The organism is Cribrihabitans marinus (genome assembly GCF_900109035.1).
Taxonomy (GTDB): Bacteria; Pseudomonadota; Alphaproteobacteria; order Rhodobacterales; family Rhodobacteraceae; genus Cribrihabitans; species Cribrihabitans marinus.
In genome coordinates this window covers 392827-435401 of sequence record NZ_FNYD01000004.1, presented here as the reverse complement: position 1 = coordinate 435401, position 42575 = coordinate 392827, and the positions used below count along the sequence as shown (strand labels likewise).

Sequence of the window (42575 nt, the reverse complement as noted above, 5' to 3'; positions counted from 1 at the left end):
CAAGGCCCCTACCGGCGCGACATACAGACACTCAATCCATCGAAATGAACCAAACCGCCCGCATATCTCTTCAGATATCCAAAATGTCAAAGAGCACGCAGAGACAATATTCACGAGATGCGCCCTAACTTGCTCGGCGCGCCCCGCCTCAACTGCTCTGCTGTTGTCCGCTTTCCCAAGCTCGCCGCCTGGTTCCGCGTCCCGACACCGCATCAGCGCCGCCGGTGAGGGGCTATTTACGGCTCAGGTCCGACCTCCGCAACCCCCTTTTGAAAAAATCTTCGCATTTCTTTCGCAAAGGGGATGAAGGTCAATAAAATCAAAGAGTTGCGATCCAACTCGGCCTCTTGAGTCCGGTCGTGTCACCGCGCTCTGAACGGGGTCGTCAAAGCCGCCGGCGCCGGTCCTGGCCCGCGACTCGCGCGTTACCACCATATCTTGTGGGCCATTTTCATGTAACCACTAACAGGTCGACTCGCCGCTCGCGCGACTCGATCCGGCGCAGCGGCGACTCAGGGCCGGAAATCCTCCGGCACGCCGAATGGTGGCCGGTCCACCCCGGCTCCGGTCAGCGCCTCGAGAAATGCCAGGATCTCGGCAATCTCGTCATCGCCCAAGCGCACTGGTGCAATGTCCCGCGCCCGCGCTTGGCGGGCCAGCTCGCGGCGATCCTGCAGGACGACGAAATCGATCTTGGCCAGCCAGTCGACCCGAGGCAGGCGGGCCATGTCGGGCGACCATGCCGCCAGCGACCCGTCCGGATCCAGATGGTGCCGCACGATGCCCTCCAGCGTGGGAAACGCGCCGTTATGGCCATAGGGGGCGGTGCGCGCCACGTTGCGCAGCATCAGCGTGCGGAACCGGTAGGCATCGGCGAGGCGGTCGGTTTCGCCCATCCGCCCGACATCGCGCGCATAGGGATCGAAGGTGCGCGTGCGACCGGGACCGAAGGGTGGCAGGCCGAGCGCGTGAAACTTCTGGTCGGACAGGAGCGGGCCGGAATGGCAGGTTGCACACCGCGCCCTGCCGTAGAACAGCGCCATGCCGCGCCGCTGTTCCGGGGTCAACGCGGCACTGTCCCCAGCCAGATACCTGTCGAAGGGGCTGTCGATGCTGGTCCACTCGGCGATCATGAAGGCGGCGAGCGCATTGGCGATCTCGACGATGCTCACCTGCTCGGGCTGGCGCACATGATCGAAGGCCGCCACGAAGGCCGGGCCGTAACGAGGATCGGTGCGCACTCGCTTGGCGAGGATCGGCCAGGCCTTGTCGATCCGGTCATGCACGGCCCCGATCACCTCGTTTTCGGACGGGTTGCCGGCCATCTCGAACTGCGCGGCCAGCGGGAACAGCGCCTGCGCGGCCAGCAGGGAATCGAGCCCTTGCGGCAGCCATTCCTCGGCCGGGGAATCGAACCCGTTGCCATAGAGGTCCGAGCGGCTGAGCCGGCCATCATGAAACAGCGTGTGAATTTCACGCGCGCCGAGGTTCCACAGGCCCGGAGCATTGCGCGGAATTCGTTTGCGGATGCGCGTCTCGCCGGATCCGGCCGTGCGTTCGGGACCCAGTCCAAGTCCGCCCTCGCCGATGCCCAGCGACAGCCCGTCCGAGGTTCCGAAATCGGGATGGTGACAATGCGCGCAGCTGATGTTGTTGTTGCCCGACAGGATCGGGTCGTAGAACAGTTGGTGGCCCAAGGCCGCCTGCGCCGGATCGAAGGGCAGGAAATCGTCGCCGGTCAGCGGCGGCGGCAAGGGATCGGCGGCCAGCGGACCGGCGAGCAAGAGGGAGAGGATCACATGCGCGCAGCGATACTTGCGCTTTGCCTTGCGGCCGGGCCGGCCCTGGCCGGAATCGAGGAGGCGCGCGACATGATGGAGGCGGGCGCGTTTGCCGAAGCCTATGACGCGCTCTGGCCGGCGGCGCGCTCGGGCAACGCCGATGCCGAGGAACTGATCGGCGTGATGTATGCCATGGGGCTGGGTGTGCCGCGCGACGACGCGCGGGCCTTCGAATGGTATCTGCGTTCTGCGATGAAGGGGCATCCCGGCGCGCAGTCCGGGGTCGGCTGGTATTACGAGGTCGGCCGCGGCCTGCCCGCGCCGGACCTGGTGCGCGCCTACATGTGGTACACGCTCAGCGCGATCGGCGGCGATCCGGATGCCGCGATCAGCCTGGAAGAAGTGGTCAAGAAGATGTCGCCGGAGCAGATCGAGAAGGCTCATGTGCTGATCGGGGATTACAAACCCTGGATGTATCCCTTCCGGTGAAGGGGCGGCGGGCGCGGAATGCGCCCGCCGACGGGATCATTTCATGTCGGCCTGACGGGCCGCGTCGATCTCCTGTTCGGCATCCGCCACCGCGGCGGTCAGGGCGTCAAAAATCTCTCCACCGCCATCGACGCTGGACTTGAACCAGTCATAGACCGGGGCCGCGGCCTCCTTGAACGCCGCCTTTTCCTCGGGCGTCGGCACGTAGAGATCGCCGCCAGCGGCCGCGAATTCCTCGTAGGCCGCGATCGACTTGCGCTTGGGCGAGGCGAATGTCGCCTGCTGCAGCTGGTAGAACCCGTCGACTACCACGCGGCGCATGTCCTCGGGCATGGCCATGAACTTCTCGTTGTTCATGAACCACAACGCGCCCATATAGGCGTGACCGTCCAGCGTCACGTATTTCAGCCCGGCATCGGGGAACTTCATGTTCATGATGTCGGTGATGCCGTTCTTCGAGCCTTCGACCACGCCGGTCTGGAAGCTGGTGAAGAGTTCCGGCCACGGGATCGGCGTGGGCGAAGCGCCCAGCGCCTTGACCAGTTCCTGCGGCAGGTCGGCGACCACGGTGCGGATCTTCAGCCCCTCCATGTCGGCCGGGCTGGCCACGCGCCGCTCGGTATTGGCGAAGTTGCGCCAGCCGCCGGTGTTGCCGATGGTCATCAGCCGGATCGCGCCGCCCGAGGCGTCCAGGGTCATCTCCTGCATCTTCTGCACGAAGGACGACCCGTTCTCGAGCACGGTTTCGGCCACACGGTCGTCGGCCATCAGATAGGGCAGGTCCAGGACCTGCACGAAGGGAAAGATCCCCGAGGCGCCGCCCGAGGTGGAGATATAGACGTCGATGCTGCCATCGGCGACGCCCTGCAGGCATTCCGCCCCGTTCGAGCACAGCTGAGTGCCGATGAACATCTCGACCTCGATGGCGCCGTTCGAGGCCTGCTCGACGAAGTTCTTGAACACGACGAGCCCGTCGTAATCCTCGTCGTTCTCGTTGGAATTGGCGGTGGCGCGGATGGTATATTCCGCCGCCTGCACGGCGATGGCCGACCCGGCCAGCATGGCCGCGGCGGTCACCGTTTTCAGCATTGTCTTAAGCACAGCGTTTCCTCCCTGTTATGCCTAATTGTGTGGTCAGTTCGCGAACCCGGTCAACCGCGGGATCGTCATCGAAAGGGCCGGCACGAAGGTGATCAGGAAGATCACCGCGATCTCGACTGCCAGGAACGGCAGGATCGCCCGCGCGATGGTCTCGACCCGCTCGCGCGACACAGCCGCCGCGACGAACAGCACCAGTCCCATCGGCGGCGTCGCCAGGCCCACGGTCAGGTTGACGCTCATGATGATGGCAAAGTGGATCGGGTCGATGCCCAGATCGGTGAAGATCGGCGCCAGGATCGGCCCCAGGATGATGATTGCCGGGCCTGCGTCCAGGAACATGCCCACAACGAAGAGCAGCAGGTTGATCAGGAACAGCAGGATCAGCGGGTTCTCGCTCAGCCCCAGAATCAGCGCCGCAAGCTGCTCGGGCGCGTGGCTCAGGCTGACCACCGTCTTGAACGCCATCGCCGCACCGACCAGCAACAGCACCACCGCCGAGGTGATGCCCGCCGTGTTCAACACCTCGGGCACGTCGCGCAAGCCGAAGGTGCGCAGCACGAAGAAGCCGATAATGAAGGCATAGGCCACCGCCACTGCGGCCGCCTCGGTCGGGGTGAAGATGCCGCCCAGGATGCCGCCCATGATGATCACCGGGGTCATCAGGGGGAAGAACGCCTTGAGGCTGGCCCGCCCGCGTTCCGGCCAGCTGTATTTCCGGCTGGCCACCGGAAAGTCGTAGCGGTCGGCCATCACCTTGACCATGCCCATTAGGCCCAGCCCCACCAGCACTCCGGGCACGATCCCGGCCAGGAACAGCGCGGCAACGCTCTCGCCCATCACATAGGCATAGATGATCATGATGCCCGAGGGCGGGATGATCGGCCCGATGACCGAGCTGGCGGCGGTGATGGCGGCGGCGAACTTGCGGGAGTAGCCCTGCTTCTCCATCGCCGGGATCAGCATCGAGCCCAGCGCCGAGGTGTCGGCCACGGCCGACCCCGACAGCCCCGCGAACAGCATCGAGCTGAGCACGTTCACATGCGCCAGGCCGCCGCGCAGATGCCCCATCAGCGCCTGGCTGAACTCGACCAGCCGCATGGTGATGCCGCCGCGGTTCATCAGTTCGCCCGCCAGCATGAAGAAGGGGATCGCCATAAGCGGAAAACTGTCCATGCCGTTATAGACATTGCGGTAGAGCAGGGTGATGTCCCGCTCCTGCCCGTTCAGCCACAGCAGCAGGCCGGGCGCGGCCAGGAGGCCGAAGAAGACGGGCAGACCGAGCAGCAGGAAGGCCAGGAATACGGGCAGGAACCAGATCAGCATCTATTCGCTCCCCAGGAATTCGGCACCGGCGATCGGTGGCAGGCGCAGGCCGCCGCCCAGAAGCGTCACGATGCTGCGCAGGATCAGCTCGACATTCACCGCGGCCAGCAGGACGACACCGACCAGAAGCGAGGCCATCATCCAGCTGCGCGGCACCCGCGTCCACTCGTCGAACCCGAGGGAGGCCGGAACATAGAGCGATGCGGTGGTGAACTGGCCGCCAAAGCCGGTGACCTCGTTCCAGCCGATGCGGGTGGCGACCAGCAGCACGACCAGCGAGATCAGCAGCAGGAACAGCGACAGCATCTGGCCCGGCACCCGAGGCAGCGCGCGCATGAACATGTCGATGGCCACGAACCCGCCCCGGCGAAAGGCGGTGGGCGCCATCAGCCCGGTCATCCACAGCATGCAGAACCGCGCCGCCTCGTCCGGCCAGGGCAGCGCGTTGTTCAGGACATAGCGGAAGAAGACCTGGATCAGGATGGCCAGCACCATCAGAGCGATGGCCACGATGCCGATCGCACGACCCAGGCGTAGCAGGGCCTCGTTTGCGTAGGCGATCGGTGCCAGCACCGACAACAATCCGCCCATGCGGATCCTCCCTGTGACATCCGCCATCATGCGCGGCGGATGGATGCGCCTAGTTTTGCGCGAATTGGCCGAACGTCCCGGCATAGAAGGCAAGCGCGTCGCCGTCCCGCATCTCGGCGCGGTCCACCTGCCCAACGACGATGACGTGATCTCCGGCTTCGTGGCAAGCCACCCGCGTGCATTCGAACCGCGCCAGGCAGCTCGGAATCAGCGGAACGCCCGCCTCGCTTGTTGTATGGTCGAACCGCTCAAGCGCGCCCGCCTCGCGCGAGCAGGTCCAGCACAGATCTGCCTGGTCGGCGGCCAGCACGTGGATGGCATAGTGTTCGGCCGCGCGGAACAGCGGGAACCGGCGCGACGCCTTGCCGGGCGCCCACATCACCAGCGGCGGATCCAGCGAGATCGAACTGAAACTGTTGGCAGTGATGCACAGCGGCCCGTCGGTGCCGGCGCAGGTGACGACGGTCACGCCGGTGGCGAACTTGCCGAAGGCGTCGCGCAACAGGCGCGAATTGGCCGGATCGGGCGCGAAGGCGCGTGACGTGGTCGGTGACAAGGCGTTCATCAGGGCACCTCCTGTCCCAGGGCTGCGGTGTAGAGGCGAAACCAGGTCTCGCGGTCCAGATCGACCTTCAGCGCATCCGAGATCGTTGCGATCCGCTGCAGGCTGTTGGTGCCCATGACCGGCAGGATCCGCGCCGGGTGGGCCAGCAGGAACGCCACCAGGACAGCGGCCCGGTCCACGCCTGCCGCCTGCGCGATCTCGTCGGCCACCTGGGCCACCGGGCCATCCCCGGTCATCAACGCGCCGCCGCCCAGCGGCGACCAGGCCATCACCGGGTGGCCATGGCGCTGGTGAAAGGCGAGGTCGCCATCGGTGAAGGGCGCAAGCGCAGCCAGCGACAGCTCGATCTGGTTGGTGACAAGCGGGGTCTTCATGCCCGATTGCAGCAATTCCCAGTCCCAGGGGCGGAAGTTCGACACGCCTACGGCCCGCACCTTGCCGGACTCGACAAGCGCGTCCAGCGCGCCACCCGTCTCGTGATGGTCCATCAGCGGATCCGGCCGGTGGATCAGCAGCAGGTCGATATGGTCGATCGCCATCTCGGACAGGGACGTTTCGACCGAGCGTTCAATATGATCGCGCGATGTGTCGTAGTGCTTGACCCGCGCATCGGCATAACGTCCGCAGGGGGCCACGATATCGCATTTGGTCACGATCTCCATCCGCTGCCGCAGCGCCGGATTGGCGCACAGCGCCTGGCCCAGCACCGCCTCGGCGCCGTAGTCGCCATAGATGTCGGCCTGGTCGAATGTGGTGATGCCCTGGTCGAGGCAGGCGTTGATCTTGGCCTCGACATGCGCGGCCGAGGTGTCGGAATCATCCGCCAGACGCCACATGCCATAGACGATCCGGCTCAATTCCAGGCCGGGGGACAGGGTGACTCGATCCATCAGCGGCGGACTCCGTTGCCAAGCGGGGTTGCGGGGGTCTCGGCCGGAATCCGGCCGTATTCATGCGGCAGCGAACAGGTCTTGAGCTGCGGCAGGACGCGCGACCCGAAATGCCGTGCCTCGTCGATGTGCGGGTAGCCCGAGAAAATGAAGGCGCGGATGCCCATCTTGCGGTAGTCCTCGATCTTGCTCAGCACCTGGTCGGTCGACCCCACCAGCGCCGCGCCGCAGCCCGAGCGCGCACGGCCCACGCCGGTCCACAGGTTCGGCTCGGTATAGCCGAACTGGTCAGCCAACTCGCGCGCCCGCGCCTGGTGCGAAACGCCCAGCGAGGTTGAATCGAGCGCCCGTTCGCGGATCAGCCGGCCCAGCTCGTCATCCAGTTTCGAAGCGATATAGTCGGCGTATTCCCGCGCCTCCGCCTCGGTGTCGCGCACGATCATGTGCACCCGCAGCCCGTAATCCAGCGTCCGGCCATAGCGCTCGGCCACGGCATGAACCGCCTTCATCCGCCCGGCCAGCTGGTCCTGCGTCTCGGGCCACATCAGGTAGACGTCGCAATGCTGCCCGCAGAGATCCAGTGCCGCCGGGGAATAGCCGCCGAAATACAGAAGCGGCCCGCCGGTCTGATAGGGTTTCGCCGGATCGGCGGTCAGCCCCTCGAAGTCATAGACCTCGCCCTTGTAGGTGATCTCGTCCTGCGTCCAGGCCTGTTTCAGGATCTCGACCACCTCGCGCGAACGCTGGTAGCGATAGGCGCTGTCGGCCTTTTCACCGGGAAAGTCGGAACTGATTATGTTGACCGTCAGCCGCCCCTTCAGCATGTGATCCAGCGTGGCGATGGTCCGCGCCAGCATGATCGGCTGCATCTCGCCGCAGCGCACGGCGGCCAGCAGGTTGATCTTCGACGTGATCGGCGCGCAGCCGGCGACAAAGCTCAGCGTGTCCTGCCCCACCTGGTAGGAGGAAGGGCACAGGATGTTGCGGAACCCCTGCGCCTCGGCCTCTTGCACGATGGCCGAGCAATGCTCCCAGCTGGAGCGCAGATCGCCGTCCGGCACGCCCAGGAAGCGGTAGTCGTCCGAGCAGAGCGCCGAGAACCACGACACTTCGGACGCGTCGAGATCCGGTGACGTGATCGGGACAACACTCATTCGGGCGACTCCTTGGAAAGGCGGTGCATTTCCTCTTGCGTAGCAGCCGCTTTGATGTAGATCAATAGTGTATCAATTTTTTCCGCGACACGGTGCCGCAACGCATGCCCCCCGCCCGCTCCAGCCCCACGGCGCTGCCGATTTACGTGCAGATTGCCGAATTGCTGATCCGCGACATCGGCGCCGGGCGGCTGATCGACGGCGAACGCCTACCCCCGGAACGCGAGATGGCCGCGCGGCTGGACATTTCCGTCGGCACCCTGCGCAAGGCGCTGCGCGAACTCGAAGGCAAGGGCTTGCTGGAGCGGGTCCAGGGGTCGGGAAACTACGTGCGCAGCGGCCCGTCCGCCGATGCGGTCTATGCGATGTTCCGGTTGGAACTGCCCGAAGGCGGCGGGTTGCCGCGCGCCGATATCCTGTCGGTCGAGACGCTGGACAAGCCCGACGACCTGCCACGGTTCGGCAGATCCGACCGGGGCGCGCGCGTGCGGCGGCTGCGCTATCTCAATGACACGGTGATCGCGGTCGAGGAGATCTGGCTGGACGCATCCGCCGGTTCCGTCGATCCGCGCATGCTGTCCGATTCGCTCTATCGCTATTACCAGAAACAGCTGGGTTTCTGGATCACGCGGGCCGAGGACAGGGTGTCGATCGGCCGGGTTCCCGATTGGGCGCCCGAGGGTTTCACCCGTAGGCCGGGCGACATCGTCGGCTATATCGAACGGTTCAGCTGGTCCGACCGGCCCGAACCGGTCGAGTTTTCCCGCACCTGGTTCGACACCGACCGGGCGATTTATGTGCAACGGCTGAAATGAGGAGAAACCTGTGACGCGCCAGATCAACTACGGGATCATCGGATGCGGGATGATGGGGCAAGAGCATATCCGCAACATCGCGCTTCTGGACGGTGCGCGGGTGGCCTCGGTCTATGAGCCCGATCCCGGCATGGCGGCGCAGGCAACCTCGCTGGCGCCGCAGGCGCGGCTGGCCGCCTCGCTCGACGACCTGCTGTGGGACGAGACGCTGGATTGCCTGCTGATCGCCAGCCCCAACCATTGCCACATGGACCAGATGGCGCAGATCGCCGCCGCCCGCCCGCTGCCGCTCCTGGTGGAGAAGCCGCTGTTCACGGATCCCGAGGATGCCGGGCGGCTGGCCGAATTCCACAACCGCTATCCCGCGCCGGTCTGGGTGGCGATGGAATACCGCTACATGCCGCCCATCGCCGCCTTCCTGAAGCAGGCCGAGGCCGCAACCGGCGGCATCCGTATGCTGAGCATCCGCGAACACCGCTTTCCCTTCCTCGAAAAGGTCGGCAACTGGAACCGGTTCACCCGAAACACCGGCGGCACGCTGGTCGAGAAATGCTGCCATTTCTTCGACCTGATGCGCCTGGCGCTGCGGGCCGAGCCGGTGCGGGTGATGGCCTCGGCAGCGCAGTCGGTCAATCATCTCGACGAATCCTATGACGGCGAGATCCCCGACATCATCGACAACGGGTATGTCATCGTCGATTTCGACAATGGCAGCCGCGCGATGCTGGAACTGTGTATGTTCGCCGAAGGTGCCGCCTATCAGGAGGAACTGTCCGCAATCGGCCCCTCGGGCAAGATCGAGGCCTTTGTGCCCGGACCCGGCCGGTTCTGGCCCGACAGCCTGGGCCCCGCGCCGACGCCGAAGCTGGTGGTCAGCCCGCGCGCGCCCAAGGGGCCGATCACTTACGCGATCCCCGTTGACAAGACCTTGCTGGAGGCGGGCGACCACAACGGCGCCACCTTCTACCAGCACCAGGGGTTTCTGGACGTGGTAAGGGAGAGGAGATCCGCGCCCGAGGTGACGCTGAACGACGGGGCGATGGCCGTCCGCATGGGTCTTGCCGCGCAGCGCTCTGCCGCCACGGGTCAGGCGGTGCGGCTGGACTGATCCGCCCCGTCCCCGAGCAGCGCCACCAGTTCGGACACCCGTTCGGCATTGTCGCGCGCCAGCGATCCGTCACGGTTCCACAGGGAGTTCTCGAACCCGATCCGGCATTTCCCGCCGTGCCGGGCGGCGCGCAGCAGGCAATCGGTCTCGCCCGGCCCGAAGGCGCAGATGGCCCAATCGGGCGACAGCTTCCGCTCCTGCAGCCACGCCAGGAACGGGTCCAGGTCCGACGGCTCGGAGGTCTGGTTCTTGCTGTACCGCCCCAGCACATAGATCAGTTGCAGCGCCTGGTCCCGCAAGGCCTCGTCGCCGATGACACCAGCCAGCAGATCGGCATCCGCCAGATCGTAGAGGATGTGCTGCACCGCGATCCCCCGCGCGGCGCAGTCGGCATAGAAAGCGCGTGCCACGTCCTGCGGATCCCGGCACATCTCGCGGATCGCGACCGAGACCATGTCGGCGCCGGTGCCCAGGGCAACGCGGCGTTGGACCTCGGGTGCGTAAATCCCCACCGCCTCGGTGGTGATCTGCACGGCCAGGTCCGGCACCGCATCGGCCAGCGCGCGCAAAGCGGTGCGATAACTGTCCACGTCCAGAAGATGCCCTCCATCCGCGTCCCGCAGGTGCAGGTGCAGCCCGTCCGCCCCGGCGGCATGGCAGGCGGCGGCGGTCTCCAGCATCTCGTTCAGCGTGACCGGCAGCGCCGGGTGATCCGATTTCTGCCGGCGCGCGCCGTTCGGCGCCACCATGATACGGGGCAGCGGCCTCATAGAACCTGCGCCAGCGTCCTGGACAGCTTGCCCACCAACTCGCCGATCTGGTCCTCGGAAATGATGAAGGGCGGCGCGATCAGGACGTGATCGCCCATCTGCCCGTCGATCGTGCCGCTCATCGGGTAGCAGATCAGCCCGTTGGCAAAAGCCGCCTTCTTGAACCTGGCCGCGACCTGGCGATCCGGCGCAAAGGGCGCCTTTGTGCCACGGTGCTCGACCAGTTCCAGGCCGCGGAACAGCCCGCGACCACGAATGTCGCCCACATGCGGATGCTGCCCGAACTCCGAGACAAGGGCATCGGCCAGCACCTCGCCCATGCGCGCGGAACGATCTGTCAGCCCGCCCTCGGTCAGCTTGCGCAGCACGGTATCGGCCGCCGCGCAGGCCGTCGCGTGGCCCATATAGGTGTGGCCGTGCTGGAAGAACCCGCTGCCCTGCTCGATCGCGCCATAGATCCGCGCGGAACACAGCATTGCGCCGATGGGCTGGTATCCCGCGCCCAGCCCCTTGGCGATTGTGACGATGTCGGGCGCGATGCCGTCCTGCTCGCAGGCGAACAGCGTGCCGGTGCGCCCCATGCCGCACATCACCTCGTCGAGGATTAGCAGGATGCCGTGGCGGTCGCAGATCTCGCGCACACGCTTGAAATAGCCCGGAACCGCCGGGACCGCGCCCGCCGTCGCGCCGACCACCGGCTCGGCCAGAAAGGCGATCACCGTCTCGGGCCCCAGCCGCTGCAACTCGGCCTCCAGCTCATCGGCGACGCGCAAGCCGTAGGCCTCGGCCGTCTCATCCTCCTGCCGGCCGCGATACTCGTAGCAGGGCGCGATATGGCTGGCCGAGACCATCACCGGGTCGAAGGGCGCGCGCCGCCACATGTTCCCGCCGGTGCCCAGCGCGCCCAGCGTGTTGCCGTGATAGCTCTGCCGCCGGGCGATGAACCGGGTGCGCTGCGGCTGGCCGATCTCGATCATGTATTGCCGCGCCAGTTTCAGCGCCGCCTCCACCGCCTCGGACCCGCCCGAGACCAGATAGACCCGGTCGATCCCCTCGGGCGCATGGGCGATCAGCCGGTCGGCCAGCGATTCGGCGGGGTGCGATGTCAGAAACCCGGTATGGGCAAAGGCGAGCGTGTCGACCTGGCGCTTGATCGCGTTGGCCACATCGGGGTCGGAATGGCCAAGGCAGGACACCGCCGCGCCCCCCGATCCGTCGAGATACCGCTTGCCGTCGGAGTCGATCAGATAGACGCCATCACCCCGGGCCGCGACCGGAAGTACGGATTTCGTATGTCTGGGAAAGATATGGGACATGGCACCCCCGAGGCGTCTCCGCCATCAATGAAACAGATGATTCATCAATTGACAATCCATGAAACAAAGTGAACAAATACCTGCACGCGGAGGGAGGACCGCTTGCAGCCGACATTCGAGCAAAGACTCGCCGAGAACTACGAGACGCTCAGCGGAACGCTGCGGCAGGCGGCCGACTATCTGTCGGCCAACCCCGTGAACGTGGCCAGCCGGTCGCTCAGGACAGTCTCGCGCGAAAGCGGCGTGTCACCGGCCGCGTTCTCCCGCCTCGCCCGCGCCCTGGACTATGCCGGGTTCGAGGATCTGCGCGAGGAATTGCGCGCCAAGATCGACCGCCGGGTCAACGACTTCGCCGGCCGCGCGCAGCGCCTGCAGCGCGACCACGGATCGGACCAGGCCGGGTTTCTCGACGCGCATCTCGAGGCCTGCCAGTCCAACCTGGGCCGACTGGCGCATGACATCGACCGTGACATGCTGTCCGAAGTGGTCGATTCGCTCATCAACGCGCGCCACGTGGTTCTGCTCGGGGCGCTGGGTTCGACCGGGATCGTCGAATACCTGTCTTACATGGCCAGTTTCTGCGCCGACAACTGGAGCATGCTCAGCCGCATGGGTTCGTCCCTGGGCGGCGGGTTGACCGGGCTGGACAAACGCGATGTGGTGATCGTCGTGACCAAGCCGCCCTTTGCCACCCGCGCCATTCGCGCAGCCCAGATCGCGCGACAGCAGGGCACCTATGTCGTGCTGATCACCGACACGCACAGCTGCCCGGCGCTGCGCCATGCCTCGGCCTGGTTCGTAGTGCCGACCACCAGCCCACATTTCTATTCGTCCTACGTGGCGACCCTGTTCCTTGTCGAAACGCTGATCGGCATGTTCGTCAGCCGCGCCGGAGACGGCGCCAAGGACCGCATCGCCGAGGTCGACAAGAAAAACCGTCTTCTGGCAGAGACCTGGGACGGTTAAAGTTCCGTGAAACAGCATCATCAATAAGGGAGTATCAGATGTTGAAGAAAATGAAGTTTGCCGCCGCGACGCTGGCCACGGCCACGCTGATGGCGCCGGTCGCGATGGCCGAGGAGTTCATCACCATCGGCACCGGCGGCGTGACCGGTGTCTATTATCCGACCGGCGGCGCGATCTGCCGCCTGGTGAACAAGGGCCGCCGCGATCATGGCGTACGCTGCTCGGTCGAATCGACCGGTGGTTCGGTCTACAACATCAACACCATCCGCGAGGGCGAGCTGGAATTCGGCGTCGCGCAGTCGGACTGGCAGTATCACGCCTATAACGGCAGCTCGCGCTTCGAAGAGGATGGCCCGTTCGAGGGTCTGCGCGCGGTGTTCTCGGTGCACCCGGAACCCTTTACCGTGGTTGCGCGCGCCGATTCCGGCATTTCCACCTTCGACGACCTCAAGGGCAAGCGCGTCAATATCGGCAACCCCGGATCGGGCCAGCGCGGCACGATGGAGGTTCTGATGGAGGCCAAGGGCTGGAGCATGGGCGATTTCGCCCTGGCGACCGAGTTGAAGGCCGCGGAACAGTCGGCCGCGCTCTGCGACAACCAGATCGACGCGATGGTCTATACCGTCGGCCACCCGTCCGGCTCGATCCAGGAGGCGACCACCGCCTGCGATTCGGTGCTGGTCGAGGTTTCGGGCGACGCGGTGAGCGGGCTGGTCGACGAGAACAGCTTCTACCGCACGGCGACGATTCCCGGCGGGATGTATCGCGGCAACGACAATGACGTGAACACCTTTGGTGTCGGCGCGACCTTCGTGACCTCGGCGGATGTATCCGAGGACGTGGTCTATACCCTGGTCAAGTCGGTCTTCGACAACTTCGAGGACTTCAAGGGCCTGCACCCGGCCTTCGCCAACCTCAAGCCCGAAGAGATGGCAACCGCCGGCCTGTCGGCGCCGCTGCATCCGGGCGCCGAGAAATACTACAAGGAACAGGGCTGGATCGAATAATCCACCCACCGAAATGCGTCCGGGGGATCCTCCCCCGGACTGCACCCGCCCGAAGGGGCCAAGACAGAACAATCCAACGAACCACACCGGAAACCGGGGGGACACATGGCCAAATCTGACAAGGGCGCGCTGAGCGAAGAGGAACTACAGGAACTTGTAGCCTCCAGCGACACCGGCGCCCGGGCGCCGACCGGATCGCTTGGCATGTTCATCGCCGCGGTCGCACTGATCTGGTCGGTGTTCCAGGTTCTTCTGGCATCACCGATCGCGCCCTATGCGCTGCCGGCCGACCTGATCAACAATTCGCGTCAGATCCACCTGGCCTTCGCCATCTTCCTGTCGGCAATGGCCTATCCCCTGTTCCGCTCCAGCGCGCGCGACAGCGTTCCCTGGTATGACTGGATCCTCGGGGTCGGGGGCGCGTTTCTCGCGCTCTACGGCTATTTCTTCTATGAAAAGATCGTCGGGAATGGCGGACTGGCGGACGACAGCGACGCCCTTTTCGCCCTCGCCGGCATCATCTTCCTGTTCATCGCCGCCTACCGGACACTCGGCCCGGTGATGGTCATCCTGGCGATGGTCTTCATGGGCTATGTCTTCTTCGGCGCGTCCGAGGTGGTTCCCGACCAGATCCGCTGGGCCGGGGCCAGCCTGCGCAAGGCGATGAGCCACATGTGGATCACCTCCGAGGGCGTGTTCGGCATCGCCCTGGGGGTGTCGACCAAGTTCGTGTTCCTGTTCGTGCTGTTCGGCGCGCTGCTGGACCGGGCCGGCGCCGGCAACTACTTCATCAAGATGGCCTTCGGCGCCCTGGGCCACCTGCGCGGCGGACCGGCCAAGGCCGCGGTCGTCGGCTCGGCCGCGACCGGCCTGATCTCGGGCTCGTCCATCGCCAACGTGGTCACCACCGGCACGTTCACCATCCCGCTGATGAAGCGGGTGGGTTTCACCGCCGAAAAGGCCGGCTCGGTCGAGGTCGCCTCGTCCGTGAACGGCCAGATCATGCCGCCCGTCATGGGCGCGGCCGCCTTTCTGATGGTGGAATATGTCGGCATTTCCTATGTCGAGGTCATCACCCACGCCTTTCTGCCGGCGGTGATCTCCTACATCGCGCTGGTCTACATCGTTCACCTCGAGGCGGTGAAGAACAACATGCCGACGATCGGCGACCGCGTCGTCTCGCTGGGCCGCACAATCGGCGGGATGTTCGCGTTTTTCGCGGGCTTCGCGGTGCTGTGCTATGCGACGCAATACCCGGTCCGCGCCATCGTCTCGCTGTTCCCCGAGGGTTCGGGGCTGATCCTGTCGCTGCTGCTCTTCCTGATCTACATCGCGTTGATCTGGCTGGCCGCGCAGGTACCCGACCTGGAACCCGACGATCCCAATGCCGAGGTGGTCGAGCTGCCCGACGTGGCCAAGATCTACAAGTCCGGCCTCTATTACCTGATGCCGATCATCGTTCTGGTCTATTTCCTGATGATCGAGCGCAAGTCGCCAGGCCTCTCGGCCTTCTGGGCGACTTTCCTGCTGTTCGGCATCCTGCTCACGCAGCGCTCGCTCAAGGCGATGTTCCGGGGCGACGATAACCCGATCGCACGGCTGCGCGACGGGCTGCTCGACCTGGTCGCCGGCATGATCGACGGCGCGCGCAACATGATCGGGATCGGCCTGGCCACCGCCACCGCCGGGATCATCGTCGGCACCGTCTCGCTGACCGGGATCGGCCAGGTGATGGCCGATTTCGTCGAGTTCCTGTCCGGCGGCAACCTGATCCTGATGCTGATCTTCGTGGCGATCCTGTCGCTGATCCTCGGCATGGGCCTGCCGACCACGGCGAACTACATCGTCGTCAGCTCGCTGATGGTGGCGGTCGTGGTCGAGCTGGGAGCGCAATCCGGTCTGGTCGTGCCGCTGATCGCGGTGCATCTCTTCGTGTTCTATTTCGGGATCATGGCGGACGTGACGCCACCCGTGGGCCTGGCCAGCTTCGCCGCCGCCGCGGTGTCGGGCGGTGACGCCATCCGCACCGGTTTCACGGCGTTCTTCTACAGCCTGCGCACCGTGGCCCTGCCCTTCGTGTTCATCTTCAACACCGACCTGCTTCTGATCGACGTGACATGGGTTCAGGGCATCATCGTCTTCATCGTCGCCACGGTCGGCATCCTGGTATTTACCGCCGCCACGATGGGCTGGTTCCTGGCCAGGTCGCGGATCTGGGAGACCGCAGCGCTGCTGCTCATCGCCTTCGCGCTGTTCCGGCCCGGCTTCTTCATGAACCAGATCCAGCCGCCATTCGAGGACATCCCGCCCGCGCAATTCGAAGAGGCGCTGGGATCGGCCAAGCCGGGCAGCCAGTTGCGCACGATCGTATCCGGCCCGGATTTCGACACGCTCGAAGTCAAGGACCTGACCGTGGTGCTGACCGTCCCCGAGGAGGACAGCGCCGGCGCCCGTCTCGACGCGCTGGGGCTGATCCTGATGCCCGAAGGCGACGTTGTGCGGCTCGACGAGCCGATGTTCGGCACGCCGATGGGCGAGGACCTGTCCTCGTTCGATTTCTACGGCGAGGATCCGGTGCAGCTGAAGGCGGTCCGTGTCGCCGCGGACCAGATGCCGAAAGAGCTGATCTTCATCCCGGCGCTGCTGCTTCTGGGCCTGATCGCCCTGCTGCAATCGCGCCGCGCGGCCGCAACATCCCGTGAAGGAGCCCTGGCATGAGCAAGACGATACTCTGCGCCGTGGACATCAACCGCCCGGACGCCGAGCGGAAGGTCCTGGAGGTCGCGCTGAAACTGGCCGATCTGGACAAGGCACAGCTGGACGTGATCACCGTGGTGCCGGATTTCGGGATGAGCGTCGTCGGCGCCTATTTCCAGGACCACCAGATCGAGACCGCCAAGGACAGCGCCGGCGACCTGCTCCGGCAGTTCGTAAGCGAGGTTGCCGGCCCCGACCGCGACGAAGGGATCCGCCATGTCGTGGCGATGGGCAATGTCTATGACGAAGTGCTGCGCGCCGCCGAGCTGGAAGGGTCGGACCTGATCGTGATCGGCGCGCACCGGCCCGACCTCAAGGACTACCTTCTGGGCCCCAACGCCTCGCGGGTGGTGCGCCATTCCAACTGCTCGGTCTATGTCGTGCGCTGAACCCGGGCCGACCGCGCCCGGCAGTTGACCCGAACGGAGGTGCGATTTGCAGCTCAACGCGGATTTCACCCAGCGGGTGCTGGTGCATTCCCGAGATCTGCCCTGGGACGACTCGCCCTCCGCCGGGGTCGCGCGGCGGATGCTGGACCGGATCGGCGGCGAGGTCGCGCGCGCCACGACGATCGTGCGGTTCGCGCCGGGCCATTCCTTTGCCGCACATACCCATGGCGGGGGCGAGGAATTTGTCGTGCTTGACGGTGTCTTTCAGGACGAGCATGGCGATTACCCGGCTGGATCCTATGTGCGCAATCCACCCACGACCCGGCACACGCCGCGCTCCGATCGCGGCTGCACGATCTTCGTCAAGCTGTGGCAGTTCGATCCCGAGGACCGAACGCAATTCCACAAACCCCTGATCGAGGGGCTGGAGCCAGCAGGAGATGGCGTGATGCGCTCCGAACTGCATCGCGACGCCCGCGAAACGGTGAGCTTCCTGGTGGCCGAACCACATGCCGAAATCACCGCTTCGGTTCCCGGCGGCATCGAACTCCTGGTTCTTGACGGATCGCTGGAGGAAGCCGGTGACACGCTTGTGCCGGAGACATGGCTGCGCCTGCCCAACGGTACACCGCTCTCGGCACGAACCGGCCCCGCGGGCGCGCGGATCTGGATGAAGACCGGCCACCTGAACCACGTCCGCACACCGGAAGACTGAGGCGGTCACGCGATCCCAGAGGATCGATTCTTTCGAGGTGGAAAATGGTGCCGCTGAAGGGACTCGAACCCCCGACCCCATCATTACGAATGACGTGCTCTACCAGCTGAGCTACAGCGGCCCCGGTCGCCTCCGGATGGCCCGCGAAGCGTGCCGCGGCCATAGCAAAGAGCGGCGGAACTTGGAAGGGGTTATTTGCGCTCCTCCTCCACCGCCGGCTCGGGGTTGGCCTCGGCCGCGGCTTGTGTCTCGTCCGCGGCGTCCTCGACGATCTCTGCGTCAACCGCATCGACAGGCTCCGGCGCGGGGTCCGCCCCGTGATCCTCCAGCGCGCCAACGATCAGCGGCAGCATGGCGGCGCCGGTGGCCGAGCCCAGATCGGGCGTCTGCGGCGCGGTCCAGCTGAGCGTGTCGAAGCGCCCGCAGCCCTCGCAGACCGGCCCCCATTCGCCGTGGATATGCTTGCAGCTGTCACAGACCCATTGCGGGCCGCGCGGTGCGGTCAGTGCCTTGGCCAGCCAGCCCTTAACCACCGAATCCGGTGCCCCCTCGCCGCGCTCGATGGCGGCCATCAGGGTGTAGGCGCGCGCATCTCCGTTGGCTTCGGCCAGGTCGCCCAGCGCGCGGCGCGCTTCGGGAAAGTCCTCGGCCACGATGTGCAGTTCGGTCATCAGCAGCCGGGTCTCTGGATGATGCGGATGCAGCCGCGACAAGGCCTGGAACCGCTTGATCCGCTGCTCCGGTGTCTCGTCCGGGGCGATCTCGGCAAAGGCATGGGCCAGGTCGGGGTGCGGTTGGGCATCCCAGGCCTTCTTGAGGATCTTGGCGGCGTTACGGGGCTTGCCGTTGGCGATATGTGCCCGCGCCGCCATCGCTGCCGCCGGCACCAGGTCGGGCGACAGTCGGTTGGCCTCGATCGCGCGCTCCTGCTGGTTGACCGATCCGCCCTCGTCCAGCAGGTCGCGCGCCTCGGACAGCGCCAGGACCGCGTCGCGGCGCTTGTAGATGTCGCGCGCCAGGTTGCCGGATTTCAGCTTGGCGGTCAGGGTCGACCGCGCCCCCGCCCAGTCCTGCGCCCGGGTCTGCAGCGACAGCAGGACATCCTGGGTCTCTTCGTGCTTCGGCTTGATCTGAAGCGCCTTCTCGGCCAGCTTGCGGGCGGTCTCGTCATCGCCTTCGGACAGTTTCTGCTTCATGATCCCGCGCACGCCCACGAACCGCGTGTCCTGGTTGGTGACCAGTTTCTTGTAGGTTTCGACCGCCTTGCGGGTATCGCCGGTCATTTCGGCGGCCTGCGCGACCAGCAGGTTGGTCAGTTCGGGCTTGCCCAGCAGGCGTTCGGCGCGGTTGGCCTTGGCCATCGCCACCCGCCCCTCGCCCGAGGCCAGCGCCAGCAGGCCCTCGGACAGCGCCTGGTATCCGCGCCGTTCCCGCCCGCGATCGAAAAACCGCGACAGGGCGGTCTCGTCCCCGTTGAGAAATTTCAGCGTCGCGATCAGCAGCGTGAGCAGCTTGAAGAACAACCAGATCGCCAGCACCAGGATGCCGAAGGCGATGACCGATTGCAGCGGGCCCAGCGTGTATTCGGTTCCGGCGACGGTCAGTTGCACACCGCCGCGCGCCTCCAGAAGGAACCCGGCACCCAGCGCCAGAAGGGCGACAATCGCCACGTAGACAAGGATCTTGAGCAGTGACCACAGCATGGCAGGTCCTTCAGTTCGAGTTCAGGCTTTGCGCGAGCGTATCGACGGCATCCAGCGCGGATTGCCGGTTTCGGGCCACGCTCAGCCAGTCGGACAGGGCCGTCTGGGCGGTTTCGGGCAGGGCCGAAAGTTCGGACAGGGTGGTGTCGAGATCGCCGTTGTCGAGCGCCGCCTCGGCCCGCGAAAGGATTGCGTCGGGGTCCGATCCTTCCTTGGGGGCCACCGAGCGCGCGCCGGTCTGCCGCTCGAGGAAGGCCAGGAGGCCCGCGCCCTTGGACTCCGCGCGCACCGCGGCCAGGGCGTTGCGGGCGGCGTCGGGAAAGCCCGAGCGCAGCGCGTCCAGGGTCACGATCCCATCGGCGGCGGTGGCCGAAAGCACATCCGGTACCTCGACGCCGCCCTCCTGCAGTTCGGCCAGGATGTCCTCGTAGGATGCACCGGTGTCCAGCCGCCCGCGCAACCGTGCGACCGCCGACTGGTTGGCGGCCAGCTGGGCATTCGCGGCGGCCTCGGCCTCCAGCGCGCGGGCCTCCTCGAACATCTGTTCCACATCCGCGCGCTGCGACGTGATCGACTGGCGCAGCTTGTCCAGTTCCGCCTCGTAGGCGGCGATGGCCTGGTCCGACAGGCCTTCGGAAATGGGGCGTTTTTCGATCTCGGTCAGGCGGGACTCGAACTCGCCCAGCGCCGCCGAGACCGAGCCGACAACCGGCTCCAGCCCGTCCAGGCGCTCGGCCAGCGGCGTGATCTCCCCGCTCAGTTCCTCCAGGCGCCCGGACAGTCCCGAGACGTCAGGCATCTCGATTGCCGCCACCTCGTCACGCAGATCCGAAAGGCTCTGGCCCTGCTCGGACAGGCGCGCCTCAAGCGACGCGACCGCCTCGGAATTGTCGGCGCTGCGCCAGGATGGCGGCAGGAGCGGGTCGATGATCTGCGACTTGCCGGCCACGAATCCCAGGATCGCCGCCAGGGCACCGCCGATCAACGCCGCGCCGAAGCCACCGCGCTTTTCGACCGTGCGCTCGATGATCTTCTGTTCGACCGGCGGCAAGATCTCGCGTTCGGCTTCGGCTTCGGCTTCGGCTTCGGCTTCGGCTTCGGCTTCGGCTTCGGCTTCGGCTTCGGCTTCGGCTTCGGCTTCGGCTTCGGCTTCGGAAGGCGCCTCTCCGGTCACCTCCCCGGAGTCAATCTCGGGCTTGCCGGACTCACCGGGCTTGGCCGGGTCGTCTGTGGTCTTGCCGGTCTCGGGCTTGGGGCTGGCATCGGTGTCCAGATCCTTGTCCTTCTTGTCCGCCACGGTGCTGTTCCCCTTCGATTCTTTGTCATCAGAAAGCCAAGACCCCTGGCGAGGTTAATGCGCGACCTGCTCACCCTCAACCCGCAAGGCCAATTTCACCAGCTTTTCCACGGCTCTGCCCATCGCCGGGCCATCGGGACGCTCCGCCACCAGAAGATGCCGCGCGGCCAACGGGACAAGGGGTTCGGCGGTCGCGTCGCTGATCGCGGCCAGCCACAAAGGCGCGCCAACCGCGGCCTGGTCGGCGAATTGTCGCGCCGTCCGGGGTGAGAACAGCGGCGCCGCGACCGGCACGTCGCTCTGCAATACACGCTGTGCTTCCGGCGCCAGCGGCAGCAGGGTCTGGGCATATACGGCCTGCGACCGCGCCGGCAGACCGGCCCGGGACAGGCGTACCGCAACATCGACACGGGCATGTTCGCCGCGCAGATGCAGAAGCGGGGCATCCGGCCGTTGCTGCGAGAGATCGGCGATCAGTTCCTCGGCCGTCCCGCCCGCCATGTGCGCCCGCCATCCGGCTGCCCGCGCGGCCTCGGTGGTGGCCGGCCCGACGCAATGGCAGGGCAGATCGCGGTCCGACAGGGCCTGCGCGGCGGCCGCCACGCCGTTGGGCGAGGTGAAGATGAGGCCGCGCACACCCGTGGTGTCGATCCCGACCGGCAGCGCCCGGATCTCAAGCAGCGGGGCATGGATCACCTCGACCCGGGCGCGGGTCCAGGGATCGAGGGCCGCAACGAAGTCTTCCGAGGCGGCGCGGGGGCGGGTCATCAACAGGCGCATGGGGCGCGGCACCTCCGGCGCGGGATTGTTTGCGGCTCTGCGGGGTGCTACCTCCGCGGTCAGGTCATCATGCAACGGGCAGGGCCCATGCCGCAAACACTTACCGTTCTCGGGCTGGAAAGCAGCTGCGACGACACCGCCGCCGCGGTGGTGCGCCAGATGCCCGGCGCGGGCGCCGAGATCCTGGCCTCGGTCGGGCACGGGCAGGCCGAGCTGCACGGCGCCTATGGCGGGGTGGTTCCGGAAATCGCGGCGCGGGCGCATGCCGAGAAGCTGGATGTCTGCGTGATCCAGGCATTGGGTGACGCCGGGCTGGATCTGGGCGGGATCGACGCAATCGCAGTCACCGCGGGGCCGGGCCTGATCGGCGGGGTGATCTCGGGCGTGATGTGCGCCAAGGGCCTGGCCGCGGCCACCGGCCTGCCGCTGATCGGCGTCAACCACCTGGCCGGCCATGCCCTGACGCCGCGGCTGACCGACGGGATCGCCTTTCCCTATCTCATGCTGCTGGTCTCGGGCGGGCATTGCCAATACCTGATCGCGGACGGCACCCAGGATTTCACCCGGCTGGGCGGCACGATCGACGACGCGCCGGGCGAGGCCTTCGACAAGACCGCGCGCCTTTTGGGCCTGCCGCAGCCCGGCGGCCCATCCGTCGAGGCCGAGGCGCGGCACGGCGATCCGGCGCGGTTCCGCTTTCCCCGGCCGTTGCTGGACCGGCCCGATTGCAACCTGTCCTTCTCGGGGCTCAAGACCGCGCTGCTGCGCGCCCGGGATCAGCTGGTCGCGGAGCAGGGCGGGTTGACCCGGGCCGATCGCGCCGACCTCTGCGCCGGGTTCCAGCAGGCGGTGGTCGAGACGCTGGCGGCCAAGACGCGACGGGCGCTCACGCTCTACCTGCAACAGGATCCGCCCGAGCCGGTCCTGGCCGTCGCCGGCGGTGTCGCCGCCAATGAAGCCATCCGCGCCGGGCTGGAATCCGTCTGCGCCGAGATGGGCGCGCGGTTCCTGGCGCCGCCGCTCAGCCTGTGCACAGACAATGCCGCCATGATCGCCTATGCCGGGCTGGAGTTGTTCCGCGATGGTGTGCGGCACGGCATGGACCTGCCCGCCCGGCCGCGCTGGCCCCTGGATGACAGCAGCCCGGCGCTTATGGGCGGCGGCCGGAAAGGGGCCAAGGCATGAGCGTCGCGGTGCTGGGGGCCGGCGCGTTCGGCACGGCGCTGGCGGTGTCGCTGGCGGGGAACGGTCCGGTCACCCTGTGGACGCGATCACCCGACCACGCGGCCGAGATGCGGCAGCGCGGCGAGAATGCCGCGCGGCTGCCCGGAATTGCCTTGCCCCCGGGCCTGCGCATCAGCGAGGATATCCGCGCGGCGGCCGCCTGCGACACGCTGTTGCTGGCGGTGCCGATGCAGAAGCTGCGCGCGCTGCTGGCCGCGCATGGCCCGGTTCTGGCGGAAAGGTCGCTTGTCGCCTGCTGCAAGGGGATCGAGCTGGGCAGCGGTCTGGGGCCGGTCGCGCTCATCCAGTCCATCCTGCCCGAGGCCAGGGCCGCCCTGCTCACCGGGCCCAGCTTTGCCGACGACATCGCGCGCGAACTGCCCACGGCGCTGACGCTCGCCTGTGCCGACCCGGATCGCGGCGCGGCCCTGCAACGCCAGCTGACCACCGGCAACCTGCGGCTCTATCGCACGACCGACGTGACCGGGGCGGAACTGGGCGGGGCGCTGAAGAACGTCATGGCCATCGCCTGCGGTGCCTGTATCGGACAGGGCATGGGCGACAGCGCCCGCGCCGCCCTGCTGACCCGCGGCTTTGCCGAGTTGCAGCGCTACGCCGCCCATCGCGGCGCGCGGCCGGAGACGCTGATGGGGCTGTCCGGCCTGGGCGACCTGACGCTCACCTGCACCTCGGACCTGTCGCGCAACTATCGCTATGGCCTGGCCCTGGGACGTGGTGAGACGTTCGACGACGCCATGACGGTCGAAGGTGTCGCCACCGCGCGCGCGCTGGCCGAGATCGCCAGCGCCGATGGGCTTGACTTGCCCATCACAACCGCCGTCGCCAGACTGAGCCGGGGTTCGCTCAGCGTCGCCGACGTGATCGCGGAGTTGCTGAACCGTCCGCTGAAGGAGGAATGAGATGTTGGTAGCCCTTATCGCCCGCGACAAGCCAGGTTCGCTGCAGACCCGGCTGGACACCCGGTCGGACCATCTGGCCTATATCGCCGAGACCGGGGTGGTGGCGCAGGCCGGGCCGCTGCTGGAGGGGGAGGAGATGATCGGCTCGCTGATCATCCTGGACGTTCCCGACATGGATGCGGCGCGGGCCTGGGCGGATGGCGATCCCTATGCCAAGGCCGGGTTGTTCGCCTCGGTCGAACTGGTCGCCTGGAAGAAGGTGGTAGGCTGATGGCGTATTGGCTGTTCAAATCCGAACCCTCGACCTGGAGCTGGGACCAGCAGGTCGCCAAGGGCGAGACCGGCGAGGAATGGGACGGCGTGCGCAACTATCAGGCGCGCAACTTCATGCGCGAGATGGCGCTGGGCGATCGCGGGTTCTTCTACCATTCCCAATCAGAGAAGACGGTCGTTGGCATTGTCGAGGTCTGTGCCGAGTCGCATCCCGACAGCACCACCGATGACGACCGCTGGGACTGCGTCGACATCAAGGCCGTGCGCGGGTTCACCCGGCCGGTCACGCTGGAGCAGATCAAGGGGGATGAACGCCTGTCCGAGATGGTGCTGGTGCGGAACTCGCGCTTGTCGGTGCAACCGGTGACCGAGGCGGAATGGCGGGTGGTCTGCGCCCTGGGGCAGACAGATCCGGATTGATCGGGCATTCTGCCTCCCGCAGGGACAGGGAGGTGCGGAATGGAACTGCTCAACATCATCGTGGCGACGATGGCCGGATTCGGCCTTGGCGCCGTCTGGTACAACGTGCTGTCCGAGCCGTGGATGGACGCGGCGGGCATACCGCGCGGCCCGGACGGTCAGCCCGAGGGCGGCATGGATCCCAAGCTGCTGGTGCTCGGGTTTGTCATGCAGCTGCTGGTGGCCGGCATGATGAGCCATATCTTCCGCTCGAGCGGGGTGACCACACTGGGCGCCGGGTTGGTGAGCGGCGCGGGCGTGGGGCTGTTCCTGATCTCGCCCTGGATCGTGCTCAACAACTCCTACGCGATGCGGCCCTGGAAGCTGTCGCTGATCGACGGCGGCTATGCCACGCTGGCCTGTGCGGTCATTGGTCTGGTTCTGACGCTGTTCTGAAAAACAGGGGAAGGACCGGAACATCCCGATCCTTCCCCTTCCCCTTCCCCGCGTGCTCCCTAAGCCACCACACGCATGAAATTCCTGAGGTCGGACCGTCCTGGTCACGTACCGAATTTCTCCGATCCCGGCCGCGATTGCAAATCCAAAGAGCCGAGGATCTGTCTCAAATGCAAAACGCCCGCACATCCGGCGGGCGATTCTGATTTCGGTCCGGAAGCGGTCAGGCGTAGACCGATTCCTTGCCGAAATGCTTGGTCAGCATGTAGTAGACGACCGCGCGGTACTTGTTGCGCTCGGACCGCCCGTAGGTCTCGATCACCGAGTTCAGCGCGGCATCCAGGTTCGGCCCGTCGGGCAGGCCCAGTTTCTTGATCAGGAAGTTCTTCTTGACGGTTTCAAGCTCGCCAGGCTGACTGGCCGCCACCGTCGAGGCATCGGCGTCGTAGATCGCCGGGCCACAGCCGATTGTGACCTTGGTCAGCAGATCCATGTCGGGTTGCATCCCGCATTTCGTTCGCAGGTCTTCTGCATACTGAGCGATCAGATCGTCGCGTTTACCCATATTCACTCTCCCTGAAATCCATGTTTTGTCCCAATGCGCCCTTGCTGCGCGGTGCGAGATTAGCCGCAGGCCGGAACAGGACAAAGGGAATTTTTCCGGGCATTCCCCGTTCGGCGGCTCGGGGCCGCAATCGCCATTGCGACGCGCGGAAACGAAACGCGCCGCCGCGGCAGGGCCGGGGCGGCGCGTCGATCTCGGGCAGAGGCCCGGATCAGTAGCGGTAATGCTCGGGCTTGAACGGCCCCTCGGGCTTGACGCCGATATAGGAGGCCTGCTCGGGATCGAGCTGTGTCAGACGCACGCCGATCCTGCCCAGATGCAGGCGGGCGACCTTCTCGTCGAGGTGCTTGGGCAGGATATAGACCTGGTTGTCGTATTGCTCGCCCTTGGTCCACAGCTCGATCTGGGCCAGCACCTGGTTGGTGAAGCTGGCCGACATCACGAAGGACGGATGCCCTGTGGCGTTTCCGAGGTTGAGCAGGCGGCCTTCGGACAGCAGGATGATGCGGTTGCCCGAAGGCATCTCGATCATGTCCACCTGTTCCTTGATGTTGGTCCACTTGTGGTTCTTCAGGGCGGCCACCTGGATCTCGTTGTCGAAATGGCCGATATTGCCGACGATGGCCATGTCCTTCATCTCGCGCATGTGGTCGATGCGGATCACGTCCTTGTTGCCGGTGGTGGTGATGAAGATGTCGGCGCTGCCGATCACGTCCTCCAGCAGCACGACCTCGAACCCGTCCATCGCCGCCTGAAGCGCGCAGATCGGATCGACCTCGGTGACCTTGACCCGGGCGCCGGCACCGCGCAGCGAGGCGGCCGAACCCTTGCCCACATCGCCATAGCCGCAAACCACCGCGACCTTGCCGGCCATCATCGTGTCGGTGGCGCGGCGGATACCGTCGACCAGGCTTTCCTTGCAGCCATACTTGTTGTCGAACTTGGACTTGGTGACGCTGTCATTGACGTTGATCGCCGGGAAGGGCAGCTGCCCGTCCTTCATCAGCTTGTAGAGGCGGTTGACCCCGGTCGTGGTCTCTTCGCTGACGCCCTTGATGGCGTCGCGCTGCTTGGTGAACCAGCCCGGGCTGGCCGCCAGGCGCTTGCGGATCTGCGCGAACAGGGCGACCTCTTCCTCGGAACCCGGCGTGTCCAGGAACGCGGTGTCGCCCGCCTCGGCGCGCGCGCCCAGCAGGATATACATGGTGGCATCCCCGCCATCGTCGAGGATCATGTTGCAGGTGCCCTCCTCGAACAGGAAGATCCGGTCGGCGTAGTCCCAGTATTCTTCCAGCGTCTCGCCCTTGATGGCAAAGACCGGCGTGCCGCTTTCTGCGATGGCCGCGGCGGCGTGGTCCTGCGTCGAGAAGATGTTGCACGACGCCCAGCGCACATCGGCGCCCAGCGCCACAAGGGTCTCGATCAGAACGGCGGTCTGGATCGTCATGTGCAGCGACCCGGCGATGCGCGCGCCCTTGAGCGGCTGGCTCTTTCCGTATTCCTCGCGCAGCGCCATCAGGCCTGGCATTTCGGTTTCCGCGATATCCAGTTCCTTGCGGCCGAACCCGGCCAAACCGATATCCTTGACGATGTAATCCCCGGCCATGCCAGTCGCTCCATTTTCCTTGAACGCAATTTGCCTGCCACCTAGCACTCGGGCGCGGGGCTGGCAACGCGGTTCGCCGGAACCACGGGCGCGACATGGAGTTCTCGCCGGTTTTGCAGGCTGCGACCGCCGTCACAGGCGGTGTGCGGTCAACTTGGTGTATCCTCGACCGCTTGTTTGGGTATCGCCTGGAAGAAATCGGTGCCAGCGGCGACAATGCAGGAAATGCCGTTGGCCTGGGTCAGAAGAACCGTGAACGTCCCCGTTTCGGGCGAGGCCCAGATCTCCATCACCGATTGCTGCCCCCGGCGCTGCTGCAAGCCGCCGACGGTCAATTCCTCGGCATATTTCCGTTGCAGCTGTTCGATCACGCTATCGCGCAATCCGCAGGAGGCAGCATTGGCTGGCGGCGCCGTGGCGGCCATGCCGAAGATGAGGGAAAGTCCCAACAGACGCTTGAACATGACAAGCTCCTTTCAGTACAGGTTTCGCACTGAGAGGGACGCACAGGGAGGAAGGTTGCGCCCCCCTCAACTCTTAATATCGGAACCGGACACCGCGGTTTCAAATCGAGCGGGCTCAAGAAACGGTTTGCGGCGCGTGATCCCGACGTGTCCAGAATGCGTCGGAATTGTGGCTGAACCGTGGCAGTTGGTCAGGAGTGTAGCAAAAATGGCAACACCACCCAGAGCATGGCAGCGCATGCTGTCGGGCCGGCGGCTGGACCTTCTGGACCCCACGCCGGTGGATATCGAGATCGAGGATATCGCGCACGGGCTGGCCTTCGTGGCCCGCTGGAACGGCCAGACGCGCGGCGATTTCGCCTATTCGGTGGCCGAGCATTCCCTTCTGGTCGAGGCGCTGTTCCTGCGGATCGCGCCCAAGGCACCGGTGCGCTGGCAGCTGGCGGCGCTGCTGCACGACGCGCCGGAATACGTGATCGGCGACATGATCTCGCCGGTGAAGACCGCGGTCGGTCCGGGCTATGGCCAGCTCGACGCACGGCTTGCGGCGGCGATCCACATCCGGTTCGGCCTGCCCGCGACGATCCCGGCCACCGTGAAGCGCCAGATCAAGCGCGCCGACCGGATCAGCGCCTGGATGGAGGCGACCCGGATCGCCGGCTTTTCGGAGGTCGAGGCAACGCGGTTCTTCGGACGGCCCGACCGGACGCTGATGGAGGGGCTGGATATCCGGCTGCGCCCGCCGGTCGAGGTGCGCGCAGCCTTCACCGACCGCCATTCCGCGCTGATGTCGCGGCTTTGACCGCTTCGCTCAGGTCGGGGTGTCCGACGCGGCCCGGCGGGCTGCCCTGCGGGCCCGGCGGTCCTGCCGCATCCGGCGGATCCGCGCCCGCTCGTATTCCGGAGACTCGACGTAATCGCCCCGCTCGCCCAAGCCCTTGTCGCGAAACAGCGCGGCGCGGTTCTCCTCGGTAAGCTCGGGCCAATCGACGTTGGGGGCGACGAACCCGCCTTCGGCCAACGCCTTCCCGGCGCGGACGAGATCAAGTTCGCCAAAGGACAGACGATCCGCCCTGCCCTTTCCCTGCTTCACCCATTCAGTGTGCAAGGCCTCGATCACCAGCGGCGTGCGGCCGCAGAACTTCTCGACATTGGTCGCCAGCTGCGCTGCCGCTCCGGACTTGCGCCGCAGGATCATCGCCACGTTCTGGTCGGGGCGCCCGACCATCGCAAACAGGTGCAGCGCCGATCCGTCCACGGCGATCACATGGGTCGCGGCCTTGTAGCGCGCCATCTGGGTGGCAAGGTCATGCTTCTCGGGATGAAAGATCTCATAGCCCTGCTGCACCAGCTGCTCTTCCAGGCGCTCTTCTCCCAGCAGCCCGCCCTTGCCCAGCCCCAGGGCCGAGCGCGAGATATAAAGCCTCTCGGGTCCGTCGGCGGCGATTTCCCGTGCAAAACGCGCGTGCATCGCGTCCCGGAAACTGCGCGTGCCGCCAATCAGGGCGCCGATCCCGAAACCCTGGCCGGGGACCACCAGTTCCTGCACGCATGTCGGCGCGGTGATCACGCGGATCGGCAGGTCCGGCGCAAGCAGCGACACGAAATCCCGCTGAAATTCACGCACGGCATCCCCGACGCGGGGACGTTTGGGAATGAACAGGACACCATCCACAGGCCGGTCGAGCGCGTTCAACGCCCAAAGGCGCGATGTGCTCTCGACCAGGAAATGCCCGAAATGCTGCCACAGAACCCCGCCCCAGAGCCAGCGGCCGGCAAGCGTCTCGGTCACGGTCTCCGGCCGGGGCGGCGCGACGGTGATCGGACGGTGCCGACGCCAGAGCGCGCCATGGGCGCAATAGCTGCCATCGGAGGCCAGGATGCCGGCGGGCTGGACGAAATCGCTTTCTTCGGGCGGAACGACAATCGGGTCGGCCAGGGTTTCGAGCCGTTCCGACCACCCGCCATCGGGAACCGGCAAGCTCCTGGGATTGTCGCGGTCGGATTCGGGATCGGCCATGGCCGGTCCTAGCGCGGGCTGCGCTTGGCCAGGATGCGCTGCAGGGTCCGGCGGTGCATGTTCAGGCGGCGCGCGGTCTCGCTCACATTTCGGTCGCACAGCTCATAGACGCGCTGGATATGCTCCCAACGCACCCGGTCCGCGCTCATCGGGTTTTCCGGCGGCGGCGGCAACTCGTCGTCCGACGCAAGCAGCGCATTGGTGATGTCGGTCGCATCGGCGGGTTTCGACAGGTAGTCGGTGGCACCGATCTTGACCGCCGCCACGGCGGTGGCGATGGCGCCGTATCCGGTCAGGACGACGACCCGGCAATCGGGGCGCTTCTCGCGCAGCACCTCGACCACGTCCAGGCCGTTGCCATCCTCGAGCCGCAGGTCGACCACTGCATGTGCCGGCGGGCGCGCGGTGGCGATGGCCCGCCCGGCGGCCACGGATCCCGCCGTCTCGATCTCGAAGCCGCGGCGCTCCATCGCCTTGGCCAGGCGGCGCAGAAACGGCTCGTCGTCGTCCACCAGCAAGAGGGACTTGTCCGGTCCGATGTCCAGCGATTCGGTGTCGGCCATGCTCCGCCTTTCCGCAGCTCAGGTCGTTGTTGTTCTTGTCTTGATCCAGAGTATTAGCAGCGCCGGGTCAAAGGTCAAACAACCAGTCATGTTCAGCTGTTTTCCAGAAAGCAGCCGATCCTGTTGGCCATCTGCTCGGGCGTTTCCTCCCGGCGGAAGAACTCGACAAACCCGTGCTCGGGCAGCACCAGGTAAGAGAAGGTCGAATGGTCGACCAGGTAATACTCGTCGCTCTTGTCCTGGGCCTTGTAATAGGTCTTGTAGGCCTTGCTGGCCGCCTTGACCTGTTCCGGCGATCCGGTCAGGCCGATCATCCGCTCGTGCAGGGTGTCGGCGAAATCGCCCACCACCTGGGGCGTATCGCGGTCGGGGTCGACCGAGATGAAGATCGGCGTCACCATCTGGCCCCGGTCCTCCAGAATGTCGACCGCGTCGGCGTTGCGCGCGGTGTCCAGGGGACAGACATCGGGACAGAAGGTATAGCCGAAATAGATCAGCGAAGGTTCGGTGATGACATCCTTGTCCGTGACCGTCTCGCCCTCGGAATTGACCAGTTCGAACGGCCCGCCGATGGTCTCGCTGCCGCCGGCGATCTGGCCCGCCCGGCACTGGGCGAACCGGTCGTCGCCGCCCCCGCCCAGGGTCATCGCCCAGGTCACCCCCAGCACGAGGGCAAGGGCCAGGGCAGCGGCAAGGACATAAAGGCGGGACATTGCGGCATCCTGACGTGTTGGACATTGATCGAAGGCAGCCGGAGACCTATCAAGTCATCCAGCCTTTGCAACGGGACATAACGATCCAATGGCGGAATCCAACCTGAGCCACTGGCCCGGCCAACAGCGCAGCAGCTGGATCCGGATGCGCACGCTGATCCTGCTGCGCTGGGTGGCCATCATCGGCCAGATCACCGCCATCACGGTAGCCCAGCAGATGTATAACCTGCAGCTGGACCTTGTGCTGTGCTACCTGGTGATCGGAATCGCGGCGGCGGCCAACCTGGCGGTCACGGTGATCTATCCCGAAAACAAGCGCCTGTCGGAATTCGAGAACCTGCTCATGGTCATGTTCGACCTGCTGCAGCTGGGATCCCTGCTCTATCTGACCGGGGGCTTGCACAACCCCTTCGCCCTGCTGCTGCTGGGGCCGGTCACGGTCGCGGCCAACGTGATGGGCCTGCGCTCGACCCTGATCATCGGCGGAACCGCGGTGATCCTGGTGACGCTGCTGGCCGCCTTCCACGTGCCGCTCAGAACCGACATGGGGTTCATCCTGCGGATTCCCGAGCTGTTCGTGTTCGGCAACTGGGCCGCGATGGTCATCGCGGTGGTGTTCCTGGGCGCCTACTCGCACCGCATCAGCTCCGAGGCGCAATCCATGTCCGAGGCCCTGGCCGCCGCCAACATGGCACTGGCGCGCGAGCAGAAGCTGACCGACCTGGGCGGCGTCGTGGCCGCCGCAGCGCACGAACTGGGCACGCCGCTGGCGACGATCAAGCTGGCCAGCTCGGAACTGATCGAGGAATTGCAGGACCAGCCAGACCTTTGCGAGGACGCATCGCTGATCCGCCAGCAGGCCGACCGCTGCCGCGACATCCTGCGCAACATGGGTCGTGCCGGCAAGGACGATCTGCACCTGCGCCAGGCCCCGCTGTCGACGGTCCTGCACGAGGCGGCCGAGCCGCATGTGGACCGCGGCAAGACCGTCCTGTTCCGCGAGGGGCCGGGCGAAGGCGGGGATCTGCAGCACCCGTCGATCCTGCGCAAGCCCGAGGTGATCCACGGGCTGCGCAACCTGATCCAGAACGCCGTCGACTTCGCGCGCGAGACGGTCTGGGTGGACTCGGAATGGACGCCCGACACGATCACCGTGCGGATCATGGATGACGGGCGCGGCTTTCCGGTGCAGTTGATCGGCCGGATCGGCGATCCGTTCATGCGCCGGCGGCGATCGGAATCCGAGCGGCGGGCGCGGCCGGAATACGAGGGCATGGGGCTGGGCCTGTTCATCGCCAAGACCCTGCTGGAGCGCAGCGGCGCCGAGCTGAGCTTTGCCAACGGCGCGGACCCCTACCAGAAACTGGCCGATCACCCCGAGCGACGGGGCGCCATCGTCCGGGTTGTCTGGCCGCGCCGCAAGATCGATGCGCAGACCGGAGACCATGCGGTGCCGGTGGGTCTGAACCAGCCTTTCCGCGTCTGATTAAGCCCCTGTTAACCTTAGTCGCTTCAGGATGGGCGCGGGGCCCTGCCCCTTTGGAAGGACACGTTTCATGGGTGAGTGGATTTGGCTGGCGGCGGTCGGGCTGGCCTCGGCGATCCTGGCGGTTCTGGTGTTGTCGCCGCACCGCATATCGCACGGGCTGTTGGCTGACCTGTTGCGCAGGCGGGCCCGGCACGGCCCGGTCTATCTGTTCGACGGCGCGACCCTGATCGCCGAATCCGAAACCGGACCCGTTGCCGCCGACACGCCGGTGCCGGATTGGGACAGCCTGCGCCGCAGCATGGCGGGTGACTATCCGGGGTTTCCCGACAGTCCCGAACAGGTCAAGCGGCTGGGCGAGATCACCGTGCCGAGAATCGACGGGCGGCCGGGCCATGACCTGCATTGCGAGTGGATCGACGGGGTGATTCGGGTCGAGAAGCGCCAGCCCGGGCGAACGCCTGGGTCACCTGATCCAGCCGCAGAGGACCCGATCCGGCAGGCGATGGACCGCGCGCCCTACCCGGTCTGGTTTGTGGACGCGAAGGACCGTGTACGGTGGTGCAACGGCGCCTACATGGCGCTGGCCGGCCAGCTGCGCGGTGCCGATCCCGACCTCGGCGCGCCGCTCTTCGCGCCCGGCCGCGAGGCGGTTCCGGGTGAACGCCGGACCCGGGTTTCGGTCAGCACGGCGGATGGCGGGAACCGGCTGTGGTATGACCTGTCGGTGGTGCCGCAGGATGGCGGCACGCTGTGTTTCGCGGTCGACATCAACGCCGTGGTGGATGCCGAGATCGCGCAGCGCAATTTCGTGCAGACCCTGGCCAAGACCTTTGCGCAACTGTCCATCGGGCTGGCGATCTTCGACCGGAACCGGCAGCTGGCCTTGTTCAACCCGGCTCTGGTCGACCTGACCGCCCTGCCCGCCGACTTCCTGAGCGGGCGGCCCAGCGTTTCGGCCTTTTTCGACCGTCTGCGCAACCTCAACATGATGCCGGAGCCCAAGAACTATGTCGGCTGGCGCCAGCAGATGAACGACCTTCTGCAGGCCGCGGATGACGGGCGCTACCAGGAGACCTGGACCCTGCCCAGCGGCTCGGTCTACTCGGTCAGCGGACGGCCGCATCCCGACGGTGCGGTCGCGTTCCTTTTCGAAGACATCACCGCCGAGATCACCCTGACCCGCCGGTTCCGGTCCGAGCTGGAGATGGGTCAGGCCATTCTCGACCGGATCGAGGATGCCACGGCGGCGTTTTCGGCCGATGGCACGCTGGCCTTCTGCAACCACGCCTATCGCCAGCTCTGGCAGGTCGATCCCGAAAGCAGTTTCGCCAAGGTCACGGTGCTGGACGCCACCCGTACCTGGCAGAAGAAATGTGCGGCCACGCCGGTCTGGGGCGAGATCCGCGACTTCATCGAACTGCGCGAAAACCGCGCGGAATGGACCGCCGGAATCCGGCTGCGGGGCGGGCCGGCCCTGACCTGTATCGTCAGCCCGATCCAGAACGGCGCGACACTCGTCCGGTTCTCGGCCGGTACCCCGGCCACCCTGCCCCAGGCCGACGCGACGACGCCGGCCTGAACCGGCTTGCAGCCATCCCTCGCCGACGCCATTGTGGCGCCATGACCGCCGCGCCGCTTTGCCTGACCCTTCCCGATCCCGACGCAACCGCCGCCCTTGCCATGCGGATCGGGGCCACGCTGAGCGCCGGCGACTGCCTGCTGCTGCAGGGCCCGATCGGCGCCGGAAAGACCCATTTCGCGCGGTCGCTGATCCAGTCGCAACAGGACCGGCCGGAGGATGTGCCCTCGCCCACCTTCACGCTGGTCCAGACCTATGACACCCGGCGCGGCGAGATCTGGCATGCCGATCTCTACCGGCTGTCCTCGGCCGGAGAGATCGAAGAGCTGGGCCTTACCGAGGCCTTCGACACCGCGATCTGCCTGGTGGAATGGCCCGACCGGCTGGGCGACCTGTCGCCGGCCGGCGCGCTGCACATCACCTTCGCGACCGACGCCGGGGACCCATCGTGGCGCGGTGTCACCTTGGCGGCCGAAGATGCGCGCTGGTCGGACCGTCTGGCGCTTCTGGAGGGGACGGTTTGACCACGCGTGACACGCGGATATCCGCCTTTCTGGATGGCACCGATTGGGCGCACGGGCAGAGGATCCCCCTGGCAGGTGACGCCTCGAACCGCCGATATGACAGGATCACGACCCGCGACGGGCGCAGCGCGATCCTGATGGACGACCCCAGCGAGACCGGCGACGCGGTTGCGCGCTTCGTTGCGATTGCCGGCCACCTGCGCGCCAACGGGCTGAGCGCACCGGATATCCTCGCGCGGGACATTCCCGCCGGTCTCCTGCTTCTCGAAGATCTGGGTGATGCGCTTTTTTCCACCGTGATCGAACAATCCCCACAAGACGAACGCCCGCTCTACGAGGCGGCCACGGATCTGCTGATCGGATTGCGCGACCTGCCCGCGCCCGCCCTGCCCGAGTATGGACCCGGCGATCTGACCACGCTGGCCGAGGTGGCCTATACCGAATATGCCGCTGCCACGACCGCCGACCCGCCCGGCACGATTCGACTCGACCGGTTCCGCAACCGGTTCGGCGACATCCTGCACCGCAACCTGACCGGCCCCAAGGTCCTGGCGCACCGGGACTATCATGCTCAGAACCTGATCTGGCTGCCCGACCGTAGCGGCCTGGCGCGGGTCGGGCTGCTGGATTTCCAGGACGCCTTCATCGGGCATCCGGCCTATGATCTTGTCTCTCTGCTGCAGGATGTGCGCCGGGACGTTCCGACCTCGGTCGCGATGGCGATGTCACAGCGATACATCGATGCCACCGGCGTCGACGAGCACGCGTTTCGCAGCGCCTATGTCGCCCTGGGCGCCCAGCGCGCGCTGCGCATCCTCGGCGTGTTCGCCCGGCTTGCCACGCGCGACGGCAAGCACCGGTATATCGACATGATCCCGCGCGTTTGGTCGCACCTGATCCGCAATCTCGAACATCCCCTGTTCAGTCAGCTGGCCGACACCCTGACCGCGGACCTGCCCGCCCCCACGCCCGACATCCTGCAAAAGCTCAAGACCCGATGACCGCGATCCTCCTGTTTGCCGCCGGGTTCGGAACCCGCATGGGCGCCCTGACCCGGGACCGGCCGAAACCCCTGATCGAAGTGGCCGGGCAGCCGCTGATCGACCACGCGCTGGACCTGGCCGGGGCCGCGGGTTGCGCACCGGTGGTGGCGAATCTGCACTACAAGGCCGACATGCTGGCCGCGTATCTTGAGCCGCTTGGCGTGCGGCTGTCACGCGAGGCTCCGGAGATCCTCGAGACCGGCGGCGGTCTGCGCGCGGCGCTGCCGCTTCTGGGAGACGACCCGGTGATGACGCTCAACACCGACGCGATCTGGTCGGGCCCGAACCCGCTCGACCTGCTGCGGCGGGCCTGGGATCCCGACCGGATGGACGCGTTGCTGATGTGCGTACCGGTCGCCCGCGCCGAGGGTCATGCCGGACCGGGCGATTTCACCGCCGACGCACAGGGGCGGATCCGGCGCGGGCCGGGGCTGATCTATGGCGGCGCGCAGATCCTCAAGACCGGCGAATTGCCCGAAATACCGGACCGCGCCTTCTCGCTGAACCAATTGTGGAACCGGATGCAGGCGCGCGGGCGGCTTTATGCGCTGGAATACCCCGGCCGGTGGTGCGATGTCGGTCGGCCCGAAGGCATCGCGCTTGCCGAGGGGTTGCTGGCCGATGTTTGAGCCCTTGGAAACCCCGCGTGTCTTTGCCCTGGCGCCCGGCGTCGACTTTCCGCGGGCGCTGGTGGACGGGCTGCGCGCACGGATGCGTGGCACCGAACCCGAGGCGATGGCGCGGGTCCGCCTGATCGTCAACACGCGACGCATGGCCCGCCGGATCCGGGCCTTGTTCGATGCCGGCCCGGCCACCCTGCTGCCGCGGATCACGCTGATCACCGACCTGGGCGAAAGCGCCGATCTGGACCGGTTGCCGCCCCCGGTGCCACCGCTGCGGCGCCGGCTGGAACTGGCGCAGCTGATCGGCCGCCTGCTCGATGCCGAGCCGGACCTGGCGCCACGCGACTCGACCTATGACCTTGCCGACAGCCTGGCCGCGCTGATCGACGAGATGCAGGGCGAGGGCGTCCCCGCACAGGCAATCCGCGACCTGGATGTCAGCGACCTGTCGGGCCATTGGGCGCGGGCGCAGAAATTCATAACGATTGCCGAAGGATACCTGGCTGCCAGTGAGGACGCGCTGGATGTGCAGGCCCGGCAGAGGCGGGTGGTCGAACGGCTGGTCGCGCATTGGCAAGAGGCGCCGCCCACCGATCCCGTGATCCTGGCCGGCTCCACCGGATCACGCGGCACCACGATGATGCTGATGCAGGCCGTGGCCCGCCTGCCCCGCGGCGCGGTTGTGCTGCCCGGTTTCGATTTCGACCAGCCCGACCCGGTCTGGTCCGGTCTGGATGACGCCCTGACCGGCGAGGATCACCCGCAGTTCCGGTTTCGCAGACTGATCCGGGCACTGACGCTGGAGCCCGCAGCCATCCGGCGCTGGGCAGACGTCCCGGCCCCCTCGCCTTCGCGTAACCGGTTGATGTCGCTGGCGCTGCGGCCGGCGCCGGTGACGGATGCTTGGATGCGCGAAGGCCCGGAATTGGGCGCGTTGGAAGAAGCGACCCGCGGGATGACGCTGGTCGAGGCCCCATCGCCCCGCGCCGAGGCGCTGTCCATCGCGCTGCGGCTGCGCCAGGCGGCCGAGACCGGACAGCAGGCCGCTCTGATCACGCCCGACCGGATGCTGACGCGGCAGGTGGCTGCTGCGCTGGACCGGTGGCGGGTCGAACCGGATGACAGCGCCGGCCTGCCGTTGCAATTGTCACCGCCGGGCCGGTTCCTGCGCCATGTGGCCGACCTGTTCGGCGACCGGCTGGATTGCGAGGCCCTGCTGACCCTTCTCAAGCACCCGCTCTGCCATGACGGCGCGGGGCGCGGGGCGCATCTGCTGCAGACCCGCGACCTGGAGCTGGACCTGCGCCGCAACGGGCCGCCCTTTCCCGACGCGCCAAGCCTGGCCGAGGCGGCCGCCCGCAAGGACCTGCCGGAGTCCTGGGTGCACTGGCTGGCAAGATGTTTCTGCGACCAGCAGGTCAGTGGCAGGTTGCCCCTGTCGGATTGGGTGTCGCGCCTGCGCACCACCGCCGAGGCGATTTCCGCCGGCAGCGAAACCGGAACCCCGGGCGGGTTGTGGGAGCGCAATGCCGGGCAGGCGGCGCTGGCGGTGATCGAGCAGCTGGCCGCCGAGGCGGATCACGGCGGCGAGATGACGGCCCGCGATTTCACCGATCTTCTGGGTGCGCTCTTGTCCGGCGAAGAGGTGCGCGACCGGGACGCCGGCCATCCCGGCATCATGATCTGGGGTACGCTCGAGGCGCGGGTGATGGGGGCCGACCTGCTGATCCTCGGCGGATTGAACGAAGGCAGCTGGCCCGAGGCGCCGGCCCCGGACCCCTGGCTGAACCGGCAGATGCGGGACCGCGCCGAGCTGCTTCTGCCGGAACGGCGGATCGGCCTGTCCGCCCATGACTTCCAGCAGGCGGTGGCCGCGCCCGAGGTCTGGCTGACGCGGGCGCGCCGCTCCGATGATGCCGAAACCGTGCCCTCGCGCTGGCTCAACCGCGTCACCAACCTGCTCAGCGGCCTGCCAGGCCAGGGTGGGCCGGACGCGCTGGAGGCAATGCGCGCGCGCGGCGCAACCTGGCTGGTCCGGGCCGAGCAGCTGGAGGCGGCGACGCGGATCGCGCCGGCCCCGCGTCCCTCGCCGCGCCCACCGGTTGCGGCGCGGCCCCGGCGGCTGTCGGTGACCGAGATCAAGCGGCTGATCCGCGACCCCTATGCGGTCTATGCCAAGCATGTGCTGCGCCTGCGTCCGCTGGATCCGCTGGTGCGCGCGCCCGATGCCCTGCTGCGCGGAATCGTGATCCATGAAGTGCTCGAGAGTTTCATCAAGGACAGCCTCGAGGATCGGTCCACTCTGACACCTGAGGCCCTGCTGGACCGGGCGCGGGCGATGCTCGACCGGCACGTGGCGTGGCCTACCGCGCGCAAGCTCTGGCTGGCGCGGCTGGCCCGCGTGGCCGATGCCTTCACCGCATCCGAGATCCGGCGCAGGGCCGACGCCCATCCGTTCGCCTTCGAGGCCGAACTGAGGATGCGGCTCGATCCGTTGGACGTCACGCTGGTCGGGCGGGCCGACCGGATCGACCGCACCGAACGCGGCTGCCTGGTGATCTATGACTACAAGACCGGCACGCCGCCCAGCGAAAAGCGGCAGGGCAAGTTCGACAAGCAATTGCTGATCGAGGCTGCGGTGGCCGAAGAAGGCGGGTTCGTCGGGCTGGATCCCGCACCGGTCGCGGCGGCGGTCTTTCTGGGCCTTGGCGGCAGCTACAAGGAATCGCCGGCACCGCTGGACTCGGAACCACCGGACAAGGTGCTGGCCGAGCTGCGGCAGCTGGTTTCGGCCTATTTAGAGCCTGATCAGGGCTTCACATCGCGCCGGATGCTGCACATGGACAGCGATACCGGCGATTATGACCAGCTCGCGCGTTTCGGCGAATGGGACCGGACCGCCCTGCCCGAACCCGAGGATCTGACATGACGCCCCGCGACGACGCCAGCGCGCGGCAGGTCCAGGCCGCGCGGCCCGATGCCTCGACCTGGCTGGCGGCCAATGCCGGATCGGGGAAGACGCGGGTTCTGACCGACCGCGTCGCCCGGCTGCTGCTGGATGGCGTGGACCCGCAGCGTATCCTCTGCCTGACCTATACCAAGGCCGCCGCCAGCGAGATGCAGAACCGCCTGTTCCGGCGGCTGGGCGAATGGGCGATGCTGGATGACGCGGCGCTGCACGCGGCGCTGACCGACCTGGGCGTCCCGGGCGGCATCGACGCCCGGCGCCTGGCGCAGGCCCGCACCCTGTTTGCGCGCGCCATCGAAACGCCCGGCGGGCTCAAGATCCAGACGATTCACTCGTTCTGCGCCACCCTGCTGCGCCGCTTTCCGCTCGAGGCGCAGGTCAGCCCGCAATTCGTCGAGATCGAGGACCGCGCCGCCGCGCTGTTGCGCCAGGAGATCGTCGAAGAGATGGCCGACGGGGCCGATGCCTCGCTGATCGAGGCGGTGGCGGGTTTCGTCACCGATACGGATTTCGACAAGCTGACGCGGGCGATGACCGGGCGGCGCGAGGGATTTGACACTCCGCTGGGCTGGGCCGATCTGCTGCGGCTGTTCGACCTGCCCGACGGTTTCGACGAGCCGGCCTTGCTGGGCGAGGTGTTCCTGGGTGGCGAGATCGAATTGTTGCGCGAGATCGGCCCGACTCTGGCCGAAAGCGGCGGGAACAACGCCAAGGCGGCGGCCAGGCTGGACGAGGTGACCGCGCCCGATCTGGCCGGGCTGGCGATCCTCGAGGGTGTCTTGCTGACGGGGCCAGGCGCAAAGGAGCCGTTTGCCGCCAAGATCGGCAGCTTTCCGACCAAGGCGCTGCGCGAGGGGGCGCTGGCCAGGAAGATGCCGCAACTCGAGGCGCTCATGGCCCGGGTCGAGGCTGCGCGAAACCGACGGCTGGAGCTGGCGGCGGCCCGAAAGTCCCACGCGCTGCACCGGTTCGCGGCAGTCTTCCTGCCGGAATACGCAAGGCGCAAGCAATTGCGCGGCTGGCTGGATTTCGATGACCTGATCCTCAAGGCGCGGGCGCTGCTGACCACGCCGTCGGTTGCGGCCTGGGTGCTCTATCGCCTGGACGGCGGCATCGACCATATCCTGGTCGACGAGGCGCAGGACACCAGCCCGGCGCAATGGGACGTGATCGAGCGGCTGGCGCAGGAATTCACCAGCGGGCAGGGGGCCCGGGCCGATGTCGAGCGGACGATCTTCGTGGTCGGCGACAAGAAACAGTCGATCTATTCCTTCCAGGGCGCTGACCCCGAGGCGTTCGACAGAATGCAGCGGGAATTCGGCCGCAGATTGTCGGATTCAGGCTCTGATCTGCAGGATCTGACGCTGGAATACTCGTTCCGCTCGTCCGAGGCGATCCTGCGCCTGGTCGACCTGGTGTTCGCCGGGCAGGACGGCGCAGGGTTCCACAAGGAGGCGCAGCACCGCGCGTTCAAATCCGACATGCCCGGCCGTGTCGATCTTTGGCCGGTGGTCGAAAAGGTCGCGGAAGACGAGGATGGCGACTGGACCGATCCGGTGGACCGGCCCGGCGCGCGGCACCACACGGTGATCCTGGCCGAGACCGTCGCCCGGTCGATCAAGGAGATGATCGCGCGCGGCGACACCGTTCCCGTCGACGGCCCCGATGGATCGGCCCGCCGGCCGGTGCGACCCGGCGACATCATGATCCTGGTCCAGCGCCGCTCGGACCTGTTCGCCGAGATCATCCGCGCCTGCAAATCCGCCGGCCTGCCGATCGCGGGCGCCGATCGGCTCAAGGTCGGGGCCGAGCTGGCGGTCAAGGACCTCGCGGCGCTCCTGTCGTTCCTCGCCACGCCCGAGGACGATCTCTCGCTGGCCTGCGCGCTGAAATCGCCGCTCTTCGGCTGGAGCGAGCGGCAACTCTTCGACCTGGCGCATCACCGGGCGCCCGGCGAATACCTCTGGACCGCGCTGCGCCGGCACGGCGGGAACCATGCCGACACGCTGGCGACCCTGCGCGACCTGCGCGGACAGACCGATTTTCTCAGGCCATATGACCTGATCGAACGCATCCTGACCCGGCATGACGGACGGCGCCGGCTGTTGGGGCGGCTGGGCAACGAGGCCGAGGATGGCATCAACGCGCTGCTGTCGCAGGCGCTGGGCTATGAACGCAGCGATGTTCCCAGCCTGACAGGGTTCCTGAGCTGGATGCAGACCGACGATCTTGAGATCAAGCGCCAGATGAGCGGCGTCGGCGACATGATCCGGGTGATGACCGTGCATGGCGCCAAAGGGCTGGAATCGCCGGTGGTGATCCTGCCCGATACCGCCAAGCCCGCGCCACATCGCGATGCCGAGATCCTCGTGGCGGACGGAACGCCGCTCTGGCGGGTGGCCAAGGACGACTCGCCGCCGCTGATTTCCGAGGCCCGCGCCGCCGCCCGCCAGAGGCAGGAGGAGGAACGGCTGAGACTGCTCTATGTGGCTCTGACACGGGCGGAAACGTGGTTGATCGTGGCCGCTGCCGGGGATCTGGGAGGCGCCGGGGACAGCTGGTATGACCGGGTGGCTGCCGGGATGGAACCTGCGGGGGCCACCCGGATGGAGAACGGTGTCCTGCGGCTGGAACATGGCGACTGGACCGCTGCGCCGGTGATAGACCTTCGGCCGAACCCCGATCGGTCGGATTCCTTGCCCGATATGTTCCGCACGCCCGCCGCCCGACCGGCCGCACGCCCGGACACGCTCAGCCCGTCCGACCTGGGCGGTGCCAAGGCGCTGCCCGGCGATGCCGGGCAGGACGAGACCGCGGCGCTGGCGCGCGGCACGCGGCTGCACCTGCTGCTGGAACTGCTGCCGGGGCGCGCCGAGGCGGATTGGCCCGTGATCGCCCGGCATGGCCTGCCCGACCTGCCGGAGACCGAGCGCGCCGCGTTGCTGGCTGAAGTGTCGGCGGTTCTAAGCGCGCCGGATCTGGCCGCGATCTTTGCCGCCGGGGCGCTGGCCGAGGTGGCGGTCAGCGCCGATCTGGGCCCGCGCCGGCTGCACGGGGTGATCGACCGGCTGATTGTTTCACCCGACCGGGTGCTGGCCGTGGACTTCAAGACCAACGCCACGGTTCCCGACACGCCCGAGGCCTGTCCCGACGGCCTCCTGCGCCAGATGGGCGCCTATGCGCAGGCGCTGGGGCAGATCTATCCCGACCGGCGGATCGACACCGCGATCCTGTGGACGCGGACGGCCCGCCTCATGCCTCTGCCACACGATCTTGTGACGCGTGCCCTGGCTGCATCCCAGATATCTTGACGTCCTCCATGCGCCTACCTAGGTTCGACTCCCAAGCGAACTTCCATTCAGGAGCCAGAATATGTCCACCGTTGCCGTCACCGACGATACTTTCGACGCCGAGGTCAAGAACTCGGACATCCCCGTTGTGGTCGATTTCTGGGCCGAGTGGTGCGGTCCCTGCAAGCAGATCGGACCCGCGCTGGAAGAGCTGGCCAGCGAGTATGAAGGCAAGATCAAGGTCGCCAAGGTCGATGTCGACAGCAACCCGAATTCCGCCGCCGCGATGGGCGTGCGCGGCATTCCCGCGCTCTTCATCTTCAAGGACGGGCAGGTGAT

Annotated in this window: 40 protein-coding genes and 1 tRNA gene (1 of these 41 running past the window's edge); 22 read left to right on the top strand and 19 right to left on the bottom strand. The window is 66.8% G+C overall.

Translation table 11 applies throughout. The features are described 5' to 3' along the window. Positions 1–512: 512 nt before the first annotated feature. Positions 513–1799: a cytochrome-c peroxidase gene (locus tag BMX57_RS09255; protein ID WP_229724222.1), complete on the bottom strand. Its 1287-nt coding sequence runs from the start codon at positions 1797–1799 to the stop codon at positions 513–515. Between BMX57_RS09255 and BMX57_RS09250 the strand changes: the two genes are divergently transcribed. After that, positions 1800–2270, top strand: a complete 471-nt coding sequence (locus BMX57_RS09250; RefSeq protein WP_092365492.1) for a tetratricopeptide repeat protein — start codon at positions 1800–1802, stop codon at positions 2268–2270. A gap of 36 nt (positions 2271–2306) precedes the next feature. On the opposite strand, the gene dctP is transcribed toward BMX57_RS09250, so the two are convergent. The 6 genes from dctP to BMX57_RS09220 are packed head-to-tail and all read right to left on the bottom strand — an operon-like array spanning position 2307 to position 7894. Further along, positions 2307–3359, bottom strand: coding sequence for a TRAP transporter substrate-binding protein DctP (gene dctP, locus BMX57_RS09245; protein ID WP_373283101.1), 1053 nt, complete (start codon positions 3357–3359; stop codon positions 2307–2309). 45 nt (positions 3360–3404) lie between these two features. After that, a complete protein-coding gene (locus BMX57_RS09240; RefSeq protein WP_092365486.1) occupies positions 3405–4694 on the bottom strand; it encodes a TRAP transporter large permease in 1290 nt (429 codons plus the stop codon). Beyond that, on the bottom strand, positions 4695–5285 hold the full coding sequence (locus BMX57_RS09235) for a TRAP transporter small permease (RefSeq protein WP_092365483.1): 591 nt from the start codon (positions 5283–5285) through the stop codon (positions 4695–4697). 49 nt (positions 5286–5334) lie between these two features. Further along, positions 5335–5850 carry a flavin reductase family protein gene (locus BMX57_RS09230; RefSeq protein ID WP_092365480.1) on the bottom strand — a complete coding sequence of 172 codons (516 nt, stop codon included), beginning with the start codon at positions 5848–5850 and terminating at the stop codon, positions 5335–5337. Next, the gene (locus tag BMX57_RS09225; RefSeq protein WP_092365477.1) at positions 5850–6740 is read right to left on the bottom strand and encodes an aldo/keto reductase; all 891 of its coding nucleotides are present in this window, start codon (positions 6738–6740) and stop codon (positions 5850–5852) included. Before BMX57_RS09225 ends, BMX57_RS09230 begins: the two co-directional genes overlap by 1 nt. Further along, on the bottom strand, positions 6740–7894 hold the full coding sequence (locus tag BMX57_RS09220; RefSeq protein ID WP_092365474.1) for an LLM class flavin-dependent oxidoreductase: 1155 nt from the start codon (positions 7892–7894) through the stop codon (positions 6740–6742). Before BMX57_RS09220 ends, BMX57_RS09225 begins: the two co-directional genes overlap by 1 nt. A gap of 104 nt (positions 7895–7998) precedes the next feature. Between BMX57_RS09220 and BMX57_RS09215 the strand changes: the two genes are divergently transcribed. Together BMX57_RS09215 and BMX57_RS09210 are read left to right on the top strand one after the other, a co-directional pair. Next, complete coding sequence (locus tag BMX57_RS09215) at positions 7999–8709, top strand: GntR family transcriptional regulator (RefSeq protein WP_092365471.1); 711 nt, start codon at positions 7999–8001, stop codon at positions 8707–8709. Between the two features lie 10 nt (positions 8710–8719). Continuing rightward, positions 8720–9817, top strand: a complete 1098-nt coding sequence (locus BMX57_RS09210; protein WP_092365468.1) for a Gfo/Idh/MocA family protein — start codon at positions 8720–8722, stop codon at positions 9815–9817. Here the strand turns inward: BMX57_RS09210 and BMX57_RS09205 are convergent. Together BMX57_RS09205 and BMX57_RS09200 are read right to left on the bottom strand one after the other, a co-directional pair. After that, the gene (locus BMX57_RS09205; protein WP_092365465.1) at positions 9796–10587 is read right to left on the bottom strand and encodes a 3-keto-5-aminohexanoate cleavage protein; all 792 of its coding nucleotides are present in this window, start codon (positions 10585–10587) and stop codon (positions 9796–9798) included. The two genes, BMX57_RS09210 and BMX57_RS09205, sit on opposite strands and share 22 nt — an antisense overlap. Further along, positions 10584–11903, bottom strand: coding sequence for an aspartate aminotransferase family protein (locus tag BMX57_RS09200; RefSeq protein ID WP_092365462.1), 1320 nt, complete (start codon positions 11901–11903; stop codon positions 10584–10586). The genes BMX57_RS09205 and BMX57_RS09200 overlap by 4 nt, the downstream gene beginning before the upstream one ends. Before the next feature lie 102 nt (positions 11904–12005). Here BMX57_RS09200 and BMX57_RS09195 point away from each other — a divergent pair, with 102 nt between their 5' ends. The 5 genes from BMX57_RS09195 (at position 12006) to BMX57_RS09175 (ending at position 17737) form a co-directional block, all read left to right on the top strand. Next, positions 12006–12869 (top strand): MurR/RpiR family transcriptional regulator, encoded by an 864-nt coding sequence (locus tag BMX57_RS09195; RefSeq protein WP_092365458.1) that lies wholly within the window; start codon positions 12006–12008, stop codon positions 12867–12869. A gap of 38 nt (positions 12870–12907) precedes the next feature. Beyond that, positions 12908–13876, top strand: coding sequence for a TAXI family TRAP transporter solute-binding subunit (locus BMX57_RS09190; protein WP_177175425.1), 969 nt, complete (start codon positions 12908–12910; stop codon positions 13874–13876). A gap of 105 nt (positions 13877–13981) precedes the next feature. Further along, complete coding sequence (locus BMX57_RS09185; RefSeq protein ID WP_092365455.1) at positions 13982–16594, top strand: TRAP transporter permease; 2613 nt, start codon at positions 13982–13984, stop codon at positions 16592–16594. Beyond that, complete coding sequence (locus tag BMX57_RS09180) at positions 16591–17022, top strand: universal stress protein (protein ID WP_092365452.1); 432 nt, start codon at positions 16591–16593, stop codon at positions 17020–17022. Before BMX57_RS09185 ends, BMX57_RS09180 begins: the two co-directional genes overlap by 4 nt. Before the next feature lie 46 nt (positions 17023–17068). After that, on the top strand, positions 17069–17737 hold the full coding sequence (locus tag BMX57_RS09175) for a cupin domain-containing protein (RefSeq protein WP_092365449.1): 669 nt from the start codon (positions 17069–17071) through the stop codon (positions 17735–17737). A gap of 45 nt (positions 17738–17782) precedes the next feature. Here the strand turns inward: BMX57_RS09175 and BMX57_RS09170 are convergent. The 4 genes from BMX57_RS09170 to BMX57_RS09155 form a co-directional block, all read right to left on the bottom strand. After that, positions 17783–17858: transfer RNA gene (locus tag BMX57_RS09170), tRNA-Thr, on the bottom strand. Positions 17859–17928: 70 nt separating this feature from the next. Then, the gene (locus BMX57_RS09165; RefSeq protein WP_092365446.1) at positions 17929–19440 is read right to left on the bottom strand and encodes a heme biosynthesis protein HemY; all 1512 of its coding nucleotides are present in this window, start codon (positions 19438–19440) and stop codon (positions 17929–17931) included. A gap of 10 nt (positions 19441–19450) precedes the next feature. After that, positions 19451–20737, bottom strand: coding sequence for a COG4223 family protein (locus BMX57_RS20410; RefSeq protein ID WP_143057915.1), 1287 nt, complete (start codon positions 20735–20737; stop codon positions 19451–19453). Positions 20738–20791: 54 nt separating this feature from the next. Continuing rightward, positions 20792–21517, bottom strand: a complete 726-nt coding sequence (locus BMX57_RS09155) for a uroporphyrinogen-III synthase (RefSeq protein ID WP_229724221.1) — start codon at positions 21515–21517, stop codon at positions 20792–20794. Between the two features lie 87 nt (positions 21518–21604). Between BMX57_RS09155 and tsaD the strand changes: the two genes are divergently transcribed. From tsaD to BMX57_RS09130, 5 genes are read left to right on the top strand one after another with little or no spacing between them, the layout of a single operon-like run. Further along, complete coding sequence (tsaD, locus tag BMX57_RS09150; protein ID WP_092365443.1) at positions 21605–22702, top strand: tRNA (adenosine(37)-N6)-threonylcarbamoyltransferase complex transferase subunit TsaD; 1098 nt, start codon at positions 21605–21607, stop codon at positions 22700–22702. Beyond that, complete coding sequence (locus BMX57_RS09145; protein ID WP_092365440.1) at positions 22699–23661, top strand: NAD(P)H-dependent glycerol-3-phosphate dehydrogenase; 963 nt, start codon at positions 22699–22701, stop codon at positions 23659–23661. The genes tsaD and BMX57_RS09145 overlap by 4 nt, the downstream gene beginning before the upstream one ends. A 1-nt stretch (position 23662) precedes the next feature. After that, positions 23663–23932, top strand: coding sequence for a YciI family protein (locus BMX57_RS09140; protein WP_092365437.1), 270 nt, complete (start codon positions 23663–23665; stop codon positions 23930–23932). Further along, entirely contained in the window at positions 23932–24354 is a 423-nt protein-coding gene (locus BMX57_RS09135) for an EVE domain-containing protein (RefSeq protein ID WP_092365434.1), read from the top strand. The genes BMX57_RS09140 and BMX57_RS09135 overlap by 1 nt, the downstream gene beginning before the upstream one ends. A gap of 39 nt (positions 24355–24393) precedes the next feature. Further along, complete coding sequence (locus tag BMX57_RS09130) at positions 24394–24789, top strand: DUF1761 domain-containing protein (protein ID WP_092365431.1); 396 nt, start codon at positions 24394–24396, stop codon at positions 24787–24789. Positions 24790–25012: 223 nt separating this feature from the next. Here the strand turns inward: BMX57_RS09130 and BMX57_RS09125 are convergent, their stop codons facing one another. The 3 genes from BMX57_RS09125 to BMX57_RS09115 all read right to left on the bottom strand — a co-directional run bounded on the left by BMX57_RS09125 (position 25013) and on the right by BMX57_RS09115 (position 27424). Then, complete coding sequence (locus BMX57_RS09125; RefSeq protein WP_092365429.1) at positions 25013–25354, bottom strand: DUF2853 family protein; 342 nt, start codon at positions 25352–25354, stop codon at positions 25013–25015. Between the two features lie 211 nt (positions 25355–25565). After that, positions 25566–26960: an adenosylhomocysteinase gene (ahcY, locus tag BMX57_RS09120; protein WP_092365426.1), complete on the bottom strand. Its 1395-nt coding sequence runs from the start codon at positions 26958–26960 to the stop codon at positions 25566–25568. A 149-nt stretch (positions 26961–27109) separates the two neighbouring features. After that, the gene (locus BMX57_RS09115; protein ID WP_092365423.1) at positions 27110–27424 is read right to left on the bottom strand and encodes a hypothetical protein; all 315 of its coding nucleotides are present in this window, start codon (positions 27422–27424) and stop codon (positions 27110–27112) included. Positions 27425–27632: 208 nt separating this feature from the next. On the opposite strand from BMX57_RS09115, the gene BMX57_RS09110 reads away from it, so the two are divergent. Then, entirely contained in the window at positions 27633–28226 is a 594-nt protein-coding gene (locus tag BMX57_RS09110; protein WP_092365420.1) for an HD domain-containing protein, read from the top strand. 9 nt (positions 28227–28235) lie between these two features. On the opposite strand, the gene BMX57_RS09105 is transcribed toward BMX57_RS09110, so the two are convergent. The 3 genes from BMX57_RS09105 to BMX57_RS09095 all read right to left on the bottom strand — a co-directional run bounded on the left by BMX57_RS09105 (position 28236) and on the right by BMX57_RS09095 (position 30720). Next, a complete protein-coding gene (locus BMX57_RS09105) occupies positions 28236–29444 on the bottom strand; it encodes a glycosyltransferase family 61 protein (RefSeq protein WP_092365417.1) in 1209 nt (402 codons plus the stop codon). Between the two features lie 8 nt (positions 29445–29452). Continuing rightward, positions 29453–30007 carry an ActR/PrrA/RegA family redox response regulator transcription factor gene (locus BMX57_RS09100; protein WP_092365414.1) on the bottom strand — a complete coding sequence of 185 codons (555 nt, stop codon included), beginning with the start codon at positions 30005–30007 and terminating at the stop codon, positions 29453–29455. Positions 30008–30099: 92 nt separating this feature from the next. After that, positions 30100–30720 (bottom strand): SCO family protein, encoded by a 621-nt coding sequence (locus BMX57_RS09095; protein WP_092365411.1) that lies wholly within the window; start codon positions 30718–30720, stop codon positions 30100–30102. A gap of 88 nt (positions 30721–30808) precedes the next feature. Between BMX57_RS09095 and regB the strand changes: the two genes are divergently transcribed. The 8 genes from regB to trxA form a co-directional block, all read left to right on the top strand. After that, entirely contained in the window at positions 30809–32206 is a 1398-nt protein-coding gene (gene regB / locus BMX57_RS09090; protein WP_092365408.1) for a sensor histidine kinase RegB, read from the top strand. A gap of 70 nt (positions 32207–32276) precedes the next feature. Next, the gene (locus BMX57_RS09085) at positions 32277–33788 is read left to right on the top strand and encodes a PAS-domain containing protein (RefSeq protein ID WP_092365405.1); all 1512 of its coding nucleotides are present in this window, start codon (positions 32277–32279) and stop codon (positions 33786–33788) included. A gap of 41 nt (positions 33789–33829) precedes the next feature. Further along, complete coding sequence (gene tsaE, locus BMX57_RS09080) at positions 33830–34312, top strand: tRNA (adenosine(37)-N6)-threonylcarbamoyltransferase complex ATPase subunit type 1 TsaE (RefSeq protein WP_092365402.1); 483 nt, start codon at positions 33830–33832, stop codon at positions 34310–34312. Beyond that, complete coding sequence (locus BMX57_RS09075; RefSeq protein WP_092365399.1) at positions 34309–35313, top strand: aminoglycoside phosphotransferase family protein; 1005 nt, start codon at positions 34309–34311, stop codon at positions 35311–35313. Before tsaE ends, BMX57_RS09075 begins: the two co-directional genes overlap by 4 nt. After that, a complete protein-coding gene (locus BMX57_RS09070; RefSeq protein ID WP_092365396.1) occupies positions 35310–35984 on the top strand; it encodes a nucleotidyltransferase family protein in 675 nt (224 codons plus the stop codon). The genes BMX57_RS09075 and BMX57_RS09070 overlap by 4 nt, the downstream gene beginning before the upstream one ends. After that, entirely contained in the window at positions 35977–38907 is a 2931-nt protein-coding gene (gene addB / locus BMX57_RS09065) for a double-strand break repair protein AddB (protein WP_092365393.1), read from the top strand. The genes BMX57_RS09070 and addB overlap by 8 nt, the downstream gene beginning before the upstream one ends. Further along, on the top strand, positions 38904–42257 hold the full coding sequence (addA, locus tag BMX57_RS09060; RefSeq protein WP_092365390.1) for a double-strand break repair helicase AddA: 3354 nt from the start codon (positions 38904–38906) through the stop codon (positions 42255–42257). Before addB ends, addA begins: the two co-directional genes overlap by 4 nt. Positions 42258–42318: 61 nt before the next feature. Beyond that, positions 42319–42575 carry the 5' portion of a thioredoxin gene (trxA, locus tag BMX57_RS09055; protein ID WP_092365387.1) on the top strand. It continues 64 nt past the right edge of the window, so 257 of the gene's 321 nt are visible here — the first part of the coding sequence; its start codon is at positions 42319–42321; the stop codon falls past the right edge of the window.

Excerpts from the sequence above, each read along its gene's own strand:
- BMX57_RS09250 (WP_092365492.1), top strand. The coding sequence starts at position 1,800 with ATGCGCGCAGCGATACTTGCGCTTTGCCTTGCGGCCGGGCCGGCCCTG.
- dctP (WP_373283101.1), bottom strand. The coding sequence starts at position 3,359 with ATGCTGAAAACGGTGACCGCCGCGGCCATGCTGGCCGGGTCGGCCATC.
- BMX57_RS09240 (WP_092365486.1), bottom strand. The coding sequence starts at position 4,694 with ATGCTGATCTGGTTCCTGCCCGTATTCCTGGCCTTCCTGCTGCTCGGT.
- BMX57_RS09235 (WP_092365483.1), bottom strand. The coding sequence starts at position 5,285 with ATGGGCGGATTGTTGTCGGTGCTGGCACCGATCGCCTACGCAAACGAG.
- BMX57_RS09230 (WP_092365480.1), bottom strand. The coding sequence starts at position 5,850 with ATGAACGCCTTGTCACCGACCACGTCACGCGCCTTCGCGCCCGATCCG.
- BMX57_RS09225 (WP_092365477.1), bottom strand. The coding sequence starts at position 6,740 with ATGGATCGAGTCACCCTGTCCCCCGGCCTGGAATTGAGCCGGATCGTC.
- BMX57_RS09220 (WP_092365474.1), bottom strand. The coding sequence starts at position 7,894 with ATGAGTGTTGTCCCGATCACGTCACCGGATCTCGACGCGTCCGAAGTG.
- BMX57_RS09215 (WP_092365471.1), top strand. The coding sequence starts at position 7,999 with ATGCCCCCCGCCCGCTCCAGCCCCACGGCGCTGCCGATTTACGTGCAG.
- BMX57_RS09205 (WP_092365465.1), bottom strand. The coding sequence starts at position 10,587 with ATGAGGCCGCTGCCCCGTATCATGGTGGCGCCGAACGGCGCGCGCCGG.
- BMX57_RS09200 (WP_092365462.1), bottom strand. The coding sequence starts at position 11,903 with ATGTCCCATATCTTTCCCAGACATACGAAATCCGTACTTCCGGTCGCG.
- BMX57_RS09190 (WP_177175425.1), top strand. The coding sequence starts at position 12,908 with ATGTTGAAGAAAATGAAGTTTGCCGCCGCGACGCTGGCCACGGCCACG.
- BMX57_RS09185 (WP_092365455.1), top strand. The coding sequence starts at position 13,982 with ATGGCCAAATCTGACAAGGGCGCGCTGAGCGAAGAGGAACTACAGGAA.
- BMX57_RS09180 (WP_092365452.1), top strand. The coding sequence starts at position 16,591 with ATGAGCAAGACGATACTCTGCGCCGTGGACATCAACCGCCCGGACGCC.
- BMX57_RS09165 (WP_092365446.1), bottom strand. The coding sequence starts at position 19,440 with ATGCTGTGGTCACTGCTCAAGATCCTTGTCTACGTGGCGATTGTCGCC.
- BMX57_RS09155 (WP_229724221.1), bottom strand. The coding sequence starts at position 21,517 with ATGCGCCTGTTGATGACCCGCCCCCGCGCCGCCTCGGAAGACTTCGTT.
- tsaD (WP_092365443.1), top strand. The coding sequence starts at position 21,605 with ATGCCGCAAACACTTACCGTTCTCGGGCTGGAAAGCAGCTGCGACGAC.
- BMX57_RS09145 (WP_092365440.1), top strand. The coding sequence starts at position 22,699 with ATGAGCGTCGCGGTGCTGGGGGCCGGCGCGTTCGGCACGGCGCTGGCG.
- BMX57_RS09140 (WP_092365437.1), top strand. The coding sequence starts at position 23,663 with ATGTTGGTAGCCCTTATCGCCCGCGACAAGCCAGGTTCGCTGCAGACC.
- BMX57_RS09135 (WP_092365434.1), top strand. The coding sequence starts at position 23,932 with ATGGCGTATTGGCTGTTCAAATCCGAACCCTCGACCTGGAGCTGGGAC.
- BMX57_RS09130 (WP_092365431.1), top strand. The coding sequence starts at position 24,394 with ATGGAACTGCTCAACATCATCGTGGCGACGATGGCCGGATTCGGCCTT.
- BMX57_RS09125 (WP_092365429.1), bottom strand. The coding sequence starts at position 25,354 with ATGGGTAAACGCGACGATCTGATCGCTCAGTATGCAGAAGACCTGCGA.
- ahcY (WP_092365426.1), bottom strand. The coding sequence starts at position 26,960 with ATGGCCGGGGATTACATCGTCAAGGATATCGGTTTGGCCGGGTTCGGC.
- BMX57_RS09115 (WP_092365423.1), bottom strand. The coding sequence starts at position 27,424 with ATGTTCAAGCGTCTGTTGGGACTTTCCCTCATCTTCGGCATGGCCGCC.
- BMX57_RS09110 (WP_092365420.1), top strand. The coding sequence starts at position 27,633 with ATGGCAACACCACCCAGAGCATGGCAGCGCATGCTGTCGGGCCGGCGG.
- BMX57_RS09105 (WP_092365417.1), bottom strand. The coding sequence starts at position 29,444 with ATGGCCGATCCCGAATCCGACCGCGACAATCCCAGGAGCTTGCCGGTT.
- BMX57_RS09100 (WP_092365414.1), bottom strand. The coding sequence starts at position 30,007 with ATGGCCGACACCGAATCGCTGGACATCGGACCGGACAAGTCCCTCTTG.
- BMX57_RS09095 (WP_092365411.1), bottom strand. The coding sequence starts at position 30,720 with ATGTCCCGCCTTTATGTCCTTGCCGCTGCCCTGGCCCTTGCCCTCGTG.
- regB (WP_092365408.1), top strand. The coding sequence starts at position 30,809 with ATGGCGGAATCCAACCTGAGCCACTGGCCCGGCCAACAGCGCAGCAGC.
- BMX57_RS09085 (WP_092365405.1), top strand. The coding sequence starts at position 32,277 with ATGGGTGAGTGGATTTGGCTGGCGGCGGTCGGGCTGGCCTCGGCGATC.
- tsaE (WP_092365402.1), top strand. The coding sequence starts at position 33,830 with ATGACCGCCGCGCCGCTTTGCCTGACCCTTCCCGATCCCGACGCAACC.
- BMX57_RS09070 (WP_092365396.1), top strand. The coding sequence starts at position 35,310 with ATGACCGCGATCCTCCTGTTTGCCGCCGGGTTCGGAACCCGCATGGGC.
- addB (WP_092365393.1), top strand. The coding sequence starts at position 35,977 with ATGTTTGAGCCCTTGGAAACCCCGCGTGTCTTTGCCCTGGCGCCCGGC.
- addA (WP_092365390.1), top strand. The coding sequence starts at position 38,904 with ATGACGCCCCGCGACGACGCCAGCGCGCGGCAGGTCCAGGCCGCGCGG.